Origin of the sequence: Sphingopyxis sp. (assembly GCF_025869345.1) — a bacterium.
Classification (GTDB): Bacteria; Pseudomonadota; Alphaproteobacteria; order Sphingomonadales; family Sphingomonadaceae; genus Sphingopyxis.
Map to the genome: position 1 here is coordinate 99865 of NZ_JAOZVW010000117.1, position 57671 is coordinate 157535.

Below are 57671 nucleotides of genomic sequence, written 5' to 3' on the forward strand. Positions count from 1 at the left end.
GACCCCTCCCCTGAAGGGGAGGGGAGGCCGTGGTCACCCCAATTTCTCCATCACCGCGTCGGGGATTTCGTAATTGCCCCAGACGGTCTGGACGTCGTCGTCGTCGTCGAGCGTGTCGATCAGCTTGAACAGGGTCTGCGCGACGCTTTCGTCGGCGATCTCGCTTTTCAGCGTCGGCTTCCACGCCAGCTTGACGCCTTCGGCTTCGCCGAGCTTGGCTTCGAGCGCTTTCGCGACCTCGTGCAGGCTGTCGACGCTGGTCCAGATGTCGTGGCCGTCCTCGGACGATTCGACATCGTCGGCGCCCGCGTCGAGCGCCGCCTCGAACACCGTGTCGGCGTCGCCGGCCTTCGCGGGATAGCTGATCAGGCCGAGGCGGTCGAAGCCGTGGCTGACGCTGCCGCTGGTGCCGAGATTGCCGCCGTTCTTGGCGAAGGCGGTGCGGACGTTGGTCGCGGTGCGATTGCGGTTGTCGGTGAGCGCTTCGACGATCAGCGAGACGCCGCCGGGGCCATAGCCTTCGTAGCGGATTTCCTCGTAATTGTCGCCGTCGCCGCCCGCCGCCTTGTCGATCGCGCGCTGGATATTGTCCTTGGGCATCGACTGCGCCTTGGCCGCGTTGACGGCCGCACGAAGACGGGCATTCGCGTCGGGGTCGGGCAGGCCCATCTTCGCCGCGACGGTAACTTCGCGCGCGAGCTTCGAGAAAAGGGCGCTGCGCTTCTTATCCTGCGCGCCCTTGCGGTGCATGATGTTCTTGAACTTGCTATGGCCGGCCACAGCTACCTCCATCGGATGGAAAAAATGTGGCGCTGCCCCTAGCGCGGAGCGGGCGATCAGACAACCACGGCCGTTCCGCTGGCGGACACCATCAGCATCGAGCCGTTCTGGCCGAGTACTTCATAGTCGAGATCGACGCCGATCACCGCATTGCCGCCGAGCTTCGCGGCCTCGGCCTCCATCTCGCCGAGCGCCTCCTTGCGCGCGCGGGCGAGGACGTCCTCATATTTGCCCGAGCGGCCGCCGACGATGTCGGTGATGCTGGCGAACAGGTCGCGGAACAGGTTGGCGCCGACGATCACTTCGCCGGTGACGATGCCCAGATATTCGCGGACCGGATGGCCTTCGATGCTGTTGGTCGTGGTGCTGAACATCGTCACTCTCCTGTTGGGGGCTCAGGCGATTCCGAGCGCCGATTTGTAAACGTCGAGGATCGCTTCCATTTCCTTGCGGTCGTGGACGGGCATTTTCCGGAGGCGCACGATCTGGCGCATGATCTTGGGGTCATAGCCCTGCGATTTCGATTCGAGATAGACGTCGCGGATATCGTCGGCGATGCCCTTTTTCTCTTCTTCCAGCCGCTCGATGCGCTCGATGAAAAGGCGCAGTTGTTCGTCGGACACGGTGGCTTCGCTCATTTTATACTCCGCTTGAGGTTTGGATGGGGTGGCGAGAATCGCCTCGGCGCTCACCTAGCGAGGTCAGGGATTCTTGGCCATGCTTTCTTCCATCCGCGCGAGCTGTTCGGGTGTCGCGGCGACGTGGAAGCGCGCTTTCCATTCCCCGGTGGGCATGCCGTGGACGATCGCGCGGCCGGTTTCCTTGTCCATCGCGCCGGCTTCGGCGATCCAGTCGCCGAGGCAGTTGCGGCAGAATCCGGCGAGGCCCATCAGGTCGATGTTCGCGGCGTCGCTGCGATGCCGGAGCAGGCGGACGAGGCGGCGGAAGGCCGCGGCGGCAACGGCGTCGTCGAGGCTGTCGAGCGCGTCGTTCGGGATGGTCTGGTCGTCGCTGCAGGACATGGCGAAATTCCTTCGTCTGGGGCGTTGCATAGCTATACGCGGCTTGCCTTCGCCGCGACAGAACGCCTAGGCAGGCGGCTATCATTTTTCCAGCCTGCGGAGCATCTGTGGTTCAGAGTTTCACCCCCCGCCAGCGCAAGGTCCGCATATTGGCGACGCTTGGCCCTGCGAGCGCGAATCCCGAGATGATCGCCGCGCTCCACCGCGCGGGCGCCGACGCCTTTCGCGTCAATATGAGCCACGGCGACCATGAAGGCCATGCCAAGGTTATCGCCGCAATCCGCGCGCTGGAGAAGGATACCGGGCGGCCGACGACGATCCTCGTCGACCTGCAGGGGCCGAAGCTGCGCGTCGGCGCCTTCAAGGACGGGCCCGCCGAACTGGTGAAGGGCGAGCGCTTCGTGCTCGACACTGACGTTGCGCCGGGCGACGCGGGCCGCGTCCACCTGCCGCATCCCGAACTCTTCGCCGCGCTCGAGCCCGGTACGCGGCTACTCGTCGACGACGGCAAGCTGGTGCTGCGCGTGCAGGCCGTGTCGCCCCAGCGGATCGAGACGATTGTCGAGGTCGGCGGGCGGATTTCGGACCGCAAGGGCGTCAACGTCCCCGATGTCGTCGTGCCGCTCGCGGCGCTGACCGAAAAGGACCGCAAGGATCTGAGCTTCGCGCTCGAACAGCATGTCGACTGGATCGCGCTCTCCTTCGTCCAGCGCCCCGAGGACGTCGCCGAGGCGCGGCGGCTGATCGGCGGCAAGGCGGCATTGCTCGTCAAGTTCGAGAAGCCCGCGGGCGTGCAGCGGCTCGAGGAGATTTTAGAGATCGCCGACGCCGCGATGGTCGCGCGCGGCGACCTGGGGGTCGAACTGCCGCCCGAGGCGGTGCCCCCGCTCCAGAAGCGCATCGTCGCGACCGCGCGGGCGATGGGCAAGCCGGTGGTCGTCGCGACTCAGATGCTCGAATCGATGATCGTCTCGCCCTCGCCGACGCGCGCCGAAGTGTCCGACGTCGCGACCGCCATCTATGACGGCGCCGACGCGATCATGCTCTCGGCCGAGACCGCGGCGGGCGCCTGGCCGGTCGAGGCGGTGACGATGATGGACAGCATCGCGCGCTCGGTCGAAAGCGATCCCGATTATTTCCGCCGCCTGCACTTCACCAAGACGCAGCCCGACGCGACCACCGCCGATGCGCTCGCGGAAGCGGCGGGGCGGATCATCCAGACGATCGCCGCCGATGCGATCATCTGTTTCACCGCTTCGGGCTCGACCGCGCGCCGCGTCGCGCGCGAGCGGCCGAACGCGCCGCTGCTGGTGCTGACACCGAAGCGCGATGCGGCGCGGCGCATGGGGCTGCTGTGGGGCGCGCACGCGGTGCCGACCAAGGACATCGGCAGTTTCGAGGAGATGATCGCCAAGGGCAAGCGCATGGCGCTGCGCCATGGCATCGGCACCGCGGGGGCCAAGCTGGTGATGATGGCGGGAGTGCCGTTCGGCACGCCGGGGTCGACCAACGTGCTGCATGTGGCGACGCTGACCGGGGACGAACTGCGCGGCTATAGCTGACGCCTATTTATTCCGTCATCCCGGCGAAGGCCGGGATGACGGCTGGAGGGTTTTGATTCAATCCGGCACAAGAGTTAGCGCGCGATTCAGAAAATTTCGGAGTTGATTCAGTCCGGGACGGACAAAAATGGTAAATGATGTTTGCACCATTGACGGCAGGCGGCATAGTCGGTGCAAGTCGCGTGTCGGAACCCGCGTGGGAAGGGTTCGCATCATCGTCCGGAGGTCTGTCTCGCGTGTCCGCACCGTTCCGTTTTCCGCGCTTCTTCGTCACCAGCCCCGCGCCTTGCCCCTATCTGGAGGGCAAGACAGAGCGCAAGGTCTTCACCGAGCTTAGCGGTCCCAATGCGAACGAACTGAACGACGCGCTCGGCCGCATCGGGTTCCGCCGCAGCCAGTCGGTCGCCTATCGCCCGAGCTGCGCCGACTGCACGGCCTGCGTGTCGGTGCGCGTCTGCGCCGCCGAGTTCGCGCCGAGCAACTCGCAGAAGCGCACGATCCGCCGCAACCGCGACCTCGTCGCCACCGCCTGCAAGTCCTGGGCGACCGAGGAGCAATATGCGTTGCTGCGTTCCTACCTGGGCTCGCGCCATCCCAACGGCGGCATGGCCGACATGGACGAGCAGGATTTTGCCGACATGGTCGAGCAGACTCCGGTCGACAGCTATATGATCGAATATCGCGAACCGACCGCCGACGGCAGCCGCGGCCGCCTCGTCGGTTGCTGCCTGACCGACCGGCAGGGCGACGGGCTGTCGATGATCTACAGCTTTTTCGATGCGGCCCATCCGCTGCGCGAAGGACTGGGCACCTATATCATCGCCGACCATGTGCTGCGCGCGGCGAAGGCCGGATTGCCTTACGTCTATCTCGGTTATTGGATCGAAGGGTCGGCGCGCATGGCGTATAAGGCGCGCTTCCGCCCGCTCGAAAAGCTCGGCCCCGATGGCTGGTCGCGCTTCGAACCGATCGCGTCCGACCGCATCGCCGCGATGTTCGAATTGGCCTGACGCTTGGCCCGTTGACGCGGGCCTCTTTCCATAGCATTGACGGGAAAGGGAATTTTCGAGGCGGGGAACGAAGGAGACGACCTTGTTCCGCTATCATGCCGCCGCGAAATATGTGCTTCCAGCTTTTGCCGCCAGCCTTGCCCTCGCCGCCACGCCGCTTGCCGCGCAGCGGAACAACGGCACCGGGACGCGTGACGGCGCAGCCGTCAGCGGAGTCGATCAGGCGCACCAGATCGACTGTGGCGGACAGCCCGCCGAGGTATCGGGTTCGGACAATCATATTGACTTCGTGGGCGATTGCCCCGGCCTGACCGTCAACGGCGTCGGCAACCAGATCAGCATCACCCTGCGCCCCGGCGCGCCGCTCACCGTGTCGGGTGTCGACAATGTCGTGACGTGGCGGATTGCTGGAAAGGGCAAGCCGCGCCTTGCGGTGAGCGGCGTCGACAATCAGGTGCGGCCGGGCCGATAGCTCTCCTCATCCTCATTCCTGCGAAGGCGGGAATCCAGCTTTTTCCTTCCCTCACGCCTTTGCGCCTTTGCGTGAAATTCAACAAATCTCACGCAAAGGCGCAAAGGCGCGAAGAATAAAGGGGAAGAGGAAAGCTGGATTCCCGCCTTCACGGGAATGACAGCGGAAATGGATGGAGGATGGGGGGCGATTCCGCTTCGTATCCACTAGTTGCGAACGTCTCGCAGCAACCTCTCGCCGGTTGACCTTTTCCCGCTTTCAAGGGCATAGCTCTTCGTCCAGGACATAAGTCCGGGTCGCATCCATAGGTGGTCGCTCAGGGGTGGGCGATTTGGGGGATTGGGATGCCTGTTCGCGCTTTCGTCAGCTTCATCGCCGGACATGATCGCCTTCGCCGCGAGGATGCGCGCGCATGAGCGACGTGGTGAAGGTCGCGATCATCGGATCGGGGCCCGCCGGGCTGAGCGCCGCGGCGCGCGCGGGGCAGCTCGGGATGAGCCATGTCCTGCTCGAAAAGACCGACCATCTCTCCGACACCATCTTCAAATATCAGAAGGGCAAGCGCGTCCTGGCGACGCCCGAGCGGCTCGACCTGCGCTCCGACTGCCGCTTTGCCGAGGGCGCGCGCGAATATATCCTCGGCAATTGGGACGAGGATGCCGCGAACAACAAGGTGAACGTCGTCAAGCACGCCGATGTCGCCGAAGTGACCGGCGAGAAGGGCGCGTTCGCGATTCGGACCGCGAAGGGCGACGTCTATCACGCCGAGACGATCGTCCTCGCGATCGGGACGCAGGGCAATCCGAACCGGATGCGCTGCGGCGGCGCCGACCTGCCGCATATCATCTATCAGGTCGACGATCCCGAGGATTTCAAGGACAAGCATATCACCGTCGTCGGATCGGGCGACGCGGGGATCGAAAATGCGCTGGGCGTCGCCGAGGAGGCGCTGGAAAATACCGTCACCATCCTCAACCGATCGAAGGATTTCGCGCGCGCCAAGGCGAAGAACGTCTCCGACATGATGGAGGCGGGCGAGAACGGCTTTTTGTCGATCCGCACCGAGACCCAACCCAAGCTGGTCGAACCCGGCTGGCTGACGCTCGAGACGCCGAACGGCGACGAGAAGATCGAGTGCGATGTCATCGTCGCGCGTCTGGGATCGGTCGCGCCGCGCGGCTTCGTCGAATCGATGGGAATCGAATTCACCGGACCCGATCGCGAAGCCTTTCCGAAACTGTCGCCGACCTTTGAATCGACGGTGCCCGGCATTTTCGTGATCGGCGCGCTCGCGGGCTATCCGCTGATCAAGCATTGCATGAACCAGGGCTATGACGTCGTCGAGTTCATCAACGGCAACACCAGCCTGACCCCGGCCGACGAAAAGGATCTGGCGGCGATCTTTGCCGGTCTGCCGCAGCAGAAATCGGTGACCGAATGGCTCGACTATCTGCGCGAACGGGTGCGCATCTTCGCCGACGTCTCGCCACTTCAGATGCGCGAGTTCATGCTCGATTCGAAGGTCGCCTTCTACCGCAAGGGCGAAGTGGTGTTCGAGAAGGGTGACCCCGGATCGTCGCTGTTCGCGATCGCCGACGGTCATGCCGAGGTCGAGGTTGCGCCGGGCGTCACTGTGCCGATCGAACAGGGATCGATATTCGGCGAAGTCGGCCTGATCTCCGGCCGCAAGCGCGGCGCGACGATCCGCGCGGGCGCCGACAGCATCTTCGTCGAAGTGTCGCGCACCGCGGCGCTCAAGCTGATGGGGTCGGTTCCGGGCGCCAAGCGCGCGATCAACCGCATCTCGCTCGAACGCCAGTTGCTCCAGATCTTCAAGGGCGGGCTGACCGTCGAGGATCTGGGTCCCGTCGTCGATGTCGCCGAGGTCGAGCGCATCCCCGCGGGCAAGGTGGTGGTGGCCGAGGGCGAGCAGGGCGACGACGTCTATGTCATCCGCTCGGGTTCGATGGTGGTCGAGAAGGACATCGGCGGCAAGCCGATCTTCCTGCGCTATCTGCCCGCCGGCAGCTTCTTCGGCGAAATGGGCGTGCTGAGCGGCGCGCCGCGCAATGCGACGGTGAAGGCCGCGGTCGGCAGCGAGGTCATCAAGCTGACTGGCGAGAGCTTCCGCAAGATGCTCGCCGCGCGGCCGCAGGTGCGCGAAGCGACCGAGGCCGCGGTGGCCGAGCGCGCGCAGATGAACAGCTTCATCGAATCGCGCAAGGCGAGCTATTCGAGCGCGGTCGATCTTTATTCCGACACCGCCGGCTTCATCATGAAGGAGGGGCTGGGCGAGGCGACCGACGCGCTGCTGATCGACGAAAATCTCTGCGTTGGCTGCGACAATTGCGAGAAGGCGTGCGCCGACAGCCACGAGGGCCTGTCGCGGCTCGACCGCGAGGCGGGCAAGACCTTTGCGCATCTGCATGTGCCGACGAGTTGCCGCCACTGCGAGCATCCGCACTGCATGGCCGACTGCCCGCCGAACGTGATCCACCGCGGCCCCGACGGCGAGGTGTTCATGGAGCCCGGCTGCATCGGCTGCGGCAATTGTATGCGCAACTGCCCCTATGGCGTGATCCGCATGGAAGCCGCGCCGCCCGAGAAGCCCAGCCTGCTGCGCTGGCTGCTCACCGGCTTCGGTCCCGGCCCCGGCGAGCCGTCGCCCAAATGGACGAAGAAGAAACTGGGCGATGAAAAGCCCAAGAAGATCGCGGTCAAATGCGATATGTGCAAGGGCATCGCGGGCGGTCCTGCGTGCGTCCGCGCCTGCCCGACCGGCGCCGCGATCCGCGTGTCGCCCGAGGAATTCCTGTCGATCGCGCGGCTTCAGGAGGATGCGGGCTGATGGCGTCGCTCTTTCAGCGGCGCCGCTCGAAGGCGACCCAGACCGAGCGCGTGCGCGAGCGGCGGCACGAAGGCTTCCTGCGCTACGCCAATTTCCGCTGGGCGAAGATTTCGGGTGGGCTCTGTCTGCTGATCATCGTCTCCTATGCGCTGATCGACGTCACGCCGCGGCCGAGCGGCGGCACCTGGTACGGCTATACGCTGGGGACGATCGGCGCGCTGCTGATCCTGTGGCTGACCGCGCTCGGCTATCGCAAGCGCAAGATGACGAGCGATTACTGGTCCTTGAAGGCCTGGACATCGGCGCATGTCTATCTGGGTTTGAGCCTGATCGTCATCGGGACGTGGCACACCGGCTTTCAGCTCGGCTGGAACGTCCACACGCTTGCCTGGGTGCTGATGATGCTGGTGATCCTGTCGGGGCTTTACGGCGTCACCGTCTATGCGACCTTGCCCGCCGCGCTGTCGAACAACCGCGACGAGATGACACAGATGCAGATGCTCGAGGCGATCCGCGCCTTCGACCGCCAGCTTCACGCCGCCGCGCAGCCGCTGACCCCCGAGGATACCGCGCCGGTGCTCGCCGCGCTCGACGAGGACCCGTTCGCGGGCGGGATCATGGCGCGCTTGTCGGGGCGCTATCCCCGCTGCGCGACCGCCGCCGCGCTCGGTGCGCTCCGCCTGTCGCGAAGCAGCGGCGCCGAGGCACGCGAAAAGGTGGTCGGCCTGCTCTCGCAGAAGGAAGCGGCGCTCGCGCGGCTCCGCCAGCATCTGCGCATCCGCGCGCTGCTCGAAGTCTGGCTTTACGTGCATGTGCCGCTGACCTTTGCGCTGATCGCGGCGCTGTCGGCGCACATCATCAGCGTTTTCTTCTACTGGTAAGGCGAGGGAGAGGGGGACCATGAGCTTCATCCTGCGCCGCATCTCGACGACGAAGACGGGCAAGCAGATCATCCGCGACCAGGCGCTGCCGGGCGATACGATCACGCTCGGCCGCGACGCGGGCAATGTCATCCATATCGCCGATCTGGCCGTGAACCCGCAGCACGCGGCGATCACGAGCGCCGATGGCCGCCATGTCCGCGTCGCGGCGAGCGAAGGGCTGGGGTTCGACTTCAACGGCCGCACCGTCGATACCGCCGATATCGACAGCGCCGCGGGCGCCGAACTACGTTTCGGCGGTCACCGCCTGACCATCACGCGCGAAGGCGACGACATCATCCTGCTCGTCGAGCGGATCGACGAATTGTCGCAATCGTCGAAGGACGTCGATGAGGCGAAGGCCTTTTCGCTCGCCGGGGTGATGCCAGGCAAGCGCATGGGCGCCTGGACCTTCGGCATCGTCGTCCTGCTCGCTTTCCTGATCGGGCCGATCTGGGCCTGGCACAGCTTTCGCGGTGTCGATGAGCGGCCGCAGGGCTATCACGCCGACATGGCCTGGTCGTCGGGGCCGCTGTCGAGCGCCCACGCCAATCTGAAGGGCGACTGCCAGGCGTGCCACGTCGAGCCGTTCGTCGCGGTAACCGACAAGGCGTGCGTCGGCTGCCACACCGGGGAGCACAAGGCGATGAGCGCGGCGCACGCCAATGCCCCGACCGCCATGCTGCTCGCCGCGCGGCATCCGCCGGGGGTGGGCGAAAAGGTTCTCGCGGGGTTCGCCAAGGCGTTCAACCGCCCGCAGGGGCGCTGCGTCGAATGTCATACCGAGCATGAGGGCGCGGGGCCGATGCCCGCGACGCCGCAGAAATTCTGCGCCGACTGCCACGACGGGATGAAGGCGCGGCTGATTGATGCGGGATTCAAGCCGACCGTCGCCGATGCCGCCGATTTCGGCACGCTGCATCCCGAGTTTCGCCCGTGGGTCCATGCCGCGCCGGGCGCGAAGCCGGTTCGCGCGTCGGGCAAGGCGCCGCTTGACTATAACGGCCTCAAATTCCCGCACGACATCCACTTGAGCGCAACCGGCGGCGTCGCTCGTATGGCGGCTAGCTTCCGCGGCCGCTATGATTTCGGCAACAAGCTCGAATGCGAAAATTGCCATCGCCCCGAAAGCGACGGGGTGCGGATGAAGCCGGTCGAGATGGAGCGCGATTGCGCGATGTGCCACAGCCTCGCGTTCGAGACGGTGGGCGGGGTGACCCGCACGCTGCGTCATGGCGAGCCCGATCAGGTCGTCGCCGATCTCTTCGCCTATTACCGGTCGACCCCGCCGACGCGGCCGCTGCAACTCGGCGGGATGGAACGGCGGCGGCCGGGCGCCTATGCCGAGGGACAGGTCTACAACATCTATTTCCGCGAAGTCGCGGTGCGGCCGAGCCGCGCCGAGGATGCGGTGCGCGCGGTCTTCTCGAAGGGCGGGGCCTGCTATGACTGCCACACGATCTTCGCGCCCGCGTCGGGCAACAGCTGGCGGGTCCAGAAGGTCGTCCAGTCGCCGCGCTTCCTGTCGAAGGGCTGGTTCGACCACGCCGACCCCGGCCACGCCAAGGTCGAGTGCGCGACCTGCCATACCGAGGCGCCGCGCTCGAAGCGCTCCGAACAGCTTCTTGTTCCGGGGCTCGCGCCGTGCCGCACCTGCCATGTCGGCGAGACCGGCGCCACGGTCGCGGCGGTGAAGGAACCGACAAGATCCTCGTGCGCGATGTGCCATGAATATCACTCCGACGGCGGCAAACCGTGGGCGCCGCAGCGCGAGCGCCGGAAAAAGGTCGCGGCGGTTACCGATCGTCCACCCATGGGCGTCTATACTGTGACCGCGATCACAGGTCCGGCGCGCCGTCATCTTTATGATGTGACATGGCGCACACCGGTGCTGGGATTCGCAAGACAGGGCGGATGACGATGGGGCGGCCGCGACCAGGCGGCGGGAGCAGGGGCAAGGGACGGACATGCTGATCGCCCAGATCACCGATATCCATATCGGTTTCGACCCCGACAACCCTGCGGAATATAACCGCAAGCGGCTCGACGACGTGCTCGACGTGCTGATCGAGGGGCCGAACCGTCCCGACCTGCTGCTCGCGACCGGCGATATCACCGATCGCGGCGATCCCGACAGCTACCGCCGGCTGGCGACCGCTTTCTCGCGCTGTCCCTTTCCGGTGTGGCCGAGCGTCGGCAATCATGATCTGCGCGACAATTTTCACACCCAGTTTCCCGGCTTCGACGACGGCAACGGTTTTGTCCAATATAGTGTCGAACTGCCCGAACTGCGGCTGGTCACGATCGACACGCTCGAGGAGGGGCGCCACGGCGGCGCCTTTTGCGACGCGCGTGCGGCGTGGCTCGACGCCGAACTGGCGAAGGACAAAGCCAAGCCGGCCTATATCGTGATGCATCATCCGCCGGTCGAGAGCGGCATCGAATGGATGAATACGCACCCCGACGAGCCGTGGGTGCACCGTTTCACCGATGTCGTCCGCCGCCACGATCAGGTGCGCGGCCTGATCTGCGGCCATCTCCACCGCGCCGTCACCGTCGCCTGGGAAGGGCGCACGATCGCGATCTGCTCGTCGACCGCGCCGCAGGTCTCGCTCGACCTCCGACCGATCGACGAGAACAAGCCCGACGACCGTCCGATGATCGTCGCCGAAGACCCCGCCTATGCGATCCACCGCTGGAACGGGCGCGAACTGGTCAGCTTCTACGACCATGCGGGGGCGCACACGATGCTCGCCAAATATGACGAGCGGCTCCAGCCGCTGGTGCGCGAGTTGAAGGCCGAGCGGCCGGTCTGAGCGATCGTCGCCCCCGCGAAGGCGGGGGCGGCAGGTCAGTATCCCAGCGTCAAATCCACCCGTGGTTCGACCGGCTCGCCCTTGTGCCAGCGACCCAGATTATCGAGGAAGCGCTCGGCGGCGCGCATGAACATCTTGTCTTGCGCGCGGCCCGACAGGTGCATGGTAACATGCGCATTGTCGAGGCTCCACAGCACATCGTCGGCGGGAAGCGGTTCGGGGGTGGTGACGTCGAGAAAGGCCGCCGCGATCCGCTTCGCGTCGAGCGCGGCGACGAGTGCCTCCTGATCGACCACCGCGCCGCGCGCGATGTTGATCAGGGTTGCGGTCGGCTTCATCGCGGCGAGTTCGGCGGCGCCGATCATGCCATCGGTCTCGGGGGTCGCCGGAACCGCGAGGATCACCCAGTCATAGTCGCCGAGCCGCGCGCGCCACTGGTCGGGGGTCAGCGTGCCCGCGCCCGCGGAACGCCGCACGACGGTGACGTCGACGGCAAAACCCTTCAGCCGCTCCTCGATCAGCTTGCCGATCGCGCCATAGCCGAGCAGCAGCGCCTTCGATCCGTAGAGTTCGACCTTGCCCGGCGATTCGATCAGCCACTCGCGCCGCTCCTGCGCGCGGACGACGTCGCGATAGCCCTTCGCGACCGTGAGCATCCCCATCACCACATATTCGGCGATGGTGATCGCGTTGATCCCCGCCCCGTTCGTCACCACCGTGCCGCGTTCCTTGAGCAGGTCGAGCGGCATCCCGTCGACCCCGGCATAGATGGAATTGAGCCACTTCATTTTCGTCGCCGCGGTGATGGCGGCCGCCATGTCCTTCTTGTCGTACATGTCGAACCAGCCGATCCCGGCTTCGGGCGCGAGCGCCATCGCCTCTTCCTTGGACTGGAAGAAGCGCGGTTCGACCCAGCCGGGCAGGCGAGCCTCGACAAGCGGCCGGATCAGGCCAGACAGGACGGTGACGGTTTTGGTCATATTATCTCCCCTTCCGCTTGCGGGAGGAGCCGGGGGTGGGCCCGTCCTTGCGCGGCGGTGGAGCCTTCATGCCCACCCCTAACCCCTCCCGCAAGCGGGAGGGGGATTAATTGTCCAGCCGCCAATCCCATCCCAGCGGGTCGCCGTCCATCACCTCGACCCCCGCGGCGATGAGTTCGTCGCGCAGCGCGTCGGAGGCGGCGAAGTCCTTTGCCGCGCGCGCGTCCCTGCGGCGGGCGAGAATGGTCTCGATTGCCGGTTCGTCGATCGTTGCGGTTTTGGGTCGGATGCGCAGATCCTCGCGCGACAGGGCCAGCAGTTGCAGGCCGAGCACGGCGTCCATCGCCGTCAGCGCGGCGCGTTTCTGGCTGGCGTCGACCTTTTTCATTGCCGCCGCCTCTTCGAGCAAGGTGAGCGCGACGGGGGTGTTGAGGTCGTCCGACATGGCGGCGTCGAATTTGGCGAGCAGGTCGGCAAGGCGACGGTCCGTGATCCCGGTTTCCGCGGCACCGCGCACCGACGCGGCCGCCATCACCAGCCGCTTCAGCCGCGTCAGCGTAGCGCCGAGGCCTTCCCACGAAAATTCCAGTTCCGACCGATAATGCGCCTGGAGGCACATCAGGCGATAGGCGAGGGGGTGGTAGCCCCGATCGACCAGCAGCTGCAGGCGCAGGAACTCGCCCGAACTCTTCGACATCTTGCCGCCGCGATCGATCAGGAAATTATTGTGCATCCACATCCGGGCGCCCGAATGCTCGGCGCAGTCGAGACTGCCGCAGCCGCGATAGGCCTGGTTCTGCGCGATTTCGTTCGGATGGTGGATCTCGCGGTGATCGATGCCGCCGGTGTGGATGTCGAAGGGCATTCCGAGCTCGGCCTCGCCCATCACCGAACATTCGAGGTGCCAGCCGGGCGCGCCGCGGCCCCAGGGTGAATCCCATTCCATTTGCCGCGTCTCGCCGGGCGGGGTCTTGCGCCAGATCGCGAAGTCGGCGGCGTGGCGCTTGCCCTCGACCTCCTCGATCCGCGCCTCTCCCTCGTCGGTCACCGCGCGTGCGAGGCGGCCGTAATCGGCGACGGTCGAGACGTCGAAATAAAGGCCGCTGCCCAGCTCGTAGCAATGCGCGTCGGCGATCCGCGTCGCGAAGGCGATCATGCGCGGGACATAATCGGTCGCGACCGTCCATTTGGCGGGGTCGCGGACGCCCAGCCAGCCGAGGTCGCGCTTGAATTCGGTGGTGTAGAAAGCCGCGATGTCCCAGGCCGATTTGCCCTGCGAGGCCGCGGCCTTTTCCATCTTGTCGTCGCCGGCATCGGCGTCGGACGTGAGGTGGCCGACGTCGGTGATGTTGATGATATGGCGGAGCGCATAGCCCTTGAACGACAGGGTGCGGCCGAGCGTGTCGGCAAAGACATAGGCGCGCATATTGCCGATATGCTGGTAATTATAGACCGTCGGCCCGCAGCTATAGACGCGCGCCTCGCCGGGATGGACGGGTCGAAAGTCTTCCAGGCCGCGCGTCAGGCTGTTGAACAGCCGCAGAGGCGCGCCGGATTCCGCGAGCGGGGCAGGGGCATCGGTCATCTTCGCGCCCTTGCCCCGCTCCGGGGTGCTCCGTCAACCGAAAGGCTCAGGGTTGCGTATCGGTCGTCGGGGTCCACAGATCGTCGTTGCCCGCGCCGGTCACCGGATCGTCGAGCAACGGCTCGCCGGTCAGCGGGTCGAGGGCGCGCATCGTGATCAGTGCGGTGGGCAGGCTGGTGCCGTCGCCGTTTTCGTCGTCGCTGTCGACTTCCTTCTCGATCACGTCCTGGACCGGGAAGTTCGATTCATAGTCGGGCTGCTCGGGCGGGACGAAGGAGCAGGCCGCGACATTGGCGATCAGGCAGCCGTTGAAGGTCGCCCGCGGATCGTAGAGATCGGACGGGACCACCACGCCGCCGCCGTTGATCGTCAGCAGCGGAATCGTGTCGAGCCCCGTCACCTGTCCGTCCGGTCCCAGATGCACCCCGTTGAGCACGATCTGCACATTTCCCTCGCTTGCGAGGTTGAGACCGCCCGCGCCGAAAGTCAGCCCGCGGCGCTGCGCATAATCGGTGCCGCTGCCGCTGTTCTGGACATAGACATTGCCGTTGAAGGCCATGCCGCGCGCGAAGAGCGCCCCTTCGTCGAGAGTGATGCCATCGTTCTGCGCCAGCCGCGTTTCGATATCGTCGAGAGTGGTTGCATTGGCGACGTCGTCGATGGCCTCCGGCGTGGCGACGATGATATCGCGCGACCGCATGTTGAGCTGTCCGCCCGGCGCATCGTTCGCGCCGACCAACCGCACCGAGCCTTGACCCAACAGGACTTCGAGCGCCGTGTCGGCGCGCAGGTTGAGCGCGTTGGCGTCCGACAGTCCGGTCAGTTGGACATCGCCGAGAACGCGCATCTTGCCGGGCGTGCGGATCGTCAGCGACCCGTCGACGCCGATGTTCGATCCCGAGGCGCCGCCCGTCACGGTGAATCCGTCGACCACGACGTCGGGCGGTGCCGCGCCACCGACCGAGAAGTCACCGACGGTGCTCACCTCGGGCGCGAAGATCTGGATATCGTGGCCGAAGACCCGCGTCAGTTCGTCGGCGTCGATATGATAGCCGTTTTTCGTGCCCGTGCCTCCGACGAAGGTCTGCTGCTCGTTGTCGCCGTTCTGGAACGACAGCCCCTGCGTCACGTCCGCGGTGCCCACACGCGCGGCGCTGCCGATTGTGATATCGGCGGATGCCAGCGCGATATTCTCGCCGGTCACGACGCCGTCGATCAGCAGCGAACCGAAGGCGTTCACGTTGAGTGCGCCCGTTACCGTCACATTGTTCAGCGTGACGAAACCGTCCGTCGCCGTGATCGCGGCGCTGTCCGCGGTCAGCGTATCGATGCCGACGCGCTCGCCCCCGCCGCTCAGATCGGCGCGGCCGGCGACGTCGCCGTTGACGATGAACAACTCGCCGTTCGTCCGCACGGCGGCATCGCCGACATCGGTGACCAGATTGGCAAAGGTCAGGTCGCTGCCGTCGCCGATGAACAGACTGTCGCCGCTGGCATCGATGTTTCCGCCCGATGCCAGCGTGCCGAGGTTGATGAGGCCATCGCTGCTAGAGAGCGTGGTCGCGCCGTTGCTTTGGACCAGATCGGCGGCAACGCCCGTCGCGCCCGAGAGATTCATGTCCCCGCCGCCGATGACGCCGGTCACGGCAATCGCGCCGTCGGCGGTCAGCGTGACATTGCCTTGCCCGGTGAGGCTGCCGCCGTCGATGCCCGCGGACGAGGTGATGGCGATGTCGCGGCCCGCCGTGAGGGTCTGAAGCACGGCGCCGCTGGGAGTGGTCAGATCGGCGAGTTGGACGCTGGCGCCGCCGATCGCGATATCGCGGCCCGCCTGCACGGAGCCGGTGACATTGGCGGTCCCGGCCGCATCGACGACCACGTCGCTGAACGCGTCGAGCCCGGCCAGCGTCGTATCGCCGCCCGAGGTGCGGATGCTGCTGTCGCCGCCGGTGACGCCGAGGCCCAGCGTCTCCCCGCCGTTCAGCGCGATCGTGGTCGCGGCGGTCAGGAAGATGTCGTCGCCCGCCGACAGGCCGGTCGCGGCGATCGACACGCCCGACGAGCGCAGGTCGATGTCGGCGCCGTCGAGCGAGGTCGATCCTTCGCCCTGCCCGATGGTGAAGCCGCCGGTCGGGGAATAGGCCAGCAGGAAGCCGTCGGGGCCGAGGCCGGTCGCGCTCACGTCATTTGCAGTGATCGCGCCGGTCGCCCGCACGTCGAGGTCGTCGCCGACGCTGACCTCCGCAAGGGTCGCCGTGCCCTGCGCCAGGACGAGCATGTCCTCACCCGCCGACGCGTTGGTCAGCGCGACCGACCGGCCGTTGATGCCGAACATCCCGGCGGCGCTGCTGTCGGTCAGGGTGACGTTGCCGATCGCATCGACATAGACGTTGCCGGCGCTCGGCACATCGGGGTTGGACGAATCGGGATAGCCGCCCGTCGCGCTGACCGACGCGACGACATTGCCGCCCGCGCTCAGCATCGCGTTGCCGCCGGCGTTGTAGGTGCCGCCGATGTCTCCGGCCGCCGAAACGCCGATGTTGCCGGTGATGACGGCGTTATCGATCGCGACCGCGCCGGTCGTGCCGGTCGCCGAAAGCGAAGTGGCGGCGATGACGCTGCCGACGTCGATGCTGCCGCCGGCCATATAGACGTCCGAGCCTGCAACGATCGACGTGCCCGCAATTGCTCCTGGATCGCCGGCCGATCCCGTCGTGTCGAGATCGACAAAGGCACCCGCGTCGAGCGCGCCGAAGCTGATCGATGCGCCATCGGCGTCGATATAGCCGCCCGCGGTCGCATTCGCCAGATTAGCCGCGCCCGCCGCGCTGACGATGAGATTGTCGCCGGCGGCAAGCGGCCCGGTCGCCGTGATCGCGCCGCCTGCAATCGCGGCCAGATTGTTAAAGGCATCGACATTGGCGGCGGTGATGCCCGTGCCTGCGGTCAGCGTGATGTTCGACAGATCGGCCGGCGTCGTCACGATCTGCAGGAAAGGTGTCGGCGATGAACTGCCTGCGACGTAGACGATGCTGCGATCGTCGCGCCCGGTTCCGGTCGTCGCGGCATTGGTGGCGCTGACCGCGCCGCCGGCCTGGACGGTCAGGTCATCGCCGGCGGTGACCCCCGAAAGCGTCGCGGTCGTCCCGGCGAGGACGAAGACATCCTCGCCCGCACTCGCGCCGGTCAGGCTGGCCGCGCCCCCCGCGCGGACGCCCAGCATCGTCGCGGCGCTGCTGTCCGTCAGGCTGACATCGCCGTCGGCATCGACGAAGACATAGCCTTCGGAAGGGGCGTTGGCCGATGAATCGACATAGCCGCCCGTCGCATCGGCTTCGGCGGTCACATTGCCGTCAGCGCCGAGACGGACGTTGCCGCCCGCGCGATAGGTGCCCGAAAGATCGGTCACCGCGAAAGCCGCGATGTCGCCCGCGACATCGGCAAGACCGATCGCCGCATTGCCCGCGGTCGCGTTCACGAACAGCGATCCGCCGGACTGCACCGTCCCGTCGATGCCGATGCTGCGACCATTGATGCCGACGCTGCTGCCGGCGGTGATGCCGGTTCCGAAGATGCCGTCGGTCGCGCCCGTGCCCAGCGCCTGAAGCGACACGAAGCCGCCCGCATCCGCGTTGTCGAAAGCGATCGATTGTCCGGTGACGTCGATATAGCCGCCGGCGGTCGCATCCGCCAGATTGGCCGCGCCCCCGGCATCGACGAGCAGATTGCCGCCCGCGATGAGCGGTCCCGTCGCGGTGATCGCGCCGTTCGCGGTCGCGGTCAGATTGTTGAAGGCGTTGACATTGGCGGCGGCGAGACCCGTGCCCGCTGTCAGCGTGACGTTCGACAGGTCCGCTGGCGTCGTCGTGATCTGCAGGAAGGGGGTCGGCGACGAACTGCCTGCGACGTAGACGATGCTGCGATCGTCGCGCCCGGTTCCGGTCGTCGCGGTATTGGTGACGCTGACCGCACCGTCGGCCTGGACGGTCAGGTCATCGCCGGCGGTGACGCCCGAAAGCGTCGCCGTCGTTCCGGCAAGGACGAAGACGTCCTCGCCCGCGCTCGCGCCCGTCAGGCTGGCCGCACCGTCCGCGTGGACGCCGAGCATCGTCGCGGCGCTGCTGTTCGTAAGGCTCACGTCGCCGTCGGCATCGACGAAGACATAGCCTTCGGAGGTGAAGCTGCCCGATGGGTCGACATAGCCGCCCGCGGCGTCGGCTTCGGCGGTCACATTGCCGCCGGCGCCGAGATTGACGTTGCCACCCGCGCGATAGGTGCCCGAAAGATCGGCCGCCGCGAAAGTCGCGATATCGCCCGCGACATCGGCAAGGCCGATCGCCGCATTGCCTGTGGTCGCGGTCGCGAACAGTGATCCGCCGGACTGGATCGTCCCGTCGATGCCGATGCTGCGGCCGTCGATGCTGACACCGCCGCTGCCGGCGGTGATGTCGGTGCCGAAGACGCCGTCGGTGGCGCCCGTGCCCGACGCGCTGAGCGAGACGAAGGTGCCCGCGTTCGCGCTGTTGAAGGCGATCGATTGCGCGGTGACGGCGATATGGCCGCCCGCGGTCGAATTGCCGAGATCGGCGGTTGTCACCACATTGATGTCGATATCGCCGTCGGCGATGATCGAATTGAGGCCGGTGCGGAAGCTGTATGTATTGGCCAGGAAGTCGTTCACCGCCTCGGCATGTTCGATGACGGCGAGGTCGTTGGCGGTGATGACGATGTCATTGCCCGCAATCCGATCCGCGATGACGCTGGAGACCGGGCCGATGCCCTGGAGCGTCAATGTGCCGTCGGCGCTCAGCAGCGTGCCGGGATCTGCGTTGATATTGAGTCCGCTCGATATCGACATATCGCCAGTGGCGGCGAGCGTCGCCGTCCCGCCGCGATTCGAATGCGTGACATGCACTGTATCGAAGGCATCGATCGTCAGATTGCCGCCGGCGCTCACCTGTCCGTCGCCCTCGGCATTGATGTCCACGCTGCCGTTGGTGCGCAGCGTCATGTCGCCCGCCGTGGCGATCGAGCCGCCGGGCATGGTCATGAAGATTCCCGGCGATGTCGCCGTGGTGTTGCCGTTGACCGGCTCCGCGAATCCCGACGCTTCGGCCGTCAGGCTGCTCATCGCGATCGTGCTGCCGGCGCGCAGTTCGATGCGTCCGGCAAGGGAGCCGTTCGCCTGGATGCTCGTGTCGCCGAGGCTGATCTGGCCCGTGCCGCCGGGGGTCGTGAAGGATTCGATGAGAACGCGGCCGCCCTGGTCGGCGAGCGTGCCGCCGAAATTGCCGTTGCTGCCCGATCCGGTGCCGCCATTGCCGCCGGTCCCCGGCACGCCGTTGACGGTGATCGCGACGGGGGCGCCGTCCGATGTGATGGTGCCGCCATTGGCGAACAGGTGGACGTTGCCGCCGGTCGCGCCGCCGCCGGTCCCGCCGTCGCCGCCAGCCAGCCCCTGGCTCACGTCGTCGGCCGTGTCGGGGATGCCGTCGGGGCCGGGCAGGGTGATCAAGTTCGGATTGTCGCCGCCGTTGCCGCCGGTGCCGCCGGTGCCGCTGCTGCTGAAATCGCCGCTGAGGCTGATCGTCGCGCCGTTGCTCGCGATGACCTCGAGCGTTCCGCCGGTGGCCGAGCCGCCGTTGCCGCCGCGCCCCGCGACGGCGGGGGTCGCGAAGAATCCGGTGGAAGCCGCGCCGCCGTTGCCGCCGGTCGCGCTGGTGTTGAAATTGGTCTGCGAGACGGTGGCCGCGCCACCATTGCCGTTCGCTGCGACGCGGGCGGTTCCGCCGAACGCATCGCCGCCGTTGCCGGCATTGCCGTCGATGCCGTCGCCACCGGTGCCGCCGAGTGCCGAAGCGTCGAGGTTCAGGCTTGATAGGTTGGCGCCATAATCGTCGATGGCTGCCTGAGCGACGCCGCCGCGTCCATTGCCTCCATTGGCGCCGTTCAAACCCGAACCGCCGTTGCCGCCGGTGCCGGTTGCCTGCGCGGAGAGGGTGCTGCTCACCAGTTCTGATGCGGTTCCGCTCAATCCGAGCGTTGCCGTGCCGCCCCGGCCTTCGCCGCCATTGCTGGCCACACCTGCGCCGATCGGGGCACCGCTGCTGTCGGACACGCCGCCGCCGCCGCCGCCGAAGCCGCTGGCATCCGCCATGACGAGGTTCGCGCTGAGCGTGCCCGCACCCAGATTGACCGTCGCTTCGCCGCCGGTTCCCGCGCCGCCGTCACCGCCAAAGCCGCCGGTGATATTCCCGTAACTGACGAGATTGCTGCCGTTGCCGCCGCTGCCGATCGCGCTGGCCGTGAGCTGTCCGACGGTGACGTTCGCGACGCCGTCGATCGTGATCGTCGCGTCGCCGCCCCGGCCTTCGCCGCCGCGGTCGCCATGATCGGAAGCATAATCGTCGGCATAACCGCCGCTGGCGCCGGTGCCGTCGGCCGAAACCGTGACGTCGCCCGCGATGAAGGTGCCGCCGGTCAGGGTCAGCGTCGCGGTGCCGCCGGTGCCGGTGCCTGCCAGATCGGTCGCGCGGGTGCCGAAGCCGTTATTCGGCGCCTGCCCGCCATCACCGGCCGCGCTGATCGAAATGTCGCCGGACATCTCCACCGTGCCGCCGGATTGGGTGAAGGTGATGCGGCCGCCCTGGCCGTTGCCGCCGGTCCCGCCGGTTCCCGATGCCGCGAAGGACAGCGACGACGACTCCAGCCCCCCGCCCTGAACGTCGACGGTGACCGTGCCGCCGACGGCGTTTCCGGGGGTTTCGACGAAGCCGTCGTAATTCGCCCCGGTCGTCGCACTGGCGCTGGCGTCGAGGGTGATGGCGGAGATATAGCTGTCCGGGTCGGCGCTGACCTGGATCGATATGGTGCCGCCGGTCGCCAGCGAAGCGCTGCCCGCATCGCTGCCGCCTGATATCGCGTCGGCGTAGAAGGCGGTGTTGTCGAGTGCGATCGTCCCGCCGTCGGCGATGATCCCGACGGTGCCGCCGGTCGCCGTGCTGCCGTCGGCGCTGACCCCGTCGGCTGCGCGCGCTTCCAGCGTCGAAACGCCGTCCGACAGCGCGGCGATGCTGCCGCCGCCGCGCGCGATTATCGAGATATTGCCGCCCTGCGCGGCGCCGTTGTTGCCGTCGGTGTTGACGACGCTGCCGTTGGCGCTTGCCCCGTAGCCTTGGGAAGAGATGGTGCCGCCGGTGTCGGCGAGGACATCGATCGACCCGCCGGTGCCGGTGCCGGCGCTGAGCCGCGACGCGATACTCTCGCTGCCGCCGAAAGCATTGGCGAACAGGCCGGACGCGCCGCTGATCGTCCCATTGTTCGTTGCCGATACGCCGATCTGGCCGCCCGTGCCGCTCCCGACATTTTCCTGGCCGCCCGCTGCTGCGGTGCCGCTGGCGTCGAGGTTTATCGCGCCGCTTGCGAGCGTCAGGGCCGATCCGGCGCCGTCGGCGGAAATGTCGATCGTGCCGCCTTGCGCGTCGCCGCTTCGCGCGGTCGTGCCGCTGCCGCTGCGGGCGCCGCCGCTCTCGGCGGTCGCATCGACGGTGAGCGCCGTCATCTGGGCGGTCCCGCTCAGAACTTCGACCGTTGCGGTGCCGCCGGTCGCATCGCCGCCGGTCGCATTTTCGGGGCCGGGTGTGGAGAAATTCCCTGCCTCGCCGCCGGTGGCGGACACGTCGATGCTGGTGTTGCCGGTGTTGCGGGGCGAGGTGCCGGTGGCATTGAAGCGCAACGTCGCGGTGCCGCCGATGCCGTCGCCGGCATTGAGCGAGGTCAGCACGCCCGCCATGGGGTCGAACGCGATGCCGCCGCCGCCGAGACCCGTCGCGGAGAGCGTGGTCGTGCCGGCTTGCAGCACCGTGTCGGCTCCGGTCGCCTCGACCAGCACGTCGCCGCCGTTCCCGCTGCCCGACTGAACGAGGCCGAAGCCGCCCTGGCCATCGGCGTGCGCGCTCAGCCCGGCGGTGGTGGAGAGGCTGGCGCCGTCCTGGACGCGGATCGTCGCATCGCCGCCGGTTCCCGCGCCGCCGGTATCGGGAATATCCGAGCCCGACGAAGGAAAGGCGCCAAAGCCGTTGGCGTGAATGCTGATATCGCCGCCGCTTAAGGAACTGCCCGCGCCTGCGACGCTGATCGTCGCCGAGCCGCCGGTGCCGTCGCCGCTCGCGAGCCCGCCGGCGTCGAAGCCGCCATAGGCATCGGCCGAAAGGGTGAGGCCGCCGCTGGCGATCATTTGTCCGCCGCTCGTGATGGACAGGCCGGCGCTGCCGCCCTGGGTATCGCCGGTCGCGGTGCCGAAGAAGCCCGGCGCCGAGATCGAGGTGAAACCCTGAACCGCGAGTTGGCCGCCAGTGACGTTGATCGCGGCATTGCCGGGCGTGGTTGCTGTCCCGCCCGATTGGACGTTCAGATTGCCCGTCACGAAGCCCGCGCGGCCTGCGTTGATGGTCAACGTGGCGCTGGTATCGCCGATGAAGGTGCCGCTGCCCTGAATCGCGAAACGGCCCTGTTGCGGCGGGGGAACGAAGGTGAAGGGGCCGCCCGTCGGGACGAGGCCGAACGGCTGGCCCAGAAAGGCGCCGCTGGCATGGGCCGTCACATCGCTGCGGAAAATAATGTCGTTGACGGTGATATCCGCCGCCGCGGCGCTGGTGGGGTTGGGAGCGAAATCAATGTCTCCGCCCGCCACATCATAGCCCGCCGACAGGATGACGCGGCCCGCCGAATCGGTTTGCGCCGACGTCGCCGAGTCCTGATAGCCGACCTGGCCCGACACCAGCATCGACACCGCCTGATTTTTCGCGATCGCAACCATGTAGATGCGCTGCGCCGGACCCGTTTGTTCGGGGCCGATGGTCCTGCCCGTATGGGTGATCGCCTGACCGCCCGCGGCGCCGACCCCGACATCGATGTCGAACAATCCGGCGTTGATGCGGATATCGGCGGCTTCGGCGGCGACATAGGCGGCCGAGCCATAGACGTCGACAAGCCCGGCCTGGGTGATGCGCGGCGCGACGAGCGCGACATAGCTGCTTCCGGGGGTGAGCGCCTGATTCGCGTGAATCTCACCGTTGACGGTGACTCCGGCGAGGCTGCCTGGTGTCGCGGGCATGAAATGGATCGTGCCGTCGGTATCGAACAGATTGCCGCCCGTGAGGCCGATGTCGCTCGTCGTCAGCACCAGGCTGCCGACGTTGATCATGCCGGTGCTGCCGATCAGGATACCGCCGGCATTGTAGAACCAGATGCTGCCGCCCTGCGCACCCGATGCGGCGGAGTTGCTGCTGTTGATTGCCCCGTTCAGTGCGATCTGGCGGCTGAGCGAGCCGCCCGCTCCGTTCACGAAGCGATTGAGGACGACATAATCGCCGGTGCCGTTGAAATTCCAGGTGCTGCCCACCGGCAGAAAATCGATGTCGCTGCCAGTTGTCGCCGTATCCGTCGGCACCCAGTTGATGATGGTCTGGGCGTCGGAAACGCTGACGTTGGTCTTATGCCCCACTGGATCGCTACTGATCGATGCGGTGCTCGGCGGATTCAGCGCCGTCCCCGCGACCTGCGCCCGCGCCGGGCCGCCATAGGATAGCGCCATGATACCTGCGGCGATCGCGCAACTGCCGAGCAGGCGCCGCTTGCCGATGCGGACGGACGAGGGGGGGACGGTGGCACGCATGGCGGTGGTCCTTGCTGCAAAGGTCATGGCTCAGCGCGCCTTCACGCCGAACTGGGTGGTGAGCGACACCAGGAAACGCGGATCGGGCCGCTCGGCCAGAAAGCCGCCCTTGTTGAGCGGCACGGCCAGCGTCATGTCGATGCGGCCGAGATTGCCATAGGCGACGCGCAGGCCGCCGCCGGCCGAATAGAGCTTTTGCGGATTGAGCCCGTTGAAGCTGCTGTCCTTGTTCCACACCCACGCCGCGTCGAAGAAGACGAAGGGCTGAAAGGCGAAACTTTTTGCATTCGCCGGAACGAACGAGCCGTAGCGCGCCTCGGCCGAAACCGCGACGCCGCTGTCGCCGATCACCGTGCCGGGATCGAAACCGCGCCCGACGGTGAAATTGCCGCCCGAAAACTCCTCATAGGCGACGAGCGGATCGCTCGCCCATTGCGCGCGCGGCGCGACCGCCAGCGTGAAGGATTTCGCCGGCCGCCATTCGGCCTGCGCGCTGGCGCGGACGAGGAAAGCGTCGGGTTTTGCCTCGACGCGGCTCAGCGGGATCGCGCCGGGCAGGAAGCAGGCAGCGCCGCCGGGGCCGCAATCGTCGCTGGCGCCAAGGGCGTTCAGTCCCTGCCGCGCCTCGAGCGAGGCGCCCAGCGACCAGCGCGGCTCCGACGGGCTGTAGCCGTTCCTGCCCGCGATCGATGCCGGATCGATCCAGCCCGCGTCGGCGCGCAGGTTGAGCACCCGGACGCGGTCGCGGTTGAGCGGCAGCGGGCCGAGCTTGATGTCCTGATCGATGATGTCGAGCCCGCCGCCCAGCGTCACGCGCCGCGCCTGCGTCAGGACGAGCGGATAGGAAGCGAACAGGCTGACGATCTGGGTGTTCGACTTGACCGGAAAGCCGGTGATGTCGGGGCGGGTCCAGGCGTAGGTGTAGCTGGCGCCGAAGCGCAGCCCTTCGCCGCCGACGCGAAATTCGTGCGCGAGCTGGAGGACATTCTGTTCGTCGAAATCGGGCGTCGCATAGAAGCTGAGCGTGGTGAGGTCGCCCATACCGGTCAGGCCGGCGATGCGCGCGCGGGCGATCCCGCCCCAGCGGCCGACATCCTTCGACCCGAAATTCTGCGCGTTGAAGTCGAAGACGGCGGGCGTGCGCGACACTGTGACTTCGCCCACGACCTCACCGGCGGCCGCGCCGGGGCGCAACGTCAGCCGGGCGTCCATGCCGGGAATGTCGCGGGCGAGGAGCAGATAGCGTTCGGCGTCGGAGATGTTGAACACCGGCTGATCGTCGAGCCGCGACAGGTAGCGCTGGAGCAGGCCCTCGTTGGCCCCCGCGTCGCCGCGCACCTCGACCCGCGTCATCCGCGCCGACAATATGTCGAGTTTGATGACGCCGTCGTCGATCGTCTGCGGCGGCACGCGCACCGCCGCGAGATAGCCTTTGGCGCGCAGCATCGTCGCGGCGCGGTCGCGGATGTCGCAGACTACCGCGACCGGCAGTTTCTGTCCGACCTTGTCGCGCCAGCTTTCGCCCAGCATCGACGTGTCGATGCCTTCGCCGCCGGAGAATTGCACCTCGCGCACCGTCACCATGACGTCGGAAAATTCGGGATTGGCGAGCGGACAGGGCGCACGTTCGATGCTGTCGTCGGCCGCGATAACCCGTTCGCCCGGCGGCGTTGCGGGGGGCAGGGCGGGGCGCTGGATTTCCTCGCGCGTCGGCACCGACGATGCGGCCGGGGGCGCGACCTGGGCCTGCGCCGCCAGCGGCAAGCTCAGGGCCATCAATCCCGCCGAGCAGGCGCCGGCCTTGTAAATCGTCTTGCGGATTCGATCGTGCGCGGACCGCGCACTTCCGCCAAGCTCCAGAACCCCCATGCCCGTCATCCTCACCCCTTGCGTACCTCGTGCGCCCGCCATGCCGCGCGCACTCATAACTCATGCCCCGCCGGTTGCCCGACAGTGCGAATTTTCGACCCAAGGAAAGGACTTTGCCGCTTTTCTTTATGGCAGCTTTTTCGCACTATTATCAGATGGGCAGGGCGGGTTCAATGCCCGCCCTTTCGTATCAGCCGCCCGTTGTTTCGCTGTCGGACATCGCGCTGACCAGCCGGTCGAGCTGCGGCGTGCAGCCCTTTGCCATCAGCATGTCGACCGAGCTTTCGGCGCTGTCGGGCAACGGTCCCATTGGCGTGAAGCGGATGGTGACCGGCTTCGCCAGACCCGCGCCGGAAAGGCGATAGTCGACGCCATATTGCAGGGGCATCGCCTCGGTCGGCCATTTGCGGAAATTCGCGCCGGCGACGATCGCGACCGTCTCTTCCTTGCCGTCCTGCTCGATCTTGAGCAGCTGATCGGTGTCCATGTTCGGCCGCCACAGCGTCAGCCGCGCGGGATCGGCGACGCAGAAGGTGCCGCCTTCGCGAAAATCGACCAGCCACAGGTTCGGTGCGCGGATATCGACCGGCGGTGCTTCCTCGGCCCCGCGCGAAAATCCGCCGCGCGAGCGCATCGTCGGGCCGGTCGACAGCATCCGCGTCACCGTCGCGCCCATCGACTGGCTGGCCTGGATCGTGCCGGTCGCGCCGAAGGTGCCGGGCCCCGACAGCGTCCGGGTCTTGCCCGCCTGCATCAGCACGATCTTGTCGCCCGAGACGAGCGTCAGCCGGTCGGTCGATTTGAGCTTGGTTCCGGTCGGATATTTGCCGGCGGACGGTCCCGTCGATCGCACGACCATCGACTGCGCGGCGGCGGTGCCGGCAAAGGCGACCACCGCGATGGCGGCGGCGGCGGCCAGGCCGATGCGCCGCATCGGAACTTCAGGAAAGGACATAGCTTTCTCCCTTTTCGGTCTCGTTCAGTCGTTCGATCAGGAACATGATGGATAAATCCTTACCGAAGTCTTTTGCCAATGCTGTGGCGGCGATCACATGGGCCTGTTTATCGCCCGCCGCGTGGGCCGCGACAAGCGCCGCGATGCGCGCGCGCTGCTCGGGCGGCAGGTCGGGGCGCGGGGTCAGCACGTCGACCGGCTGCGCCCGGCCGCGCAGCGTGACGCGCCCCATCGGCACCAGGTCGTCGCGGCCCGAACGCTCGGCCGCCTCGGCCGAAATGAGCACGCCGGTCTTCAGGCTCTTGTTCGCCGATTCGAGCCGTGACGCGGTGTTCATGCTGTCGCCGAGCGCGGTATATTGGATGCGGCCCTCGCCGCCGAAATTGCCCACGATGGCATCGCCGACGTGCAGCCCGACGCGCGTCATGCCGATCGGCGGAACATCCTCGCCGGCCAGGTCGACGCGGAAAGCCTCGCCCGCCTGATACATGGCGATCGCCGCCGCCGCGGCCTTTTCGCCATCGTCCGCCCGGCTGATCGGCGCGCCCCAGAAAGCGACGACGGCGTCGCCGACGAACTTGTCGATCGTCCCGCCATGGTCGAGCACGATGTCGGACAGGCGGTCGAGATATTCGTTGAGCAGCCGCGCCACCGTTTCCGGGGTCGTCGCGTGGCTCAATTTGGTGAAGCCTTCGAGATCGGTGAAGATGCAATAGATGTTGCGCCGCTCGCCGTGGAGCGAGAGCTGGTCGGGATCGCGCATGATCTGCGCCGCGATGTCGGCGGGTAGATATTTGCCGAGCGCCGACTGCGCGAACGCGCGCTGGCGCGACCCGATGGTGCGCGCGGCGGTGCCGACCGCGGCATAGCCGAGCAGCCAGCCGATCGCCCAGCCGAAGGCGGGAAGCGTGGTGGTATCGACATGATGCCCCTGGAGCCAGAAGGGGAAAGCGGCGAAGAAGACCATTTGGCCGAGAAAGGCGAGCGCGACCCAGCGCGCGCGCATGTCGATGAGGCTGGTGAGGCCGCCCGCGATCACCACCAGCGCCGCGAGCACCCAGAGCGCCGGACCGGGCACCGGACTGGACCAGTCCTTGTCGAGTTGCTGTGCCAGCATATGCGCGTGAACCTCGAGCCCGATCATGGTCTCGTGCAGTCCGGTGATCGGATCGGTGAAGCGGCTGAGCGGCGTGTTGAACTGGTCGTTGTCGATCACATTGCCGCCGATCAGCACATAGCGGCCCCGGATCATCTCAGAAAAGGCCGCGCGCGTATCGGCGTCCATCGGCGCGGCGAAGGTGTCGATCGGAATCTTGGAAAAGACGGGCTCTTCCTGTCCCTTGGCGACGCGCGCGGGCACGAGAAAGCGGATATTGCCCTTGAAATTGGCGTGCGCGGGGTCGACCGGAGCCAGCGCATTCGCCATCAGCGGCGGCAGATTTTTCGGCCGGTCGGGCCAGTTGCGGATCACACCGTCGCTGTCGGTCCGGAACAGCACGCTCGTCGGCCTGGTCCTGGCCGTCGTCACCTCGGCCAGATAGGATTCGAGATATTTCTGCTGTTCATAGAAAATGGTGTTCGGATTGCTCGCCTGCTCGGCATAGGCGAGCCATGTCGGCGTTTTCATCGCGCGAAGCTGCGCCTTCAGCAGGGCATCGTCGGGGCGCGGCGAGTCGAAGACGATATCGATGCCGATCGCTTTCGGACCCATCTGATCGAGATTGGCGAGCGCGTTCGCCAGATAGGTGCGGTCGAGCGGCGAGCGGATGCCGGTGTTGAACAGCGTCTCGTCGTCATAGGTGACCATGACGATGCGCTTGTCCTGCCCGACATGCGGCGCCATCAGCGTCGCGCGCGCATCGTAAAGCGCGCGTTCGGCGTCGCCGACGAGCGGCATCTGCCAGCTCAGCCGTGCGAACAGCGTCGCGATGATCAGGAACAGGATCGTCGCCGCCATGCGCGAGGGGCCAAGCTGCATCACCAGCCGGCGGATCTGCTTGCGCAGCGGAACGGCCGCGGGGCGCGTCTCCCCCGGCGCGGGATCGGTGGTCGCCGTTACCATCGGATCAGAGAGCCGAGCGGCCCGCGGCCCCTTCCGTTCGCGCTGTGGCCGTTTGCGCCGCGGCGGGGGCGCCGTGGAGCAGCGGCTGGCCGCCGTCGCCGATGATCGCGAAGCCCGCCCAATAATAGGGGTGCGAGGTGCGCTTGTCGTCCATGAGCTGCATCTCGCTCGTCCACAGCGCGTCGGCGATGCTTTCGCCCTGCCGCGCCGCGAACAGGCCGCCGATCAGCCGCTTGGTCGCGTCGAAATCGTCGGGCGCGGGCCAGTGGCTGGCGATCACCGAACGTCCGCCGGCACCGATGAAGCTGCGCACCAGCCCGTCGAGCGCGTTGCCGCCGCCGCTCGCCACGCCCGCCTCGCGCGTCGCCGCGACGGTCGCGGCGCCCGCGGTGTCGCACGCCGACAGGATGACGAGGTCGGCGTTGATCTTGAGATCGAAAATCTCCTGAAAGGTCAGCAGGCCGTCCGAATCCTGGTCGCCGAACGAGGTGACGAGCGCGGGCCGGGCGGGGCAGGAGGGGCGCGGCGCGGTGACCAGACCATGCGTCGCGAAGTGGATGATGCGATAATCGGACAGGTCGCTGCGGTTCTTGACCGCCGTGTCGGTGAAGGCGCCGCCGGTGAGCAGCGTCGCGGCGCCGCGGTCCATCGTGCCGCTTGCGGTGACGAGTTCGGCGGCGGAGATCGGCCGGCTCCACTGGCTGACGTCCCACTGGCAGCTTCCGTCGATGCCGCCGCCGGCCGCCCCGCGGGTGCCCAGCGACGGCAGGACGCCGCCCCGCACCGGCAGATTTTCGCCGAGGCCGAAATATTCGTGCTTCGCGTCGGAGGGCGCCGTCTGCCGCGCGTTGCGGAACGACAGCGCCGACACCGCGGTGCTCGGCCGCGTCGACCGGCCGAGCCAGGCGATGCCCCGCATGTCGAACGCGTCGGCATTTGGGTCGGCCAGCCGCTGTTCATAGGCCGCGAGCCCGGTGTCCGAGGTGATCAGCAGGTTGACCGGCAGCCGCAGCATCGCGCCGTCGGGTTCGAAGATCAGGTGCGGCACCGCCGGCAGCCGGTCGGCGACCGGGCCAAAGAGCTGGGTATAGAGTTTGCGCGCGGTGACCGCGTCGAAGGGATAGGTGACGCGCTTGCCGTTCTCGACGATCGAGATCGTCGAGCGGATCGTGTCGACCGCGTTTTCGAGCCCCTCCGCGCTGATGTCGCTGCGCCACAGGGTCGCGTCGCCCTGGCCGATCAGCATCGCATAGACCGCATCGCCGACGACGAGCATCTTCAGATAGGCCTCGTCGGGGCGCAGCACCTGTTGCAGTTCGGCGAGGTCGAGCTTGCCCGGCGCGACGACGCGATATTGCGGATAGGCGGCGAGCTTGGTGACCGTTTCCGCCTGCTGGAACGACAGATTGTCGAGCTGGGTCTTGAGGTCGGCGCGCATCGCATTGACCTCGGCCGTCGCGGGCATCTGCGCGAGCCGCGCATCCTCGATCCGCGCGCGCTCGACATCGCGGTTCAGCGTCGTCGCCTGCCGGAACAGGCGCGCGCCGTCGTCGCTGCCCGCCGACAATTCGCGCGCGAGAAGCGCCTGCGTATCGGCGACGCCGGGACGGACCTGAAGCTGGCTGGCGACGAAGAAATCGCCCGCGGCCTTGGGATCGGTCGCGGCGCGGCTGGCGAGCAGGCGGTAATAGGGCGCCATCATGTTCGCCATGCCCGCGGTCGAGCGCTGCGAGGCGGCGAGGGCGCCGACGACGTCGTGATAGATGGTGAGCGCCTTGTCGTCCTCGCCGTGCCGGGTGAGGAAGGCGGCGTAGCGCGCGCGCGCCGAAGCGAGTGCGTTGGTTTCGGGATATTCGACCGCGAGCGCGCCGATCGATTCCTGAAAGCGCGCGTCGGCGGCGCTGTTGTCGCCGAGCGCCTCTTCGCTGAGCGCCAGTTCGCCGAGCATCTGCGAACGCAGGCGGACGATCGAGGTCACGCGCCCTTCGCGCACCGCCAGCGCGTCGGCGAGCCCCTTGAGCTGCGCCGCTTTCGCCGCCTTCGCGTCGCCGCGCAGCCGGTCGACCGTGCCGAGCAGATGGACCGCCTGCGCGTCGATGATCTGCGCGCGTTCGGTCGGCGTCAGCCGTTCGCGGTCGCCCGCCTGGCGCACCGCGCGCGCATTGGCGCCGCTGTTGACCCCAGCGACGATCTCGGGCGTCAGTGTCACCGCGCCGCCCTCTACCTCGACCTCGTTGGTGAGCGGCGGGATCGGGGTTTCGAGCAGCGCCGCGGCGCCGTCGTAATCGCGCTGGTTGAGCGCGTGGATCGCGCGGAAGTTGCGGCGCAGGCGAAGCTGCACCGGGTCGCTGGTCGGGATCGCCTCGACCTCCCCGAACAGGCGGTCGGCCTCGGCAAATTCGCCGAGGTTCGAGCGCTGGAGCGCGCGGTTGAGCGTGAATTCGGTCGGATCGATGCCGGCCGCCGCCTGTTCGCCCTCGGTGCGGAGCGACAGCGCCTCGAAAAATTCGGCGGCCTCGGCATAGTCGCCGCTGTGGTTGCGGCGATATCCCTCGGCCAGCGCCTTGTCGACGTCGATCGTCCCCGCGAGCGTCCGCGCGAAACCGTCGCCGCCGCCGACCGACGTCGTCGCGACCTTGATCTGCCCCGATGCGATCTTCCTGTGCCGGATCGATTCGAGGGCGAGGTTCAGCGCGTCGCCATAGGCGGCGAAACCCTCGACCGTATAGGCGGTGTTGCCGTCGGCTTCGATCCGCGTCGCCCAGGCGACATTGCTGTCCTTGACCGTGCAGGCGCCGTCGGCGGCGCAGGCGATGGTTCCGGCGCGGCCGGCATCGATGCGGGCGCGGGCCTCGTCGGCGCCGGCGCGCAACATGCGGACATAGCCGACGGGCTGGCTGGCGTCGCGGCAGACGATCACCCAGGCGCGGTCGAACATGCCCTTGATCACCGAATCGCGCACCGTCGCCTGCACCTCGCAGAGCGCGCCGCCCTGATCGCCGATCGAGAAACTGTCGCGCAGGGTCGGGTCGTCGGGCTGCGCCAGCGCGGGTGCCGATACGCCCGTGGCGAGCGCAGCCAGAATCGGCACGAAAAACGGACGTCGAACGGTCATCACCAATCCCCCAAAGACGAGCTTCGACGCGCCATGCCTGCGATGTCGGGGGCATGGCGCAGTCTATACGCTGCGGTACGACCCATTCCCGTCGCCGCGGACCCTAAACCCTTCGCCTGCAAAAGGGAAGTGATCTGCCGCACAGCCGTCTTGCGTGCCGGGGCGGGGCAACCTATCTGCAAGGGACAGTTTCATTTCGGCGAGGACAAGATGACCGCATTTGACGATCGCAAACGGGCCCAGGAAGCGAAATTCGCCCGCGACCAGGACGTGCAGTTCCGCATCACCGCGCGCCGCAACCGGCTGATCGGCGAATGGGCCGCCGAACGCATGAGCCTGACCCCCGAAGAGACCGACGCGTATGCGAAGGCGGTAGTGCAGGCCGATTTCGAGGAAGCGGGCGACGAGGATGTGATCCGCAAGCTGGCGGGCGACCTGACCGCCGCGCAGGTCGAGATCAGCGACGCCGAAATCCGCGCCGCGCTCAACGACAAGGCCGCCGAGGCGCGCCGCCAGTTTATCGACAGCGAGAATTGAGGCTGGTCCGATGGGCATGCGCGAAGATGATCTGAAGGCGATGATCGCGGCGGCGCTTCCGGGCGCGGAGGTGACGATTACCGATCTGGCGGGCGACAACGAGCATTATTCGGCGCATGTCGTCAGCGAATCCTTTCGCGGGCTGACCCGCGTCGCGCAGCACAAGGCGGTCTATGCCGCGCTCGGCGGACGCATGGGCGGCGAACTTCATGCCTTGCAATTGACCACCGCCGTTCCTTCATAGGGGCGAGACGCGAACCCTTTTTCGGCGCACTCGCGCCACCGGAGACTTGATATGAGCGACCCCGCCACGCACGACCGCATTGCCAAGCTGGTCGCGGACCATCCCGTGCTGCTGTTCATGAAGGGCACGCCGCTGTTCCCCCAGTGCGGCTTTTCGTCGCGCGCGATCGCGATGCTCGACCGGCTCGGCATCGAATATGACACGGTCGACGTGCTTCAGGACATGGAGGTCCGTCAGGGGATCAAGGAATTTTCCGACTGGCCGACGATCCCCCAGCTTTATGTGAAGGGCGAATTCATCGGCGGCAGCGACATCATGATGGAGATGTGGGAAGCCGGCGAACTGCACCAGCTGATGGACGGCGTTCCGACGCGGGCGGAGTAGAACTCATCCCGTCGCCCCCGCCCTTCGACGCCGCCTGCGGCGGCGCTCAGGATAAACTTCCGCCAAAGGCGGAAGGCGGAGGCCGCTGAAAGTCTTAGCCAACCTTCGTCATTGCGAGCGAAGCGAAGCAATCCAGAGCGGTTTATGCACACTCTGGATTGCTTCGCTGCGCTCGCAATGACGATTCCAAAATGGGCGGCGCCATGCCGCCAGCGGCCCCCGCCTTCGCGGGGGCGGTGATAATGGGGTTGCGGCGACGCGCTCCGCTGTAACATCTCGACGCCCGGCTTCGTATCTGGAACATATCTCTCCGGTCGAAGCATGTGAGGCGTAGCGCGTGATCCTTTTCCTACTGGCCTATCTCGGCGGGGCGCTGACCATCGTCAGCCCGTGCATCCTGCCCGTGCTGCCCTTCGTCTTCGCGCGCGCCGATCAGCCGTTCGTTCGCAGCGGCTTGCCTCTCCTGATCGGGATGGCGATCACCTTCGCGGGGGTCGCGACGCTGGCGGTGGTGGGGGGCGGCTGGGTCGTGCAGGCGAATGCATACGGGCGCATCGCCGCGCTCGTCGTCCTCGGCCTGTTCGGGCTGCTGCTGCTCTTTCCGTCGCTCGCCGATCGCGCGACGCGGCCGCTGGTCGCATTGGGCGCCCGGTTGTCGCAGAATGCCGCGGGCCCCTTGCGCTCGACCTTTCTTTCCTCGCTGCTGCTCGGGGTCGCGACCGGGCTGCTGTGGGCGCCGTGCGCGGGGCCGGTGCTGGGGCTGTTGCTGACCGGCGCCGCGCTGAACGGCGCGAGCGCAGCGACGTCGCTGCTGCTGCTCGCCTATGCGCTTGGTGCGGCGACCTCGCTCGCGCTGGCGCTGCTCGTCGGCGGGCGGGTGTTCGCGGCGATGAAACGCTCGATCCGCGCCGGCGAATGGCTGCGCCGGGGGCTGGGCGCGGCGGTGCTGGCGGGAGTGATCGCGATCGGGCTCGGCCTCGATACCGGATTGCTCACGCGCCTGTCGCTATCGAGCACCGCGCGCGTCGAGCAGTCGCTGCTCGACCGGCTGCACCCCGGCGGCGCGATGCCGAAGGCGATGCCGGGCGGCGATATGTTGGCCGACAGGGGGCCGTTCCCGTCGCTCGCGGGCGCGACCGGCTGGCTCAACGCGCCGCCGCTCACCGCCGAGGGGCTGCGCGGCAAGGTCGTGCTGATCGATTTCTGGACCTATTCGTGCATCAACTGCCTGCGGACGCTGCCCTATGTGAAGGCGTGGGACGCGAAATATCGCGACAAGGGGCTGGTGGTGATCGGGGTGCATACGCCCGAATTCGCGTTCGAGCGCGATCCCGCCAATGTGCGCAAGGCGATCGCCGATCTCGGCATCACCTATCCCGTCGCGCTCGACAATCGCTATGCGATCTGGCGCGGCTTCGACAATAAATATTGGCCCGCGCATTATTTCATCGACGCGAAGGGGCGCATCCGCGCGGCGCGCTTCGGCGAGGGCCATTATGCCGAGTCCGAACGGATCATCCAGCGGCTGATCGCCGAAAACGGCGGCGCGGTCGGCACGATGGACGCGGTCGAGGTCGCCGCGACCGGCGTCGGCGAGGCCGAAAGCTCGCGCAAGGACCGCTCGCCCGAAACCTATGTCGGCTACGCCCGCGCCGCGAATTTCGTTTCGCCGGGCGGGTTCGTGCGCGATGCGCGGCACGATTATGCGCTGCCGACGCTCGCGGCGCGCAACGACTGGGCGCTCGGCGGCGCGTGGATCGTCGGGGGCGAACATGCGGTGTCGGCGGCGCCCGGCGCGCGCATCGCCTTCCGCTTTCGCGGCCGCGACCTGCATCTGGTCCTCGGCGCCGCCGATGCGAAGACGCCGGTGCGGTTCCGGGTGACGATCGACGGCAAGGTGCCGGGCGCCGACCATGGACTCGATACCGACGCGCAGGGGAATGGCGTGGTGACGGGGCAGCGGCTCTATCAGCTCGTGCGCCAGCAGGCGCCGCGGGACCGGACCTTCCAGATCGAATTTCTGGACCCCGGCGTTCAGGCCTTCGCCTTCACCTTTGGTTGATATCGGCGGCTGATTGGGAAAAGCGTCCGGGGGGCGGGGCCTGATGGCCGCTCCGCCCCCCGTCTGCTTCGGGGGTAAGTGGGGTTGTCCCGGTGGGGGCAGGGGGCATCAGGGACCAGACCGATGCCCCCCACCGCTCCATTGAGCGGAACACTCGGGAACATCCGATACCATACAAGCGTCGTGCCAATTCGCCGCCTTCGCGGTTTCGGGCGCGAGACGCTGGTTAGCGATATCTTACCGATGGATGGGGGTGTCAAAAATCCCGACACATAAGCAACCGCTTCGTTCAGCCGGCGTTCAGCCGAATGACTACACTTGTAGTCGTATTGCGAACAGGCGCCAGCAAGGGAGGGGTTCCGATATGGCGGAGCGAGCAAGCGAGTCGGAGATGCAGGTGCTGTCGGCGCTGTGGGACGAGGCCCCGCAGACCGCCGCCGACCTGACCCGGCGGATCGGTAAGATCAACGGATGGACGCAGGCGACGGTGAAGACCTTGCTCGCGCGGCTCGTCCAGAAAGGGGCGGTGACGGCCGAGGCCGACGGGCGCCGTTATCTCTACCGCCCCGCGATCGACCGCGCCGAAGCGGTCGGCGAGGAATCGCAGCGCTTCGTCGACCGCCTGTTCGGCGGCCGCGTCAGCCCGCTGATCGCGCATCTCGCCGAACGCGAGGCCTTGTCGGACACCGACATCGCCGAAATCGAGGCCTTGCTGCGGACGCTCAAGTCATGAGCGGCGCGATGATCCTTCAGGCGTGGGGCGACACGATGGTCGCCACCGCGCTGCTCGTCCTGGCGGTGCTGCTGATCCGCAAGCCCTTTGCGCGCCATTTCGGGCCGCACCTCACCTATGCGCTCTGGCTCGTGCCGGCGCTGCGGCTGATCCTGCCGCCGCTGCCTATCGCCGATCCGGTCGCGGTCCCGGCGGCCTCGACCGACGCCGCCTTGCTGGTCGAAGTCGCCGCCGCGCGAGCCGTGAACACGCCCGTAGCGGTCGTCGCCCCGGCGTGGAGCTTTGCCGACGCGCTGCCCTTGCTGTTCGCCTTGTGGGCGGCCGGCGCTCTCTTCGTGCTGATTTCGGCCTGGGCGGCGCATCGGCGCTTTCGGGACGCGGTGCTGGACGGCGCAGTCGAACTTGAACCGCTCGGCAAGATCCGCCTGATCATGACCGGCGCGGTCGACGGTCCGGTCGCCTTTGGCCTGTGGCGGCGCTTCGTCGCGGTGCCGCAGGATTTCTTCGCGCGCTATGTCGCCGAGGAGCGGGCGCTGGCGATCGATCACGAGCTGGCGCACCATCGCCACGGCGACCTCTGGGCCAATGCCGCGGCGCTGCTGCTGCTCGCGGCGCAATGGTTCAATCCCCTGGCGTGGCGGGCGATCCGCGCTTTCCGCTTCGATCAGGAAGCGGCGTGCGACGCGCGCGTGCTGACGATGGCGGACGACGCTTCCCGGGGCCTTCGTACCGCCCGCTACGCGACCGCGATCGCCAAGGCGGCGGTCGGCTCGCGGCTGTCGCTCGCGGCGCCGATGGCGGTTCACGACAATTTGCAGGAGAGGCTGACGATGCTCACGAGAGACGATATTTCGAAAAAGCGCGGCCTGATCGGCAAGCTGCTGGTCGGCGGCGCGGCGCTGGGCGTGCTTGCCGCGACCGCGACGCTGGTGCCGGCGAGCGCCGCCAGCGGCGGAGCGCAGGATCTGGACATTCCCGCGCCGCCGGAGCCGCCTGCCCCGCCCGAAGCCCCGCTGCCGCCGGCAGCGCCGTTGCCGCCCGAAGCGCCCGCCGTGCCCGAGGGGCATGGCGTGATGATCTTCACCTCACAGCAGGATGGGCAGGACGGAGCCGCCAGCGACGGCAAGAAGCGCGAGGTGCATCGCGTCGTGATCCGCGAGCGCAGCGAAACGAGCGACGGCACGGCGCCCAGCGCGCGCCGCGTGGAATTTTCGATGCCGGGCAGCCTGTCGCGCGAGGACGTCATCGCGACGCTGAAAGAACAGGGGGTCACCGGCGCGCAGGCCGATGCGATCGCCGACAGGCTCGAGGCGAAGCGCAAGGCGCGCTTCACGACCGCCTTTGCGCTGCCGCCGATGCCGCCCATGCCCCCGATGCCCGCGGGCAATTGGACCGCAAGCGACGGCCGGGCGCTGGCCGTCGCGCATTGCGGCAACGGCGCGGACGTGGCGCCGATCGTCAACCGCGACGAGACGGACGGCGGCAAGCACAGCCGCGTAGTCATGATCCGCTGCGGCGATACGGCGGAGAGCCGGGCAGCGCGGCTGTCGGCGCTCCGCAAAGCGCGCGACAGTTTCGCGCGCGGCGAGGCGGCGCGGTCGCTTTCCGAGACTATGCGCGCCAAGGTCGCCGCTGATCTCGACCGGGCAATCGCCGAGACGGAGAAAGCGGACCATTAAGGAATCGGGCCGCGAGACAGCGCTTGCGGCCCGCCAGCTTCGCCGCAGACCCTCGTCCCCGGTAGGGTCGCGGCAGGGGCGGGGAAAGGGAGCGGGACCGACCGCTCCCTTTCTCTCGTCCATTTTTCGCCCCTTTTACTTTGACGGGGCCGATGCCACATGGGACGGATGAGCGAAGACAAGCCCTGGCCCGACACGATCCGCGCCGGCGAGTGCGAGCAGCACGAACCGCTGGTGCGTCGCGTGCTCGCGCCCAATCCGTCGCCCTATACTTTCACCGGCACTCAGACCTGGATCGTCGGTGTGGGCCGCGACGTCGCGGTGATCGATCCCGGCCCGACGGGGTCGGGGATGAGCATCGGCGATCCGCCCGACGCCAACGGCGCGGGGCATGTCGACGCGATCCTGCGCGCCACCAAGGGGCAGCGCATCGCCGCGATCCTCTGCACCCACACCCACCGCGACCATAGCCCCGCCGCCGCGCCGCTCAAGGAAGCGACCGGGGCGCCGATCGTCGGCTGCGCGCCGCTCGCGCTTGCGGACGACGGCCCGCGCGCCGATTCCGCCTTCGATCCGAATTATGCCCCCGACCGCGTGCTCGCCGACGGCGAGCGGGTGTCCGGCGACGGCTGGACGCTCGAAGCGGTCGCGACCCCGGGGCACACATCGAACCATCTCTGCTTCGCGCTGGTCGAGAGCGGCGCGCTGTTCACCGGCGACCATGTCATGGCCTGGTCGACCAGCGTCGTCAGCCCGCCCGATGGCGACATGGCGGCCTATATGGCGAGCCTGCAAAAGCTCTACGACCGCGACGACCGCGTCTATTATCCTGCGCACGGCCCCGCGGTGACCAAGCCCCGGCAGCTCGTGCGCGGGATGCTGGGCCATCGCCGCCAGCGCGAGCGGCAGATCCTGCGCGAGCTCGAAAAAGGGGCGGCTGTGATCCCGGTCATGGTCAGCCATATGTACAAGGGGCTTGATCCGCGCCTGACGGGTGCGGCCGGCCGTTCGGTGCTGGCGCACCTGCTCGACCTGAAGGCGCGGGGAATCGTCCGCGCCCGCGAAGAGCAATGGGAGCTGGCATGATATTTTCGCTGATTCTGGCCGCCGCCGCGGGAACGGCCGCGCCCGCGCCCGGTCCCGTCATCGCGTTGGTGGCGGGCGAGGGGGCGAGCCAATGCCTGCCCGACCATAGCCTGTGTCTGGAGGTCCCTCCGGTCGAGGACGGCGATGCGAGCGAGGCCGTGCTGCGCGTCACATCGGCCGGTTCCGCACCGGCTTCGCTGCCGCTGCCCGCATTTGCCGCGGCGGAGACGGTGGCGCTTTGGCCGACGCTGATCCGGGGCAAGGACGAAGGCGGCGCGCCGCGCTATCTTGTCGGTGTTCTCAGCGGCCAGACGAGTATGTATTCGGGCGGCGGCGGCTCGGCGTCGCAGCTTCACCTGCTCGAACTTCGCGCGGCGCCCGGCGCGGCGCGGTTGGGCGGCGAGGCGATCGAACTGCCGTGGGACGGCTCGCTGATGATCCGCGCCTGCTTTTCCGAAGCCGATATGAAGGATCGGATGGAGGCCTGCCACGACGAATATGAATATGGCGCCGGGTTGACCGCCGCCGCTTCGTCCGGCGACGCGGTCTTTCCCACGCTGGCCTATCGCGCCGTCGCCACCGCCTTTCCGCGCACCTCGCGCCGGTCGGACGATAATAGCGGCACCAGGCTGAAGCGCGCCGACCTTGTGCGCGCGGAGGACCCCGCCTGCTCCTATGACCGGGTGCTGCGCTACGACGCCGCGACCGCGCATTATGAACTCGACCAGCCCTTGCCCGATTGTTCGGATTACACCGTCCCATGACCCAGACGTCTCCCCGCCTTCTTCCACGCCTGATCCTGCTCGCCGCCGCGGCGCTGTTCGCGCTCGCGGCGTGGTGGGCGGTGTCCGCCTGGCGCGACTGGCAACGCGGCTATGATCCCGAAACCGTGGTCGCGGCCAGCCTGCAGGGGCTGCGCGAGCAGAATGTCCTGGTGCCCTTCACCGCGCGCTATGTCGCGGTGGTGACCTCGACGCAGTCGCGGCTGGGGCTGGAGGCGAAGAAGACGCTGATCATGCCGGGCACCGTTCGCTACGAACTCGACCTCGGCCGCCTCGCGCAGTCCGACCTCGATTGGGACGGCAATGCGAACGCGCTGACCGTGACGCTGCCGCCGCTGCGCCTCGCGGGGCCCGAGATCGACATCGACGCGATCAGCGAATATCGTGACGGCGTGATCCTGCTGACGCTCACCGACGCCGAAAAGACGCTCGACGCCGCGAACCGCAAGGCGGCGCAGGAGGAGCTGATCCGGCAGGCCAAGGGCGCGACGCCGATGCGGCTCGCGCAGAATGCCGCGCGCGCCGCGGTCGAACAGAGCTTCGCCATGCCGCTGAAAGCCGCGGGGATCGATGCCAAAGTGACCGCGCGCTTCGCCCAATGACGCGGTGAATTGCCCTGCCGCCGGTCGCGGTGTAGGGCGACGCCACGGCAAGGACCATATAAGGAAAAGCCATGACTGCTCCCATCCGCGAGAATCTCTCGGGCCTCGACCTGCGCGCCGAAATCGACCGCCTCCGCAAGGAGCGCAACGCCGTCATCCTCGCGCATTATTATCAGAAGCCCGAAATCCAGGACCTCGCCGATTTCGTCGGCGACTCGCTGGAGCTGTCGCGCAAGGCGGCGGACACCGACGCCGACGTCATCGCCTTTTGCGGCGTCAAGTTCATGGCCGAGACCGCGAAGATATTGTCGCCGGAAAAGATCGTCGTGCTGCCCGACATGGACGCGGGATGCAGCCTCGAGGACAGCTGCCCGCCCGAACAGTTCAAGCGCTTCCGCGCCGCGCACCCCGACCATATCGCGCTGACATACATCAACTGTTCGGCGGCGGTGAAGGCGCTGAGCGACGTCATCGTCACCTCGTCGAGCGCGGAAACGATCATCAGCCAGATCCCGCCCGAGCAGAAGATCATCTTCGGCCCCGACCGTCACCTCGGCGGCTATCTCAACCGCAAGTTCGGGCGCGAGATGCTGCTCTGGCCCGGCGTCTGCATCGTCCACGAGGCGTTCAGCGAGACCGAACTGCTGAAGCTCAAGACGCAGCATCCGGACGCGCCGGTCGCCGCGCACCCCGAATGCCCGCCGCACATCATCGACCATGCCGACTATGTCGGGTCGACGAGCGGCATTCTGCAATTCGCGAAGAGCTTTCCCGGCGACACGCTGATCGTCGCGACCGAGCCGCACATCATCCACCAGATGGAACTGGCGCTGCCCGAAAAGACCTTCATCGGCGCGCCGGGCGCGGACGGCAACTGCAACTGCAACATCTGCCCCTATATGGCGCTCAACACGATGGAAAAACTCTACCTCGCGCTGCGTGACCTCCAGCCGCGGATCGAGATGGACGAGGACCTCCGCGTCGCCGCGAAAAAGAGCCTCGACCGGATGCTCGAGATGGCGTCGGGGACGGTCGGCAAGGGCGATCTGGGCCGCGCCTGAGTCGGTCCGCGCGACTCGCCTGTCCGATCGAATGGACGAGTCGCGGCGCCAATTCGCATGGTGCGATGCAGCAATTGAATCCAAAAATGCTGCGGTGCTGTTACAAAAATGCTGCAGCGAATCCGCTTGTTGCTAATGCCGGACTTATCCACAAGTGCGGAGGGTTTGCGGGGCTTTTGCGCGCTTTTTCTGTTGGCGGCCCGGCCGGTTCGTGACAGCTTCCAATCATCGGGCGGCAGAGACGTCGGATCGCCGGGACCCAAAGGGTGGTTGCAAGACCAGCCGGACGGAAACGGGCAGAACCGACGAGGACATCGACCGATACCCGGTCACGGAACGCAGCGATTCCCACGAGTTGAGGCGGACCCGATCGGACGGAAATGCAGTCCATCGCTTCGGAAGAGCGACTGCTTCGGCAGAGGCTCGGACAAGATGATGAAGAGCTTTCCAGGTGAGGCCGGCCCCCGAAAGGGGGCCGACCGAACCATCGCCGGATCGGTTCGGTGCCGGTTGCGCTGCTTCGTTGTGATCGCTGGTCGAAAGATTGGCGGAACGCCATGATGCGGAGCGCGGTGCAGGAACGAAAACGGATAGTGGGGGTTGGCAGCGATGCCGACCCCCATTTCGCATGCGCGTCGCGTGGAGCGCAGTCTTCCGGCGGGCGTAATGACGAGGCCGGGAAAATCGCGAACTGTCGGCGCTGCATTTGCAAACGCCATAATCGCCAACGACGAAGGGGTGCGATCTCGTGCTAGCCTGTTCCGGCATCCGTTCGCGACACCTCGCCCGCTAAAATTTCCTTCCTGTGATGCGGATCACATCGCGGTCGGCGAGCGCTGTCTATCGCAGTCGTTGCGACCCGGACCAGTTCCCCGACCGGAACTGATCCTCCTGTCCCGGCCGCGTCTTTCGGGGCGCGGCCGGGAACCTTTCGCCCCCTGCACGATTATGTCCTCACCACTGATGGCAGGCGTCGTCCGGCCGGTTCGGGAGGGAGGAGGATCATGGGAGGACTCATCATCGCCCTGATCGTCGGCGGCATCATCGGCTGGCTGGCGAGCATCGTCATGCGCACCGACGCGCAGCAGGGCATCGTCCTCAACATCATCGTCGGCGTTGCGGGCGCCTTCCTCGGCAGTTTTCTCGGCAATATCTTCGGCATGGGAGCGAGCCTCGCGAGCTTCGAGACGATCGGGCTGCTCTGGGCCTTCGCCGGCGCGCTCGTGCTGCTCGCGATCGTCAATCTGATCCGGCGCGGGCGCATTCGATGAGTCCGCCGACACCCGCCGCGCGCTCGCCGCCATTTCGCTAGGCGATTGCAGATATTTAGGTTAGCATCGACCCGCCTGTTCCATCAGGCGTCATAATGATCGTAGGGGGTCAGAATATGATTGATTTCATTATCGCACTCGTCATGGGCGGCATCATCGGCTGGCTCGCCAGCATCGTGATGCGCACCGACGCGCAGCAAGGCATCTTCCTCAACATCATCGTCGGCTGTATCGGCTCGATCCTCGGCCGGTGGCTGCTCAGCGATATCCTTGGCGTCTTTGGCGGCGGCCATCTGCGCGGCGACGCCTTCGATTGGCGAACGCTGGTGACGGCTTTCATCGGCGCGATCATCCTGCTCGCCATCATCAACCTGTTCCGGCGCGGCCGGGTGCGCTGAGGCAAGACGCACGCCGACGCAAAGCCGGCGGTCCGGATCGGATCGCGGCCGGATGAAATGGGGGCGGTCGACCTGGGTCGACCGCCCCCATTTTCGTCGACGCAAGCACTGGAAATCACGGGCCGACTTCCCTATGGCATTCGTCCCTTGGGGACGGGGGCGCTGCTCCCGGGGGAAGCGGAGAAGCGGCGATCTTTGGCCCCTTGCACGCGGTGATTTAATAGGATAATACACCTTCAAAGCATATCCTGTCCCTGCGGGCCGGGCGCTTTGCCGACGGCGAGGCGCGATCGGCGGCCGCGGGCTGCGGGAGGGGACATGGCGTGAACTACGAACGGAAAGTGGATTCGATGGACAGCCTGGCGGGGACGCAAAGCTATTACGAAGAGGCGGACAACCGCCGCAAGCGGACCCGGCTGATCGTCGGCGTCGTGCTCATCGTGCTCGCGCTCGCCGCGGCCTGGTTCGCCTTTTCGAGCGCGAAGGGCGACGGCGCGGCTTCGGCGGATGGCGCCGGCGGAACCGGCGCGCAGGCGATCCCCAATGTGACGGTCGTCGTCCCGGGCCGCGTCTCGGTGGTTGCGGCGATTTCGGTGAACGGCACGATCGCGGCGCGGCGCGAGATGCCGGTCGGTGTCGCCGGCGAAGGCGGGCAGGTGGCGCGCGTGCTCGTCGAGCCCGGCCAGTGGGTCGGCGCTGGACAGACGCTCGCCGTCATCGATCGGTCGGTGCAGACGCAGCAGGCGGCAGGCTTGGCCGCCTCGATCAAAGTCGCCCAGGCCGATGCCGATCTTGCCCAGTCCGAACTGGAGCGCGCGCAGGCGCTGGTCGGCCGCGGCTTTATCTCCAAGGCCGACCTCGACCGCAAGCGCGCGACCCGCGATTCCGCCAACGCGCGCGTTCGCGTCGCACAGGCGCAATATCAGGAAGCCGTCGCGCGCAACGGCCGGCTCGATATCGTCGCCCCGGCGGCGGGGCTGGTGCTGACGCGCCAGGTCGAACCCGGCCAGGTCGTCGGCGCCGGCAGCGGCGTCCTGTTCCGCATGGCAAAGGGCGGCGAGATGGAAATGCTCGCGCAGCTAGCCGAAGCCGATCTGCAGCGCGTCAAGGTCGGCACCCGCGCGACGGTGACTCCCGTCGGCACCGATCTGAAGATCGCGGGCCAGGTCTGGCAGGTCTCGCCGATCGTCAGCATGGACACGCGGCAGGGCACGGTGCGTATCGCCATTCCCTATAGCAGCGCGCTGCGCCCCGGCGGCTTTGCCGATGCGCGGCTGGTGGCGGGCAGCGGAGAGGCGCCGCTGCTTCCCGAAAGCGCGGTGCAGAGCGGCCCCGAAGGCAATTTCGTGCTGATCGTCGATGGCAAGAACCAGATCCAGCGCCGTCCGGTCAAGGTCGGCACGGTCACCGACGGCGGCGTGTCGATCGCTTCGGGCCTGACCGGCACCGAAAAGGTCGTCGTGCTGGCGGGCGCCTTCCTCAACCCCGGCGACAAGGTCAAGCCGGTGGTGCAGAAATCGTCGCAATAACATCGATCGCGTCCGGACAGCGCGCGCAAAAGGCGTTTGAATTATGAGCTTTCGCAACATTTCCGCCTGGTGCATCCGCAATCCGGTGCCGCCGGTCGTGCTGTTCATCCTGCTGCTGCTCGCGGGGATCGTCAGCTTCAACCGGATGGACGTGAACCAGCAGCCCGACGTCGAATTTCCGGCGGTGCAGGTGATCGTCGTGCAGCCGGGCGCGGCACCGTCGGAGCTGGAAACGCAAGTAACGCAGCGCGTCGAGGCGGCGATCCGCGGGGTCAGCGGCGTCGATGAAATGTCGTCCTATGTCAGCGAGGGCAACAGCCGCACCTTCGTCCAGTTCGCGATCGGCACGCCGATCGACCGCGCCTATAACGACGTCAATCAGGCCGTTCAGCAGATCCGCAGCGACCTGCCCGACGGCATATTGGAACCGCAGGTCGTGCGCGTCGACGTCGCGGGCGGGCCGATTACCTATTTCGCGGTCGAGGCGACCGACATGACGCTCGAACAGCTCAGCTGGTTCGTCGACAACACGGTCGCCAAGGACCTGCTGTCGATCTCCGGCATGGCGAAGGTCAGCCGGTCGGGCGGCGTCGATCGCGAAATCCGCGTCATCCTCGATCCCGCGCGGATGCAGAGCTATGGCCTGACCGCCAGCCAGGTGAACCAGCAGCTTCGCCAGGTGAACGTCAACGCCGCCGGCGGCCGCACCGAGATTGCGGGGGCCGAGCAGGCGATCCGCGTGCTCGGCAACGCCGCGAACGCCTTTCAGCTCGGCGAAACGCGCATCTCGATCGGCAACGGGCGGACGATCCGGCTGGCCGACGTCGCCAAGGTGACCGACGGCTATGCCGAGCAGCGCAACCTCGCCAAGATTCGCGACAAGCAGGTTCTGGCCTTCTCGATCGAAAAGGCGAAGGGCGCGTCGGACGTCACCGTCCACGACGCGGCGGTCAAGAAGCTGGCGGAGATCAAGAAGAACAACCCCAAGGTCAGCTTCAACGTCCTTTTCACGCGCACCGAAGACACGAAGGAACAATATCGCAGCTCGATGGCCGCGATGATCGAGGGCGCGGTGCTGGCCGTCGTCGTCGTCTTCCTGTTCCTGCGCGACTGGCGCGCGACACTGATCAGCGCGCTGGCGATCCCGCTGTCGGCGATCCCGACCTTCTGGTTCATGGACCTGATGGGCTTTTCGCTGAACGGCCTATCCTTGTTGGCGCTCAGTCTGGTCGCGGGGGTGCTGGTCGACGACGCGATCGTCGAGATCGAGAATATCGTCAGACATATGCGCATGGGCAAGACCGCCTATCAGGCGGCGATCGACGCCGCCGACGAGATCGGCCTGGCGGTCGTCGCGACGACGATGTCGATCGTCTCGGTCTTTCTGCCGGTCGCGCTGATGCCCGGTGTTTCGGGCCAGTTCTTCATCCAGTTCGGCCTGACCGTCGTCTTCGCGGTGCTGGTCAGCCTGGCGGTCGCGCGCATGATCACGCCGATGATCGCCGCCTATTTCCTGTCGGCGCAGGGTGCGGCCGAACACGCGGGGGGGCCATGGGTCGACCGCTATGAGCGCATCCTCGCCTGGACGCTCGATCATTCGAAGCATCGCGCGGTGCGCGCGCGCTACGAAGCGGAGCCGACGCGGCTGGTTTTCCTGTCGGCGCCATTGGCGGCGGCGGCGCTTGCGGGCCTGGCGATGGTCGTGAGCTATTTCCAGCCGGTTCCGGTGGGACAGGACGGCCCCAATGCGGCGCTGCATTTCCTGCTGCAGACGCCGCTTGCGATCGTCATGACCTTCCTGCTCGTCGGGCTGCTCCAGATCATCGTGGGCGGCATCGCCTATGCGATGGGGATGCGTCAGTGGGCCTTTACCCGCTGGACAGCCTTCATGGCCCGGCGCGCCCGGGCGCGGCTTTCCGACCATCGCGTGTGGATCGTCGGTATCGGCTTCGCGGCCTTCGCGGCGAGCATCATTCTGTTCGCGACCTTGCCGCAGCAGTTCCAGCCGACGACGAACAGCGATTTCAGCCAGGTGAAATATGAGCTGCCCCCGGGCTCGACGCTGGCGCAGAGCGAGCATATCGCAAGCCAGATCGGGAAGATTCTCGACAATAATCCGGTGGTCGAAAAGGCCTTTTACGATGTCGAGGTGGGCGGCGGCAATGCGTTCATCACGCTCAAGAAGGACCGCGAAGTCAGTAGCGTCGATTGGGAGCGCGGGCTGCAGCCCAAGCTGGCCGCCATTCCCGACGCGCGCGTGACCTTCCAGAGCCAGTCGGGCGGCTTTTCGGGCCGCGACATCACGATGGTGATCGGCGGCGACGACCCGGCGCTGCTCGAAAAGCACGCGCTGAAGATCGTGGCGGAAATGAGCAAGCTCAAGGAAATCCGCGCGCCGCGCATCGAGGGCGATATTCCGCGGCCCGAGATTATCATCAATCCGCGCATGGACCTGGCCGCCGAACTCGGCGTCACCACCGCGGCGCTCAGCCAGACGATCCGCATCGCGACGCTGGGCGACATCGACCAGAATGTCGCCAAATTCTCGCTTTCCGACCGTCAGATCCCGATCCGCGTGCTGCTGTCCGAGGATTCGCGCCGCAGCCTTGCGACGATCGAGAATCTGCCCGTGCCGACGTCGAGCGGCGCCACCGTCCCGCTCAAATCGGTGGCGCAAATCGGCTTTGGCGCCGGTCCGACCGAACTGCGGCGCTATAATCAGACGCGGCGCATCGTGATCGGCGCCGACCTGGCGCCCGGCCTCGTCACCGGCGACGCGCAGAAGAAGATCGACGCGCTGCCCGCGGTCAAGACCATGCCGCAAGGAGTGCGCAAGATCCTGCAGGGCGACGCGAAGATGCAGCAGGAACTCACCACCAACTTCATGATCGCGGTGGTGTCGGGGCTGCTGCTCGTCTTCTCGACGCTGGTGCTGCTCTATCGCCGTTTCCTGTCGCCGCTGGTCAACATGTCGTCGCTGCTGCTCGCGCCGCTCGGCGGCCTGCTCGGCCTGCTGATCACCGGCATGGAAATCTCCATGCCCGTCTATATCGGCCTGCTGATGCTGCTCGGGATCGTCGCGAAAAACTCGATCCTGCTCGTCGATTTCGCGATCGAGGAAATGGACAAGGGCATCGAAAAGACCGAGGCGCTGCTCGACGCGGGCCGCAAGCGCGCGCAGCCGATCGTGATGACCACGGTCGCGATGGTCGCGGGCATGGTGCCGACCGCGCTGTCGCTGTCGGGCGACGGTGCATGGCGCGCGCCGATGGGCGTCGTGGTGATCGGCGGCCTGACGCTGTCGACGCTGCTGACGCTGCTGATCGTCCCCGCGGGCTTCAGCCTGGCCGACAGCATCGAAAAGCGCCTCGGCCGCTTCTTCTCGAGCAATCTCCTGACCTACAGGAAGGGCGACGATACGAAGCCGCACGCCGCGTCTGCGCCGCACGCGGCGGAGTGAGGGGAGACCGGAATCGGCAGGGCTCATGTCGAGCCGCATGAAATCTGAACCCTCCGATTCCCCGAGCGAAGCCGAGGGGCCATGCCGAGCGCAGTCGAGGCTGCTACGGTGCACGTTCTCGCTTCGCTCGAAAATGCCCCTCGGCTTCGCTCGGGGAAGCGGAGTTCATGGAGTGCGCCGGGTGTCGGAACCGCGCCGGTTGCAACCTTCGGCGCGTTTCGCCATTTGATGAAGATGACCGACCGCGCTTCCCCCCGGCCGATGGGCGTTGCCGTTCCGACCGGCGGGCTCAATATCCGTATCGTCGCGACCGGGCTGCTGATCGTGATGGCGGCGATCTTCGTGACCGCCAAATATTATCAGGACGTCCATCCCGCGGTCGGCTTCGTCCGCGCCTTTGCCGAGGCGGCAATGGTCGGCGGGCTCGCCGACTGGTTCGCGGTGACCGCGCTGTTCCGTCATCCGATGGGCCTGCCGATCCCGCACACCGCGATCGTGCCGCGCAACAAGAACCGCATCGGCGACACGCTCGCGCGCTTCCTGCTCACCAATTTCCTGCTGCCGCGGCTGATCGCGCGCAAGATGCAGACGCTCGACGTCGCTGGCGCGGTCGGCAAATTCCTGTCGCAGCCCGCCGAGGGCGGCGGGCGGCTCAAGCTCGGCGCGTCGCGAATCATCGCCGACGCGCTGGGCGCGCTCGACCAGCAGCGGCTGGGCGGCATGGTCAAGTCGGCGATCGCCGATCGCCTGCGCGAACTCGACGTCGCGCCGCTGCTCGGCCAGGCGATGCAGGCGGCGCTTGCCGAGGGGCGGCACCAGCCCCTGCTCGACGCGATGGTCAAATGGGGGTCGAAGACGCTCGAGCTCAACGAGCATCTGATCCACCAGATGGTGCACGACAACAGCAATGCGATCGTGCGCTTCACCGGGCTCGACGAAAGCATCTCGAACCGCATCGTCGCGGGGCTGTCGAAGCTGCTCGCCGAAATGGCGGTCGACGAGACGCACCCGCTGCGCCTCCGCGTCGAGGAAGGACTCGCCAAGATGGCGCTCGACCTCCAGCACGATCCCGAGGTCAAGGCGAAGGTCGCGCATGTCCGCGACGAATTGCTCGAGAACAAGGCGGTCAAGCGCTGGCTCGACGGCCTCTGGGAACAGGGGCGCGGCGCGCTGCTCAAGGCCGCGCGCGACCCCGAAACGATGCTCGCGGGGCGCATCGGCGAACTCGTCACCCAGTTCGGCGCGATGCTGGGCGAGGACGAGGCGATCAAGCGCACGCTCAACCGCTACGCGCGCCGCGCGGTCGTCGGCATGGTCGACAGCTATGGCGAGACGGCGCTGAAACTCGTGTCGGACACGATCCGCGGCTGGGACGCCCAGACGATCACCGACCGGCTGGAAAATGCGGTCGGCGACGATCTGCAATATATCCGCATCAACGGCACGCTGGTCGGCGGGCTGGTGGGCGTGGCGATCCACGCGGTGGATGTGCTGCTCTAGAGTCTGATGACGTTACATTAACCCACTACGTCATTGCGAGCGAAGCGAAGCAATCCAGGGCGGTTTACGCCTGCTCTGGATTGCCGCGTCGCTTCGCTCCTCGCAATGACGATTCCAACTGATGTCATCACGCTCTAGAAATCCCGTTCCGCGGCCCTTCGCCAATCGCGCGGGGTCATGCCGAAGCGGCGGCGGAACGCCTTGCCGAAGGCGGACAGGTCCTCATAGCCGCAGCGCAGGGCGATGTCCCCGATGCCGAGCCGCGGATCGCGGAGCAGAGCGCGGCTGTGGTTGAGCCGGACCGCGCGAATATGATCCGCAACCGAAAGGCCGCGTTGTTCGAACAGGCGATACAGGCTGGCGCGCGAGCAGCCGATCGCCCGTGCGATGGCATCGGCGGTCAGGCCCGCGTCTTCGCGCCGCGCCTCGATCAGCCGGCAGGCGCTGGCGAAATGCGTGTCGCCGATGCGCCGTCCATCCTCCTTGGCGGCGGGGCCGAACCCTTCGAGGTAGGTGAGGGCAAGGCCGCTGAGCAATTTCATCGCCGCCGCCGCTTCGGCGGCGCTCATGTTGGGGCCGTGGCGGGCAAGCGCGCCGAGTTGATCCTTGAGCAGCAAGGCGAGCGGCGTGTCGGGCAAGGTGCGCAGCGCCCCGGTTCCCGCGATCGGATCGCCGCCCATCGCGCGATAGACCGCGGCGCGCGGCAGCGTGATATGATAGGCGCGATAGCTGGTTTCGGAATGCGTCTGCGCCGCGCGATGGCAATCGAGCAGTTGCAGCCCGGCGCCCGGGCCGAGCCACAGGCGTTCGTCCTGCCCATGGGTGACGCCGAACTGGCCCGCCGCGACGACGCAAAGCTGCATATGGTCGAGCCGTCCGTCGTGGAACCGCGACGCGGTGGGGGCGCAGACCAGGTCGGTGAAGGCGATGCCGTCGTCGCCGGCACAGGCGAGCGCCGCGGCGCGATAGCCCCCGTCGTCGGTGGTGCGCCGCATGTCGATTTGAGGAAAGAGGGCGTGCCAGAAATCGAACCGCTCCGTCATCGGCGCGGCGTCGGTGGAGACGCCGGTGAACCGCGCGTCCTGCCAGTGCGAGCGATGGTCCTGCCCCACTCCCGATCCCCCCTCGGTCCGGAAAACTAATGGGGTTCGCTCGATGGGTCAATCGATGGTGAGACGCCCGGCCCAATCGGTGAGACTGCCGGCCTAACGCTTCCCTTCGGCGCGATGATAGGCCGGTACCGGCGGGAGCGCGGACAGAAGGGGGCGACACCATGGGCCGGCAGCACGGATGCGACCGCGAGGCGGCAGCGCGGAGATGGGCGGGGCCGCTTGCGTTCGCCGTGCTGGCCGCCGCGATGCCGCAGGGAGCCCGCGCGCAAACGGCGAGTCAGGTGACGCCGCCGACCTATGCGCCGCCGACGGCGCGGCCCGGCGAGCCGATCATCCTGCCCGAAGGACCGGGGGTGACCGCGCCGCCGGGCGCCGAGACCCTGGAGGTGACGCTGGGCGGCATCGCCGTCGAGGGCGAGGACGATCCGCAGACGGCGGCGGCGCTGCGCGCGCAGCTCGTCGGTCATCCGATCAAGGTTGCGGAGATATTTGCCGCCGCGCGCGCGATGGAGGCGCACGCGGCGCGCGCCGGCCATTTGCTGACCCGCGTGCTGGTGCCGGCGCAGGAACTGCGCGACGGCGCGACGCTGCGGCTCGTGATCGTCCAGGGGTTCATCGAGCGCGTCGATACCGATGGGGTGCCGCCGCTGGTGCGGCGGCGCGTGGCGGCGGTGCTTGCGCCGCTGGTCGGGCGGGCGGACGTGACTTTGCCGATGGTCGAGCGGCGGTTGCTGCTGGCCGGCGACACGCCGGGGGTGACGCTGCATTCGGCGTTGGCCGCGGGCGAAAAGCGCGGCGGGACCGTGCTGGTGATCGAGGCGCGGCATCGCGCCGTCACCGGCTTCGCGACCGTCGACAACAGCCTGCCGTCGTCGCTCGGGCGTTATGCGGCCGGTCTGGGGCTCGACCTCAACAGCGCGCTCGGTCTGGGCGAGACCATCTATCTGCGCGCGAGTGGTTTTCCCAATGGGGGGCGCAAGACCAGCATCCTCGACCCGACCCCGCGCAACCGCGCGCTCGCGGGCGGTGTGGTGCTGCCGATCGGCCACGATGGGCTGACGCTTAACCTGGAGGCCGTCGATGCGCGCACCGCGCCGCGTCATCGAGGCTTTCTGCTGGGAACCGGCAGCCGGTTCAATCGGGTCAGCGCGCGGATCGCCTATCCCTTTGTGCGGACGCGCGCGCTGACGCTGAGTGGCGGATTGTCCTTCGACGCGCAGCGCGAGCGCGTGTCGGTGATCGATCCGCTGCCCCTGCCGCTGTCGTTCGACGAGCTGCGCATCCTGCGGGTGGACGGCTCGCTGATCGCGGCGACTCCGGGCAGCGGCAGGCTGGCGGTGCGAGGGGAGGTTTCGGTCGGGATCGACGGGCTGGGCGCGCGGTCGCGCGCCGATGCAACCGCGCTGCTCCCCCTGTCGCGCCAGGGCGCGGACGCGGACTTCCAAAAGCTGGCGGTCGAGGCGACGCTGGTCCAGCCGGTCGGGGCCGGCGTGCAGATGATGCTCGCCGCGCGCGCCCAGACCGCGTTCGGCAAACCGCTGGTCAATGCCGAACAGATCGGCATTGCCGCGGTCGATGGCCTGTCCTCGCTGCCGTCGAGCCGTTTGCAGGGCGATGCGGGTTATGTCGTGCGCGCCGAGATCGCCCGTCCGTTTGCCTTGGCCGGAGCGCGGTTCAGCATCGCCCCCTATCTGTTCGGGGCGGCGGGGAGCGTGCGTTACGAACGGCCGACCGCGCTCGAACGGCGCGAGACCGGAGCGAGTGATTTCGGCGCCGGATTACGCCTTGCGGGCGCGGTGCGCGACGGCTCGGCGGGCGTCTCGATCGGCCTCGAATGGGGCCGCGCGCATATCGAGGGGGCGGGCCGCAGCGACCGCTTCAACATCACCATCGTCACCCGTTTCTGATCGCAAGGAGCATCGCCATGATCCGTCCTGCCGTCCGTCCCCTCGTTTTTCTCCTGCTCGCGTCGAGCGCGCTGATCCCCGCCGCGGTGCAGGCGCAGGCCCTGCCGACCGGCGGCAGCGTGGCGCGCGGCGGCGCGACGATCGGCGCCCCTGCCGACGGGGCGATGACGATCACCCAGGCGAGCGACCGCGCCGTCATCAACTGGCAAAGCTTTTCGATCGGCGAAGGCAATCGCGTCGATATCCGCCAGCCCGAGGCGCGCTCGGTCCTGCTCAACCGGGTGGCGGGCGATGCGACCTCGACCATCGCGGGGTCGCTGAATGCCAATGGACAGGTCTTTCTGATCAACCCCAACGGTATCCAGATCACAGCGACCGGCACCGTTCGGGCGGCGGGGTTCGTCGCCTCGACGCTCGATATCGGCGACGATGATTTCATGAAGGGCGACATCGTCGTCACCGGGCGCGGCGGGCGCGTCGCCAATGCCGGGACGATCGCGGTCGTCCGCGGCGGCTATGCCGCGCTGATCGGCGGCCAGGTCGACAACAACGGGCTGATCCACGCGCCGCTGGGCCGGGTGGCGCTCGGCGCAGGGACACGCGCCACGCTCGACCTCGCGGGCGACGGCTTTCTCCAGGTCGCGCTGCCGACGGCGGCCGAGGGCGGGGTCGCGATGTCCGGGCGGATCAGCGCCGACGGCGGCAGCGTGATACTGTCGGCGGCGAGCGCGGTCGACGCCGCGCGGCACATCGTCAACCTGACCGGCGTGATCGAGGCGCGCGGGGTCGGCGGCACCGACGGCGCGGTGACTCTGACCGGCGGCGACATAAGGTTGGCCGGTGCCGCCATCGACGTGTCGGGGGCGGGCGGCGGCGGCGGCGTCCGCATCGGCGGCGACCGGCAGGGCCGGGGCGCGCTGGCCCATGCGCAGACGGTCGATATCGACGCCGCGAGCACCATCCGTGCCGACGCGACCGGTAGCGGCGGCGGCGGCGATATCACCATCTGGTCGGACGAAGCGACGCGCTTCGCGGGCGCGATCTCGGCCAGGGGTGCCGGGGCGGGACGCGGCGGCGAGGCGGAGGTGTCGTCGGCGGGCCGGCTCGACTATCGCGGCACCGCCGACCTGACCGGCCACGCGTTCGGCACGCTGCTGCTCGATCCCTACGACATCACCATCTCCAGCGGCGCCGACAGCAACGCGAGCGGCTTCACCGCGACCGGCGCCGACAGCGTCATCAATGTCGCGACGCTGACGAACGCGCTCGCGCTCGCCAACGTCACCGTCTCGACCGGGCCGGCGGGCGCGCAGGCGGGCGACATCACGCTCGCCGCGCCGCTTCGCTGGACGTCGAGCGCGACGCTGACGCTGCAAGCTGCCGGCGATATCTCGCTGAACGGCGCGATCGACGCCGCGGCGGGCGGGCTGACGCTCGACGCCGGGGGCGCGATTGCCGACAGCGCCGCGCTGTCGGTCGCGCGCTTCCGCCTCGCCGCCGGCGACTGGTCGCAGGTCGGCGCGACGCTCCCCGCCTTCGCCGCGGGCGATTTCAGCATCGCGACCGACGGCGGCGCGACCTTCCTGCGCGCCGCCGGCGGCACGGGCGTCGCCGCCGACCCCTATCTGCTCGCTGACATATACGGCGTGCAGGGGGTCAACGGCTTTCTGACCAACAGCTTCGCGCTGGGCGCCGACATTGACGCCACCGGCACCGCATATTGGAACGGCGGCGCGGGGTTCGTGCCGCTGGGGACCGATGGCAGCGGCATTTATGACGGCAGGCTCAACGGCGGCAACGGCTTCACCGGCAATTTCGACGGCCAAGGGCATGTGATCGCCGATCTCGCGATCGACCGGCCCGCGGCCTATCTTGTCGGCCTGTTCGGCTATCAGGGCGGTGGCTCGATCAGCCGGATCGGCATGGTCGGAGGCAGTATCAGCGGCGGCAGCATTGTCGGTGGGTTGGTGGGGTATCAAATCGGCGATATCCGTCGGAGCTATACCACCGGCAGCGTCAACGGCAGCGTCAACGGCAGCGGCGATATTGGCGGGCTGGTGGGGTTTCAGGAAAGCGGCAGCACCGTGCAGAGCTATGCCACCGGCCGCATCACCGGCAGCGGTGCTGGCGGACTGGTGGGGTTTCAGTTCGGCGGCAGCATCACCCAGAGCTATGCCACCGGCAGCGTCAGCGGCGACCTCTATATCGGCGGACTGGTGGGGCTGACCGATGGCGACATCACCCAGAGTTATGCGACCGGCAGCGTCAGCGGTGACAAAGGCGTTGGCGGGCTGGTGGGGTATCAGCGGCAGGGAACCAGCACCATCACCCAAAGCTATGCGACTGGCAGCGTCAACGGCAGCATCGATGTCGGCGGGCTGGTGGGACGTCAATACAACGGCAGCGTCACAGACAGCTATTGGGACAGCTATACCACCGGGCAATCGGCCGGGTTCGGAACTCAAATTGGCACCGCCGCCAATGTGTCGGGGGTGACCAGCGATCCGGCGCAGAGCGGCGCCGCCAACTATGCCTTTGCCAAGGACGCCTATGCGGGTTTCACCTTCGCGGCGGGGCCGGTGACGAGCGCGGGAGCGGACGGCTGGGTGTGGGCGGGGACCGGCACGCGGCCGTTCCTCGCCTGGGACGTGCCGACCGCGCCCGCCGGTGGCGGGCCGGCGGTGATCCGCAACGCCCACCAGTTGCAACTGATCAATGCCGGCGACCTGGGCGGCAATTATGTGCTGGCGAACGACATCGACCTGACCGCCGACCTGGCCGCGGTGGGGGGCAAATATCCCGGTATGTGGTCGGAAGCGGGGTTCGTGCCGCTGGGGACCGACGGGGATAGCAACCGGCTCAACGCCAACCGCGGCTTCGCCGGCAATTTTGATGGCCAGGGACACGTCATCGTCGGACTCGCCATCGATCGGCCCGCGGCCTCTTTTGTCGGCCTGTTCGGCTGGCAGAACAGCGGCTCGATCAGGCGCGTCGGCCTGGTGGGCGGCCGCGTCAACGGTCGCAGCTCCGTCGGCGGGCTGGTGGGATATCAAAGCGGCGGCAGCATCGCCCAAAGCTATGCCACCGGCAGCGTCAGCGGCGGCGCGAACTATATCGGCGGGCTGGTGGGGCAGAACGGCGGCAGCATCACTCAAAGCTATGCGACCGGCAGCGTCAGCGGCAACACCAATGTCGGCGGACTGGTGGGATATCGGGTCGATGGCAGTATCGCCCAAAGCTATGCGACCGGCAGCGTCAGCGGTATCGCCACTGTCGGCGGGCTGGTGGGGTTAGAGGGCCACCACGGCGGCAGCATCACCGCGAGCTATTGGGACAGCTATACGACCGGGCAATCAGCGGCGATCGGCAATTCCGCCATTGCTGCGGGCGTGGCGGAAGTGACCAGCGATCCGGCGCAGAGCGGCGCCGCCAACTATGCCTTTGCCAAGGACGCCTATGCGGGTTTCACCTTCGCGGCGGGGCCGGTGACGAGTGCGGGAGCGGCGGGCTGGGTGTGGGCGGGGGCCGGCACGCGGCCGTTCCTTGCCTGGGAAGTGCCGACCGCGCCCGCTGCCGGCGGGCCGGCGGTGATCCGCAACGCCCACCAGTTGCAACTGATCAACGCCGGCGATCTGGGCGGCAACTATGTGCTGGCAAACGGCATCGACCTGACCGCCGACCTCGCTGCGGTGGGGGGCAAATATCCCGGCATGTGGTCGGGCGCGGGCTTCGTTCCGCTGGGGACCGATGGGGATGGTAACAGGTTCAACGGCTTAAACGGGTTCGCTGGCAATTTCGACGGCTGGGGGCATGAGATCGCCGGGCTGTTCATTAACCGGCGCTCGACCGATTTTGTTGGTCTGTTCGGCTATCAGGGCGGTGGCACGATCGGACGCGTCGGCCTGGTCGGCGGCAGCGTCAGCGGTCAAGACGCTGTCGGCGAATTGGTGGGGCAACAGTTCAGCGGCCGTATCGTCCAGAGCTATGCAACCGGCAGCGTCAGCGGCAACAGCTCCGTCGGTGGGCTGGTGGGGTTTCAGTACAACGACGGCAGCATCGTCCAGAGTTACGCAACCGGCAACGTCAGCGCCGCCAGCGGCGGTGTCGGCGGGCTGGTGGGGGTTCAGTACGTCGGCAGCATCGCCCAGAGCTATGCAACCGGCAGCGTCAACGGTGATATCGATGTCGGGGGGCTGGTGGGGCTTCAGGGCGGCGGCAGCATTGCCCATAGCTATGCGGCCGGCAGCGTCAGCGGCGACGCCAATGTTGGCGGACTGGTGGGGTCTTTTGGCGGCAGCGTCACCAGCAGCTATTGGGACACGACAGCCACAGGGCAAGAGCACGGCTGGGCTGGCGGCGATCTTGCAGGCGCGAGCGGCCTCACCACCGCCCAAATGCAGGATCTTTCGAATTTCGCCGCCACCTATGCCGGCTGGGACTTCACCGCGGTCTGGTCGCCGCCCAATCAGGCCGGACAGAATGGCGGATCGGCGGCGGCCTATTATCCAGAGCTTTACGCGCTGAGTTCTGTGGTCGCGGTTGCGCCCAACGATGCCGTCACCGTCTATGGCGCCCCCGCGCAAACCCCGATCGCGCAATATTACGGGCTGCACGCGGGCGATTCCATCACCGCGCCCGCGACCATCGCCGGCGCATCGGCGGCCAGCGACGCCGGCAGCTATGCGCTGACCGCGAGCGGTGCGCGGGCCAGCGATCCCGCCTATCGCTTCGTCTATCAACCGGCGACGCTGTCCGTCACCCCCGCACCGCTCACCGTCACCGCGAACGACCTGACCCGCGTCTATGACGGCACCGCCTTCACCGGCAACGGCGTCACTTACAGCGGGTTCGTGAACGGCGAGGGCGAATCGGTGCTGGGCGGCAGCCTGCTCTATGGCGGAAACGCGCTGGGCGCCGTCGATGCGGGCGCCTATACGATCGCGGTTAGCGGATTGTCGTCGAGCAATTACGCGATCTCCTATGGCGATGGCGCGCTCACGATCACGCCGCGCGCGCTGACGGTGACCGCCGACGCCATGCAGCGCATCTATGGCGACGCCAATCCGGCGCCGACCTATGCGATTACCGCGGGGACGCTCGTTAGCGGCGACGGGCTGACCGGCACGCTCGCGACCAGTGCGACGACCGCCAGCAACGTCGGCGCCTATGCGATCACGCAGGGCAGCCTCGCGGCGTCGCCCAACTATGCGCTGACCTATCAGGCCGCGGACCTGACCATCACGCCGGCCGACCTGACCGTGACCTATGCGGCGACGCCGGTATCGAGCCTCTATGGCGATACTCCGCTGCTGACCGGCATGGCGAGCGCCGTGGGGTTGAAGAACGGCGAGACGCTGACAGCGGTGACCAGCGGCACGGTGGCATGGACCAGCCCCGGCGATGCGACCTCCGACGTCGGCCGCTATGCGGTGACCGGCAGCGGGCTTGTTCCCGACAGCAGCAATTACCGCTTCGCTTTCGTGCAGGATGCGGCCAATGCGACCGCGCTCACCATCACCCCGCGCGCGCTGACGGTGACCGCCGATGCGCAGAGCCGCATTTATGGCGATGCCAATCCGGCACTGACGTATCGGGTCGGCGGGTTGGGGCTGGTCAACGGTGACACGCTGACCGGCGGGCTTGCGACGAGCG

The 57671-nt window shown here is 67.5% G+C and carries 36 protein-coding genes (1 of these 36 running past the window's edge); 24 read left to right on the forward strand and 12 right to left on the reverse strand.

All coding sequences use genetic code 11. The annotated features are described in order from the left end of the window. Nucleotides 1-33 precede the first annotated feature (33 nt). From OJI97_RS12325 to OJI97_RS12340, 4 genes are all read right to left on the reverse strand, one after another. Nucleotides 34-780, reverse strand: coding sequence for a YebC/PmpR family DNA-binding transcriptional regulator (locus tag OJI97_RS12325; protein ID WP_257543647.1), 747 nt, complete (start codon nt 778-780; stop codon nt 34-36). Between the two features lie 56 nt (nt 781-836). After that, the gene (locus OJI97_RS12330) at nt 837-1154 is read right to left on the reverse strand and encodes a YbjQ family protein (RefSeq protein ID WP_257543645.1); all 318 of its coding nucleotides are present in this window, start codon (nt 1152-1154) and stop codon (nt 837-839) included. A gap of 21 nt (nt 1155-1175) precedes the next feature. Further along, the gene (locus OJI97_RS12335) at nt 1176-1418 is read right to left on the reverse strand and encodes a DUF2312 domain-containing protein (protein ID WP_058814959.1); all 243 of its coding nucleotides are present in this window, start codon (nt 1416-1418) and stop codon (nt 1176-1178) included. A 63-nt stretch (nt 1419-1481) separates the two neighbouring features. Then, a complete protein-coding gene (locus OJI97_RS12340) occupies nt 1482-1802 on the reverse strand; it encodes a DUF1244 domain-containing protein (RefSeq protein WP_297663869.1) in 321 nt (106 codons plus the stop codon). 107 nt (nt 1803-1909) lie between these two features. Between OJI97_RS12340 and pyk the strand changes: the two genes are divergently transcribed. From pyk to OJI97_RS12375, 7 genes are all read left to right on the forward strand, one after another. Then, the gene (pyk, locus tag OJI97_RS12345) at nt 1910-3364 is read left to right on the forward strand and encodes a pyruvate kinase (protein ID WP_297663870.1); all 1455 of its coding nucleotides are present in this window, start codon (nt 1910-1912) and stop codon (nt 3362-3364) included. A 236-nt stretch (nt 3365-3600) separates the two neighbouring features. Further along, nucleotides 3601-4374 (forward strand): arginyltransferase, encoded by a 774-nt coding sequence (locus OJI97_RS12350; protein ID WP_297663871.1) that lies wholly within the window; start codon nt 3601-3603, stop codon nt 4372-4374. A gap of 82 nt (nt 4375-4456) precedes the next feature. Beyond that, nucleotides 4457-4846: a DUF3060 domain-containing protein gene (locus OJI97_RS12355; protein ID WP_297663872.1), complete on the forward strand. Its 390-nt coding sequence runs from the start codon at nt 4457-4459 to the stop codon at nt 4844-4846. 412 nt (nt 4847-5258) lie between these two features. Further along, complete coding sequence (locus tag OJI97_RS12360) at nt 5259-7694, forward strand: cyclic nucleotide-binding domain-containing protein (RefSeq protein WP_297663873.1); 2436 nt, start codon at nt 5259-5261, stop codon at nt 7692-7694. After that, nucleotides 7694-8575 carry a hypothetical protein gene (locus OJI97_RS12365; RefSeq protein ID WP_297663874.1) on the forward strand — a complete coding sequence of 294 codons (882 nt, stop codon included), beginning with the start codon at nt 7694-7696 and terminating at the stop codon, nt 8573-8575. The genes OJI97_RS12360 and OJI97_RS12365 overlap by 1 nt, the downstream gene beginning before the upstream one ends. A gap of 19 nt (nt 8576-8594) precedes the next feature. Then, nucleotides 8595-10532, forward strand: coding sequence for a cytochrome c3 family protein (locus tag OJI97_RS12370; protein ID WP_297663875.1), 1938 nt, complete (start codon nt 8595-8597; stop codon nt 10530-10532). A 49-nt stretch (nt 10533-10581) separates the two neighbouring features. Then, a complete protein-coding gene (locus tag OJI97_RS12375; protein ID WP_297663876.1) occupies nt 10582-11430 on the forward strand; it encodes a metallophosphoesterase in 849 nt (282 codons plus the stop codon). 35 nt (nt 11431-11465) lie between these two features. Here the strand turns inward: OJI97_RS12375 and OJI97_RS12380 are convergent, their stop codons facing one another. From OJI97_RS12380 to OJI97_RS12410, 7 genes are all read right to left on the reverse strand, one after another. Then, nucleotides 11466-12410, reverse strand: a complete 945-nt coding sequence (locus OJI97_RS12380) for a D-2-hydroxyacid dehydrogenase (RefSeq protein ID WP_297663877.1) — start codon at nt 12408-12410, stop codon at nt 11466-11468. A gap of 106 nt (nt 12411-12516) precedes the next feature. Then, complete coding sequence (cysS, locus tag OJI97_RS12385) at nt 12517-13995, reverse strand: cysteine--tRNA ligase (protein WP_297663878.1); 1479 nt, start codon at nt 13993-13995, stop codon at nt 12517-12519. A 46-nt stretch (nt 13996-14041) separates the two neighbouring features. Further along, nucleotides 14042-23671, reverse strand: a complete 9630-nt coding sequence (locus tag OJI97_RS12390; RefSeq protein ID WP_297663879.1) for a hypothetical protein — start codon at nt 23669-23671, stop codon at nt 14042-14044. 30 nt (nt 23672-23701) lie between these two features. Then, entirely contained in the window at nt 23702-25447 is a 1746-nt protein-coding gene (locus OJI97_RS12395) for a ShlB/FhaC/HecB family hemolysin secretion/activation protein (RefSeq protein WP_297663880.1), read from the reverse strand. Between the two features lie 283 nt (nt 25448-25730). Continuing rightward, entirely contained in the window at nt 25731-26495 is a 765-nt protein-coding gene (locus tag OJI97_RS12400) for a hypothetical protein (RefSeq protein WP_297663881.1), read from the reverse strand. Further along, a complete protein-coding gene (locus tag OJI97_RS12405; protein ID WP_297663883.1) occupies nt 26482-28557 on the reverse strand; it encodes an adenylate/guanylate cyclase domain-containing protein in 2076 nt (691 codons plus the stop codon). The genes OJI97_RS12400 and OJI97_RS12405 overlap by 14 nt, the downstream gene beginning before the upstream one ends. Nucleotides 28558-28561: 4 nt before the next feature. After that, on the reverse strand, nt 28562-31672 hold the full coding sequence (locus OJI97_RS12410) for a CHAT domain-containing protein (RefSeq protein ID WP_297663884.1): 3111 nt from the start codon (nt 31670-31672) through the stop codon (nt 28562-28564). Nucleotides 31673-31882: 210 nt separating this feature from the next. Here OJI97_RS12410 and OJI97_RS12415 point away from each other — a divergent pair, with 210 nt between their 5' ends. The 15 genes from OJI97_RS12415 to OJI97_RS12485 all read left to right on the forward strand — a co-directional run bounded on the left by OJI97_RS12415 (nt 31883) and on the right by OJI97_RS12485 (nt 49000). Next, nucleotides 31883-32209, forward strand: a complete 327-nt coding sequence (locus tag OJI97_RS12415) for a DUF1476 domain-containing protein (protein ID WP_297663885.1) — start codon at nt 31883-31885, stop codon at nt 32207-32209. Between the two features lie 10 nt (nt 32210-32219). Beyond that, the gene (locus OJI97_RS12420; protein WP_297663887.1) at nt 32220-32453 is read left to right on the forward strand and encodes a BolA/IbaG family iron-sulfur metabolism protein; all 234 of its coding nucleotides are present in this window, start codon (nt 32220-32222) and stop codon (nt 32451-32453) included. A 51-nt stretch (nt 32454-32504) separates the two neighbouring features. Beyond that, entirely contained in the window at nt 32505-32837 is a 333-nt protein-coding gene (gene grxD, locus OJI97_RS12425; protein ID WP_257543603.1) for a Grx4 family monothiol glutaredoxin, read from the forward strand. 337 nt (nt 32838-33174) lie between these two features. Then, nucleotides 33175-34899, forward strand: a complete 1725-nt coding sequence (locus OJI97_RS12430) for a cytochrome c biogenesis protein CcdA (RefSeq protein ID WP_297663889.1) — start codon at nt 33175-33177, stop codon at nt 34897-34899. A gap of 364 nt (nt 34900-35263) precedes the next feature. After that, the gene (locus tag OJI97_RS12435; RefSeq protein WP_297663890.1) at nt 35264-35632 is read left to right on the forward strand and encodes a BlaI/MecI/CopY family transcriptional regulator; all 369 of its coding nucleotides are present in this window, start codon (nt 35264-35266) and stop codon (nt 35630-35632) included. After that, nucleotides 35629-37311 (forward strand): M56 family metallopeptidase, encoded by a 1683-nt coding sequence (locus OJI97_RS12440; RefSeq protein ID WP_297663892.1) that lies wholly within the window; start codon nt 35629-35631, stop codon nt 37309-37311. The genes OJI97_RS12435 and OJI97_RS12440 overlap by 4 nt, the downstream gene beginning before the upstream one ends. Before the next feature lie 168 nt (nt 37312-37479). After that, nucleotides 37480-38397, forward strand: coding sequence for an MBL fold metallo-hydrolase (locus OJI97_RS12445; RefSeq protein WP_297663893.1), 918 nt, complete (start codon nt 37480-37482; stop codon nt 38395-38397). After that, a complete protein-coding gene (locus tag OJI97_RS12450; protein WP_297663895.1) occupies nt 38394-39161 on the forward strand; it encodes a hypothetical protein in 768 nt (255 codons plus the stop codon). Before OJI97_RS12445 ends, OJI97_RS12450 begins: the two co-directional genes overlap by 4 nt. Beyond that, entirely contained in the window at nt 39158-39781 is a 624-nt protein-coding gene (locus OJI97_RS12455; RefSeq protein ID WP_297663897.1) for a DUF4230 domain-containing protein, read from the forward strand. The genes OJI97_RS12450 and OJI97_RS12455 overlap by 4 nt, the downstream gene beginning before the upstream one ends. A gap of 71 nt (nt 39782-39852) precedes the next feature. Then, nucleotides 39853-40842 carry a quinolinate synthase NadA gene (gene nadA, locus OJI97_RS12460; protein ID WP_297663899.1) on the forward strand — a complete coding sequence of 330 codons (990 nt, stop codon included), beginning with the start codon at nt 39853-39855 and terminating at the stop codon, nt 40840-40842. Between the two features lie 1004 nt (nt 40843-41846). Then, nucleotides 41847-42113, forward strand: coding sequence for a GlsB/YeaQ/YmgE family stress response membrane protein (locus OJI97_RS12465; RefSeq protein ID WP_297663902.1), 267 nt, complete (start codon nt 41847-41849; stop codon nt 42111-42113). Between the two features lie 116 nt (nt 42114-42229). Further along, nucleotides 42230-42511, forward strand: coding sequence for a GlsB/YeaQ/YmgE family stress response membrane protein (locus OJI97_RS12470; RefSeq protein WP_297663904.1), 282 nt, complete (start codon nt 42230-42232; stop codon nt 42509-42511). Between the two features lie 350 nt (nt 42512-42861). After that, entirely contained in the window at nt 42862-44040 is a 1179-nt protein-coding gene (locus OJI97_RS12475; RefSeq protein ID WP_297663934.1) for an efflux RND transporter periplasmic adaptor subunit, read from the forward strand. Between the two features lie 43 nt (nt 44041-44083). Beyond that, complete coding sequence (locus OJI97_RS12480) at nt 44084-47500, forward strand: efflux RND transporter permease subunit (RefSeq protein ID WP_297663906.1); 3417 nt, start codon at nt 44084-44086, stop codon at nt 47498-47500. A 261-nt stretch (nt 47501-47761) separates the two neighbouring features. Beyond that, nucleotides 47762-49000, forward strand: coding sequence for a DUF445 domain-containing protein (locus OJI97_RS12485; protein WP_297663908.1), 1239 nt, complete (start codon nt 47762-47764; stop codon nt 48998-49000). A gap of 134 nt (nt 49001-49134) precedes the next feature. Here the strand turns inward: OJI97_RS12485 and OJI97_RS12490 are convergent, their stop codons facing one another. Then, a complete protein-coding gene (locus OJI97_RS12490; protein ID WP_297663910.1) occupies nt 49135-50112 on the reverse strand; it encodes an AraC family transcriptional regulator in 978 nt (325 codons plus the stop codon). Nucleotides 50113-50273: 161 nt separating this feature from the next. On the opposite strand from OJI97_RS12490, the gene OJI97_RS12495 reads away from it, so the two are divergent. Together OJI97_RS12495 and OJI97_RS12500 are read left to right on the forward strand one after the other, a co-directional pair. Further along, nucleotides 50274-52019, forward strand: a complete 1746-nt coding sequence (locus tag OJI97_RS12495) for a ShlB/FhaC/HecB family hemolysin secretion/activation protein (RefSeq protein ID WP_297663912.1) — start codon at nt 50274-50276, stop codon at nt 52017-52019. Nucleotides 52020-52036: 17 nt separating this feature from the next. After that, nucleotides 52037-57671 carry the 5' portion of an MBG domain-containing protein gene (locus OJI97_RS12500; RefSeq protein WP_297663914.1) on the forward strand. Its footprint extends 1757 nt past the window's final position, so the window shows 5635 of its 7392 coding nt (coding positions 1-5635); its start codon is at nt 52037-52039; its stop codon lies beyond the right edge, outside the window.

Excerpts from the sequence above, each read along its gene's own strand:
- OJI97_RS12330 (WP_257543645.1), bottom strand. The coding sequence starts at position 1,154 with ATGTTCAGCACCACGACCAACAGCATCGAAGGCCATCCGGTCCGCGAA.
- OJI97_RS12335 (WP_058814959.1), bottom strand. The coding sequence starts at position 1,418 with ATGAGCGAAGCCACCGTGTCCGACGAACAACTGCGCCTTTTCATCGAG.
- OJI97_RS12340 (WP_297663869.1), bottom strand. The coding sequence starts at position 1,802 with ATGTCCTGCAGCGACGACCAGACCATCCCGAACGACGCGCTCGACAGC.
- OJI97_RS12360 (WP_297663873.1), top strand. The coding sequence starts at position 5,259 with ATGAGCGACGTGGTGAAGGTCGCGATCATCGGATCGGGGCCCGCCGGG.
- OJI97_RS12365 (WP_297663874.1), top strand. The coding sequence starts at position 7,694 with ATGGCGTCGCTCTTTCAGCGGCGCCGCTCGAAGGCGACCCAGACCGAG.
- OJI97_RS12370 (WP_297663875.1), top strand. The coding sequence starts at position 8,595 with ATGAGCTTCATCCTGCGCCGCATCTCGACGACGAAGACGGGCAAGCAG.
- OJI97_RS12375 (WP_297663876.1), top strand. The coding sequence starts at position 10,582 with ATGCTGATCGCCCAGATCACCGATATCCATATCGGTTTCGACCCCGAC.
- OJI97_RS12380 (WP_297663877.1), bottom strand. The coding sequence starts at position 12,410 with ATGACCAAAACCGTCACCGTCCTGTCTGGCCTGATCCGGCCGCTTGTC.
- cysS (WP_297663878.1), bottom strand. The coding sequence starts at position 13,995 with ATGACCGATGCCCCTGCCCCGCTCGCGGAATCCGGCGCGCCTCTGCGG.
- OJI97_RS12390 (WP_297663879.1), bottom strand. The coding sequence starts at position 23,671 with ATGCGTGCCACCGTCCCCCCCTCGTCCGTCCGCATCGGCAAGCGGCGC.
- OJI97_RS12395 (WP_297663880.1), bottom strand. The coding sequence starts at position 25,447 with ATGGCCCTGAGCTTGCCGCTGGCGGCGCAGGCCCAGGTCGCGCCCCCG.
- OJI97_RS12400 (WP_297663881.1), bottom strand. The coding sequence starts at position 26,495 with ATGTCCTTTCCTGAAGTTCCGATGCGGCGCATCGGCCTGGCCGCCGCC.
- OJI97_RS12405 (WP_297663883.1), bottom strand. The coding sequence starts at position 28,557 with ATGGTAACGGCGACCACCGATCCCGCGCCGGGGGAGACGCGCCCCGCG.
- OJI97_RS12410 (WP_297663884.1), bottom strand. The coding sequence starts at position 31,672 with ATGACCGTTCGACGTCCGTTTTTCGTGCCGATTCTGGCTGCGCTCGCC.
- OJI97_RS12415 (WP_297663885.1), top strand. The coding sequence starts at position 31,883 with ATGACCGCATTTGACGATCGCAAACGGGCCCAGGAAGCGAAATTCGCC.
- OJI97_RS12420 (WP_297663887.1), top strand. The coding sequence starts at position 32,220 with ATGGGCATGCGCGAAGATGATCTGAAGGCGATGATCGCGGCGGCGCTT.
- grxD (WP_257543603.1), top strand. The coding sequence starts at position 32,505 with ATGAGCGACCCCGCCACGCACGACCGCATTGCCAAGCTGGTCGCGGAC.
- OJI97_RS12435 (WP_297663890.1), top strand. The coding sequence starts at position 35,264 with ATGGCGGAGCGAGCAAGCGAGTCGGAGATGCAGGTGCTGTCGGCGCTG.
- OJI97_RS12440 (WP_297663892.1), top strand. The coding sequence starts at position 35,629 with ATGAGCGGCGCGATGATCCTTCAGGCGTGGGGCGACACGATGGTCGCC.
- OJI97_RS12445 (WP_297663893.1), top strand. The coding sequence starts at position 37,480 with ATGAGCGAAGACAAGCCCTGGCCCGACACGATCCGCGCCGGCGAGTGC.
- OJI97_RS12450 (WP_297663895.1), top strand. The coding sequence starts at position 38,394 with ATGATATTTTCGCTGATTCTGGCCGCCGCCGCGGGAACGGCCGCGCCC.
- OJI97_RS12455 (WP_297663897.1), top strand. The coding sequence starts at position 39,158 with ATGACCCAGACGTCTCCCCGCCTTCTTCCACGCCTGATCCTGCTCGCC.
- nadA (WP_297663899.1), top strand. The coding sequence starts at position 39,853 with ATGACTGCTCCCATCCGCGAGAATCTCTCGGGCCTCGACCTGCGCGCC.
- OJI97_RS12465 (WP_297663902.1), top strand. The coding sequence starts at position 41,847 with ATGGGAGGACTCATCATCGCCCTGATCGTCGGCGGCATCATCGGCTGG.
- OJI97_RS12470 (WP_297663904.1), top strand. The coding sequence starts at position 42,230 with ATGATTGATTTCATTATCGCACTCGTCATGGGCGGCATCATCGGCTGG.
- OJI97_RS12475 (WP_297663934.1), top strand. The coding sequence starts at position 42,862 with ATGGACAGCCTGGCGGGGACGCAAAGCTATTACGAAGAGGCGGACAAC.
- OJI97_RS12480 (WP_297663906.1), top strand. The coding sequence starts at position 44,084 with ATGAGCTTTCGCAACATTTCCGCCTGGTGCATCCGCAATCCGGTGCCG.
- OJI97_RS12485 (WP_297663908.1), top strand. The coding sequence starts at position 47,762 with ATGGGCGTTGCCGTTCCGACCGGCGGGCTCAATATCCGTATCGTCGCG.
- OJI97_RS12495 (WP_297663912.1), top strand. The coding sequence starts at position 50,274 with ATGGGCCGGCAGCACGGATGCGACCGCGAGGCGGCAGCGCGGAGATGG.